Origin of the sequence: Plantactinospora siamensis, from assembly GCF_042434095.1 — a bacterium.
GTDB lineage: Bacteria > Actinomycetota > Actinomycetes > Mycobacteriales > Micromonosporaceae > KBS50.
The window spans coordinates 55,578-108,259 of the sequence record NZ_JBHLUE010000020.1 but is presented as its reverse complement, the minus strand read 5'-3'; the positions used below and the strand labels follow the sequence as shown (position 1 = coordinate 108,259).

At 75.2% G+C, this 52,682-nt stretch carries 42 protein-coding genes and 2 pseudogenes (1 of these 44 only partly in view); 27 read left to right on the top strand and 17 right to left on the bottom strand.

Features of this window, described 5'->3' with window-relative positions; genetic code table 11:
- Both ACFFHU_RS24735 and ACFFHU_RS24730 read left to right on the top strand, forming a co-directional pair.
- A pseudogene (locus ACFFHU_RS24735) lies at nt 1-258 on the top strand (hypothetical protein); the annotation flags it as partial.
- 273 nt (nt 259-531) lie between these two features.
- Entirely contained in the window at nt 532-1,362 is an 831-nt protein-coding gene (locus ACFFHU_RS24730; protein ID WP_377342627.1) for an NAD-dependent epimerase/dehydratase family protein, read from the top strand.
- Between the two features lie 79 nt (nt 1,363-1,441).
- Here the strand turns inward: ACFFHU_RS24730 and ACFFHU_RS24725 are convergent, their stop codons facing one another.
- Nucleotides 1,442-1,963, bottom strand: coding sequence for a DinB family protein (locus ACFFHU_RS24725; RefSeq protein ID WP_377342625.1), 522 nt, complete (start codon nt 1,961-1,963; stop codon nt 1,442-1,444).
- A 243-nt stretch (nt 1,964-2,206) separates the two neighbouring features.
- On the opposite strand from ACFFHU_RS24725, the gene ACFFHU_RS24720 reads away from it, so the two are divergent.
- Nucleotides 2,207-4,105: an endonuclease toxin domain-containing protein gene (locus ACFFHU_RS24720; RefSeq protein ID WP_377342624.1), complete on the top strand. Its 1,899-nt coding sequence runs from the start codon at nt 2,207-2,209 to the stop codon at nt 4,103-4,105.
- Between the two features lie 7 nt (nt 4,106-4,112).
- Nucleotides 4,113-4,631, top strand: coding sequence for a hypothetical protein (locus tag ACFFHU_RS24715; protein WP_377342623.1), 519 nt, complete (start codon nt 4,113-4,115; stop codon nt 4,629-4,631).
- Between the two features lie 218 nt (nt 4,632-4,849).
- Here ACFFHU_RS24715 and ACFFHU_RS24710 read toward each other — a convergent pair whose 3' ends face one another.
- The 4 genes from ACFFHU_RS24710 to ACFFHU_RS24695 are packed head-to-tail and all read right to left on the bottom strand — an operon-like array spanning nt 4,850 to nt 11,017.
- Nucleotides 4,850-7,213: a hypothetical protein gene (locus ACFFHU_RS24710; protein WP_377342622.1), complete on the bottom strand. Its 2,364-nt coding sequence runs from the start codon at nt 7,211-7,213 to the stop codon at nt 4,850-4,852.
- Complete coding sequence (locus ACFFHU_RS24705; protein WP_377342621.1) at nt 7,210-8,976, bottom strand: hypothetical protein; 1,767 nt, start codon at nt 8,974-8,976, stop codon at nt 7,210-7,212. Before ACFFHU_RS24705 ends, ACFFHU_RS24710 begins: the two co-directional genes overlap by 4 nt.
- Nucleotides 8,973-10,277 carry an extracellular solute-binding protein gene (locus ACFFHU_RS24700; protein ID WP_377342620.1) on the bottom strand — a complete coding sequence of 435 codons (1,305 nt, stop codon included), beginning with the start codon at nt 10,275-10,277 and terminating at the stop codon, nt 8,973-8,975. Before ACFFHU_RS24700 ends, ACFFHU_RS24705 begins: the two co-directional genes overlap by 4 nt.
- A complete protein-coding gene (locus ACFFHU_RS24695) occupies nt 10,274-11,017 on the bottom strand; it encodes an ATP-binding cassette domain-containing protein (protein WP_377342619.1) in 744 nt (247 codons plus the stop codon). The genes ACFFHU_RS24700 and ACFFHU_RS24695 overlap by 4 nt, the downstream gene beginning before the upstream one ends.
- A gap of 147 nt (nt 11,018-11,164) precedes the next feature.
- Here ACFFHU_RS24695 and ACFFHU_RS24690 point away from each other — a divergent pair, with 147 nt between their 5' ends.
- The 4 genes from ACFFHU_RS24690 to ACFFHU_RS24675 all read left to right on the top strand — a co-directional run bounded on the left by ACFFHU_RS24690 (nt 11,165) and on the right by ACFFHU_RS24675 (nt 16,261).
- The gene (locus ACFFHU_RS24690; protein ID WP_377342618.1) at nt 11,165-12,277 is read left to right on the top strand and encodes a nucleotide disphospho-sugar-binding domain-containing protein; all 1,113 of its coding nucleotides are present in this window, start codon (nt 11,165-11,167) and stop codon (nt 12,275-12,277) included.
- A 254-nt stretch (nt 12,278-12,531) separates the two neighbouring features.
- Complete coding sequence (locus tag ACFFHU_RS24685; protein ID WP_377342617.1) at nt 12,532-14,301, top strand: glycoside hydrolase family 15 protein; 1,770 nt, start codon at nt 12,532-12,534, stop codon at nt 14,299-14,301.
- A 249-nt stretch (nt 14,302-14,550) separates the two neighbouring features.
- Entirely contained in the window at nt 14,551-15,567 is a 1,017-nt protein-coding gene (locus tag ACFFHU_RS24680) for an SDR family oxidoreductase (RefSeq protein WP_377342616.1), read from the top strand.
- Between the two features lie 163 nt (nt 15,568-15,730).
- Nucleotides 15,731-16,261, top strand: a complete 531-nt coding sequence (locus tag ACFFHU_RS24675; RefSeq protein ID WP_377342615.1) for a MarR family winged helix-turn-helix transcriptional regulator — start codon at nt 15,731-15,733, stop codon at nt 16,259-16,261.
- A 32-nt stretch (nt 16,262-16,293) separates the two neighbouring features.
- Here the strand turns inward: ACFFHU_RS24675 and ACFFHU_RS24670 are convergent, their stop codons facing one another.
- Together ACFFHU_RS24670 and ACFFHU_RS24665 are read right to left on the bottom strand one after the other, a co-directional pair.
- The gene (locus ACFFHU_RS24670) at nt 16,294-16,680 is read right to left on the bottom strand and encodes a hypothetical protein (protein ID WP_377342614.1); all 387 of its coding nucleotides are present in this window, start codon (nt 16,678-16,680) and stop codon (nt 16,294-16,296) included.
- Between the two features lie 224 nt (nt 16,681-16,904).
- Nucleotides 16,905-17,447 carry a GNAT family N-acetyltransferase gene (locus ACFFHU_RS24665; RefSeq protein ID WP_377342613.1) on the bottom strand — a complete coding sequence of 181 codons (543 nt, stop codon included), beginning with the start codon at nt 17,445-17,447 and terminating at the stop codon, nt 16,905-16,907.
- A gap of 243 nt (nt 17,448-17,690) precedes the next feature.
- On the opposite strand from ACFFHU_RS24665, the gene ACFFHU_RS24660 reads away from it, so the two are divergent.
- From ACFFHU_RS24660 to ACFFHU_RS24645, 4 genes are all read left to right on the top strand, one after another.
- Nucleotides 17,691-18,593, top strand: a complete 903-nt coding sequence (locus ACFFHU_RS24660; RefSeq protein ID WP_377342612.1) for an alpha/beta hydrolase — start codon at nt 17,691-17,693, stop codon at nt 18,591-18,593.
- Nucleotides 18,594-18,647: 54 nt separating this feature from the next.
- The gene (locus ACFFHU_RS24655; protein WP_377342611.1) at nt 18,648-19,676 is read left to right on the top strand and encodes an RNA polymerase subunit sigma-70; all 1,029 of its coding nucleotides are present in this window, start codon (nt 18,648-18,650) and stop codon (nt 19,674-19,676) included.
- A gap of 63 nt (nt 19,677-19,739) precedes the next feature.
- Entirely contained in the window at nt 19,740-21,020 is a 1,281-nt protein-coding gene (locus tag ACFFHU_RS24650; RefSeq protein WP_377342609.1) for an FAD-binding protein, read from the top strand.
- A 180-nt stretch (nt 21,021-21,200) separates the two neighbouring features.
- On the top strand, nt 21,201-21,782 hold the full coding sequence (locus ACFFHU_RS24645; RefSeq protein ID WP_377342608.1) for a hypothetical protein: 582 nt from the start codon (nt 21,201-21,203) through the stop codon (nt 21,780-21,782).
- 168 nt (nt 21,783-21,950) lie between these two features.
- On the opposite strand, the gene ACFFHU_RS24640 is transcribed toward ACFFHU_RS24645, so the two are convergent.
- From ACFFHU_RS24640 to ACFFHU_RS24630, 3 genes are all read right to left on the bottom strand, one after another.
- Entirely contained in the window at nt 21,951-22,415 is a 465-nt protein-coding gene (locus ACFFHU_RS24640) for an SRPBCC family protein (protein WP_377342607.1), read from the bottom strand.
- Nucleotides 22,416-22,584: 169 nt separating this feature from the next.
- Nucleotides 22,585-23,388 (bottom strand): MBL fold metallo-hydrolase, encoded by an 804-nt coding sequence (locus ACFFHU_RS24635; protein WP_377342606.1) that lies wholly within the window; start codon nt 23,386-23,388, stop codon nt 22,585-22,587.
- A 100-nt stretch (nt 23,389-23,488) separates the two neighbouring features.
- Complete coding sequence (locus ACFFHU_RS24630; RefSeq protein ID WP_377342605.1) at nt 23,489-24,331, bottom strand: AfsR/SARP family transcriptional regulator; 843 nt, start codon at nt 24,329-24,331, stop codon at nt 23,489-23,491.
- Between the two features lie 417 nt (nt 24,332-24,748).
- Between ACFFHU_RS24630 and ACFFHU_RS24625 the strand changes: the two genes are divergently transcribed.
- The 8 genes and pseudogenes from ACFFHU_RS24625 to ACFFHU_RS24590 all read left to right on the top strand — a co-directional run bounded on the left by ACFFHU_RS24625 (nt 24,749) and on the right by ACFFHU_RS24590 (nt 32,943).
- Nucleotides 24,749-25,099, top strand: coding sequence for a TcmI family type II polyketide cyclase (locus ACFFHU_RS24625; protein WP_377342604.1), 351 nt, complete (start codon nt 24,749-24,751; stop codon nt 25,097-25,099).
- Nucleotides 25,096-26,949 (top strand): acetyl-CoA carboxylase, carboxyltransferase subunit beta, encoded by a 1,854-nt coding sequence (gene accD, locus ACFFHU_RS24620; protein ID WP_377342603.1) that lies wholly within the window; start codon nt 25,096-25,098, stop codon nt 26,947-26,949. The genes ACFFHU_RS24625 and accD overlap by 4 nt, the downstream gene beginning before the upstream one ends.
- Nucleotides 26,946-27,488, top strand: coding sequence for an acetyl-CoA carboxylase biotin carboxyl carrier protein (accB, locus tag ACFFHU_RS24615; protein WP_377342602.1), 543 nt, complete (start codon nt 26,946-26,948; stop codon nt 27,486-27,488). The genes accD and accB overlap by 4 nt, the downstream gene beginning before the upstream one ends.
- Nucleotides 27,489-27,508: 20 nt before the next feature.
- A complete protein-coding gene (locus ACFFHU_RS24610) occupies nt 27,509-28,912 on the top strand; it encodes an acetyl-CoA carboxylase biotin carboxylase subunit (RefSeq protein WP_377342601.1) in 1,404 nt (467 codons plus the stop codon).
- A gap of 9 nt (nt 28,913-28,921) precedes the next feature.
- Nucleotides 28,922-29,674: an SRPBCC family protein gene (locus ACFFHU_RS24605; protein ID WP_377342600.1), complete on the top strand. Its 753-nt coding sequence runs from the start codon at nt 28,922-28,924 to the stop codon at nt 29,672-29,674.
- A gap of 148 nt (nt 29,675-29,822) precedes the next feature.
- Nucleotides 29,823-30,179: pseudogene (locus ACFFHU_RS24600) on the top strand (cupin domain-containing protein); the annotation flags it as partial.
- 128 nt (nt 30,180-30,307) lie between these two features.
- Complete coding sequence (locus tag ACFFHU_RS24595) at nt 30,308-31,579, top strand: beta-ketoacyl-[acyl-carrier-protein] synthase family protein (RefSeq protein ID WP_377342599.1); 1,272 nt, start codon at nt 30,308-30,310, stop codon at nt 31,577-31,579.
- Between the two features lie 116 nt (nt 31,580-31,695).
- Nucleotides 31,696-32,943 carry a beta-ketoacyl synthase N-terminal-like domain-containing protein gene (locus ACFFHU_RS24590; RefSeq protein WP_377342630.1) on the top strand — a complete coding sequence of 416 codons (1,248 nt, stop codon included), beginning with the start codon at nt 31,696-31,698 and terminating at the stop codon, nt 32,941-32,943.
- A 249-nt stretch (nt 32,944-33,192) separates the two neighbouring features.
- On the opposite strand, the gene ACFFHU_RS24585 is transcribed toward ACFFHU_RS24590, so the two are convergent.
- Both ACFFHU_RS24585 and ACFFHU_RS24580 read right to left on the bottom strand, forming a co-directional pair.
- A complete protein-coding gene (locus tag ACFFHU_RS24585; protein ID WP_377342598.1) occupies nt 33,193-34,065 on the bottom strand; it encodes an NAD(P)H-hydrate dehydratase in 873 nt (290 codons plus the stop codon).
- Nucleotides 34,049-34,780, bottom strand: coding sequence for a histidine phosphatase family protein (locus tag ACFFHU_RS24580; RefSeq protein ID WP_377342597.1), 732 nt, complete (start codon nt 34,778-34,780; stop codon nt 34,049-34,051). The genes ACFFHU_RS24585 and ACFFHU_RS24580 overlap by 17 nt, the downstream gene beginning before the upstream one ends.
- A gap of 182 nt (nt 34,781-34,962) precedes the next feature.
- On the opposite strand from ACFFHU_RS24580, the gene ACFFHU_RS24575 reads away from it, so the two are divergent.
- The gene (locus tag ACFFHU_RS24575) at nt 34,963-35,985 is read left to right on the top strand and encodes a serine/threonine-protein kinase (RefSeq protein WP_377342596.1); all 1,023 of its coding nucleotides are present in this window, start codon (nt 34,963-34,965) and stop codon (nt 35,983-35,985) included.
- 13 nt (nt 35,986-35,998) lie between these two features.
- Here the strand turns inward: ACFFHU_RS24575 and ACFFHU_RS24570 are convergent, their stop codons facing one another.
- From ACFFHU_RS24570 to ACFFHU_RS24560, 3 genes are all read right to left on the bottom strand, one after another.
- On the bottom strand, nt 35,999-37,252 hold the full coding sequence (locus ACFFHU_RS24570) for a L,D-transpeptidase (protein WP_377342595.1): 1,254 nt from the start codon (nt 37,250-37,252) through the stop codon (nt 35,999-36,001).
- Between the two features lie 114 nt (nt 37,253-37,366).
- Nucleotides 37,367-39,418, bottom strand: a complete 2,052-nt coding sequence (locus tag ACFFHU_RS24565; RefSeq protein WP_377342593.1) for a bifunctional copper resistance protein CopD/cytochrome c oxidase assembly protein — start codon at nt 39,416-39,418, stop codon at nt 37,367-37,369.
- 22 nt (nt 39,419-39,440) lie between these two features.
- A complete protein-coding gene (locus ACFFHU_RS24560; protein WP_377342592.1) occupies nt 39,441-40,214 on the bottom strand; it encodes a copper resistance CopC family protein in 774 nt (257 codons plus the stop codon).
- 270 nt (nt 40,215-40,484) lie between these two features.
- Here ACFFHU_RS24560 and ACFFHU_RS24555 point away from each other — a divergent pair, with 270 nt between their 5' ends.
- From ACFFHU_RS24555 to ACFFHU_RS24540, 4 genes are all read left to right on the top strand, one after another.
- On the top strand, nt 40,485-42,251 hold the full coding sequence (locus ACFFHU_RS24555; protein WP_377342591.1) for a thiamine pyrophosphate-dependent enzyme: 1,767 nt from the start codon (nt 40,485-40,487) through the stop codon (nt 42,249-42,251).
- Entirely contained in the window at nt 42,248-45,424 is a 3,177-nt protein-coding gene (locus ACFFHU_RS24550) for an FAD-binding and (Fe-S)-binding domain-containing protein (RefSeq protein ID WP_377342590.1), read from the top strand. The genes ACFFHU_RS24555 and ACFFHU_RS24550 overlap by 4 nt, the downstream gene beginning before the upstream one ends.
- Nucleotides 45,425-45,430: 6 nt before the next feature.
- Entirely contained in the window at nt 45,431-46,510 is a 1,080-nt protein-coding gene (locus ACFFHU_RS24545) for an enolase C-terminal domain-like protein (protein WP_377342588.1), read from the top strand.
- 99 nt (nt 46,511-46,609) lie between these two features.
- Entirely contained in the window at nt 46,610-46,960 is a 351-nt protein-coding gene (locus ACFFHU_RS24540) for a hypothetical protein (protein WP_377342587.1), read from the top strand.
- A 27-nt stretch (nt 46,961-46,987) separates the two neighbouring features.
- On the opposite strand, the gene ACFFHU_RS24535 is transcribed toward ACFFHU_RS24540, so the two are convergent.
- Nucleotides 46,988-48,706 carry a B12-binding domain-containing radical SAM protein gene (locus tag ACFFHU_RS24535; RefSeq protein WP_377342586.1) on the bottom strand — a complete coding sequence of 573 codons (1,719 nt, stop codon included), beginning with the start codon at nt 48,704-48,706 and terminating at the stop codon, nt 46,988-46,990.
- Between the two features lie 536 nt (nt 48,707-49,242).
- Between ACFFHU_RS24535 and ACFFHU_RS24530 the strand changes: the two genes are divergently transcribed.
- Together ACFFHU_RS24530 and ACFFHU_RS24525 are read left to right on the top strand one after the other, a co-directional pair.
- Nucleotides 49,243-50,262 carry an SDR family oxidoreductase gene (locus ACFFHU_RS24530; protein ID WP_377342585.1) on the top strand — a complete coding sequence of 340 codons (1,020 nt, stop codon included), beginning with the start codon at nt 49,243-49,245 and terminating at the stop codon, nt 50,260-50,262.
- A 272-nt stretch (nt 50,263-50,534) separates the two neighbouring features.
- Nucleotides 50,535-51,980 carry an alpha-amylase gene (locus ACFFHU_RS24525; protein ID WP_377342584.1) on the top strand — a complete coding sequence of 482 codons (1,446 nt, stop codon included), beginning with the start codon at nt 50,535-50,537 and terminating at the stop codon, nt 51,978-51,980.
- A gap of 247 nt (nt 51,981-52,227) precedes the next feature.
- Here the strand turns inward: ACFFHU_RS24525 and ACFFHU_RS24520 are convergent, their stop codons facing one another.
- On the bottom strand, nt 52,228-52,682 hold the 3' portion of the coding sequence (locus ACFFHU_RS24520) for an acyltransferase family protein (protein WP_377342583.1). The gene runs 1,471 nt beyond the window's last position; only the last 455 of its 1,926 coding nucleotides appear in the window; its start codon lies off the right edge, out of view; it ends in the stop codon at nt 52,228-52,230.

The window sequence follows — 52,682 nt, the reverse complement described above, 5'->3', positions numbered from 1 at the left end:
CTCGGTGACGCCAACGACCACGACTCGCTGGGCCTGTTCCAGCAGCGCCCGACCTCCGGTTGGGGCTCGCCGGAGCAGATCACCAACCCGCAGTACGCCACCACCGCCTTCCAGAAGGCCCTCAAGCAGGTGCCGGGCTGGCAGGACATGCCGCTGACCGACGCCGCGCAGAAGGTCCAGGTCTCGGCCTACCCCGACGCCTACGCCAAGTGGGAGTCCCAGGCCGCCGACCTGACCGCCCAGTACTGGAACAGCTGACCCAAGCCACCACCCCACGCCGCTGGCCGGGCCCCCACACCGGGGACCCGGCCAGCGGCATCTCCCAGGCCGGGCCCCGCGAACCGGGGACCCGGCCGGCGGCATCCCCACCCGCGCCGGGCCCCCACACCACGGGGCCCGGCCAGCGGCAACTAACCCCGCGCCCGGCCCCGCGAACCGGGGATCCGGCAACATCTCCCAGGCTGTCTGCGTCCCGGTGGTAAGCAGGAGGCTCCATCCAGTGCGCGTTGCGGCGTAGAGAGAATCGAAGGTATGCACGACGCCGAGAAGCACCGAAGAGACGAGGTCGATGTGTCGACACCGAGCCCAGCTCCGTCGCCCGGGCCGACGGTGCTGATCACCGGAGCGGCTGGCGGCGTGGCCCGCTATCTGGTCCCGGCACTCCGGTCGGCCTATACGTTGCGCCTGACCGATCGGATCTCGGCGCCGGACGCCATCGTCGGCGACCTGGGCGACGCGGCTTTCGCGCGCCGCGTCTGCGCGGAAGTTCAGACGGTCGTCCATCTCGCCGCCGATGCCGATCCCAACCAGCCATGGCAGCGACTACGGGAGCCCAACGCCAACGCGGTGGCGAACGTCCTGGAGGGCGCAGCGGCCGCCGGGGTGTCGCGCGTGGTGCTGGCCAGTTCGTTGCACGCGATGGGCGGGCACGCCGACGCCGGCGAGACCGAGGTGGGCGAGGACGCCCCTGCTTATCCCTGTTGTACGTACGGAGCCTTGAAGGTGTTCGCCGAGAACCTGGGCCGGCTCTATGCCGACCAGGAGCGCCTGCGGGTGGTGTGCCTGCGCCTCGGCGGCGTTCGGGACCGGCCGATGGCCCGCAGCTGGCTCCCCGGTTGGCTCAGCGGGCCCGACCTGGTCCGGCTCGTCACCGCCGCGCTCACCGCAGACGTGCGGTACGGCAGCTATCACGGTGTCTCAGCGAATTCCGCTCGGCTCTGGCGGTGGGACCGTGCCCGCGCTGAGCTTGGATATCACCCCACGGACGACTCCGCCCGGTACGCCGGACAGGTGCCGGACGACGTGCCGGCGGAGTCCCCGGCCGGGATCCGTCCGCGTCACCGGCTCCTTCACCTGACCTGATCCGGTCTCCCGACCCGTCAACAGGGACCCCGGCCATACCCGAAACGATAAGAAGGGGCCCTTGCTTGCCGACCGGGGCTCAGCCCATGGTCTTGGCGCCGTCGATCGCCTCGCGGATGATGTCGGCGTGCCCGGCGTGCTGCGCCGTCTCGGCGGCGATGTGCAGCAGCACCCGGCGCAACGACCAGCGGGCGCCGGGCGGGAACCACGGCGCCGCGGGCAGCGGGTGCGCGGCGTCCAGGTCGGGCACCGTCCGGATCAGCTCCTCGGTCCGCCGGGCCACCTCGTCGTACGCGGCCAGCAGCCCGGCCAGGGTCTCACCCGGTGCCATGCGGAAGCTGTCGACGTATCGCTGTTGGCCCGCCGGGTCGTCCGAGTCCGGCATGGCCGACGTGCCCACCGCGATGAACTCCTGCCAGAGCCGCTCCTGGTCGGCGACATGCTTGATCAGGCCGCCGACCGTCAGCTCACTCACCGTGCTGCGGGTCGCGGCCTGCTCGTCGGTCAGGCCACGGGCGGTGTTGCGGAGGAAGTGCCGATGCTGGGCCAGCGTCTCCAGCAGATCAACGCGTTCGGCGCTGAGGTCGGTGTCGGTCGTCATGCTGATCCCCTCGTTGCGGCGGTGACCGCAGGCTAACCCGGCCCGCCGACATTTCCGGCCAGCTCGCCGGCCGCGGCGCCGGCGCGGATCCGCGCCACCGGCCGGCGCCGCGACCGACCGGCGCGTCGGCGCGTCGCCCGGCCAGGTTGGCACACCATCCGGTACGGCGGGCGGGCCGATCGATTGACGCGGAGCACTACGATCCGTGCCAGCGGCACCGCGGGGGACAGACGGGGGAGCGGGATGGCGGAGCGACCAGCGACCGACCGGGACGGGGCGCCGGCGGCCGGGAGGGACCGACGGCCGATCCTCCTCATCGGAGCGATCGCCCTGGTCGTGGTCTTGGTGGCCGGCGGGGTCACCTGGTGGTTGTGGCCCAAGGGGCCGGATCGCAAGCCGTTCGATCAGGCGGTCGATGGCCTCGCCGCGGCCGAGGCCCTCACCTACCGCACCGCGCTGGCCGGCCTCACCACCGACACCCGGGTGAACCGGCAGGGCGACGCGCTCGGCGCGGTCACCCTGGCGGGTCAGCGGTTCGAGCTGATGACCCTGCACGGCCGGACCTACCTCCGGGCGCCGACCGGGCTGCTTCCGGGCGGCGGCGCCGCCGTGACCGGACTGCGGAACCGCTGGTTCGCCAGCGGCTCCGGGCTGGCCACGCTCGGCGGGAGCGTGGTCGCCCCGCCGCAGCTCGCCGAGCGGCTGCGGGCCGTCGTCGACCATGCCACCGGGTTCGACCGGGCATCCGTCGGCGACACCGGGGCGTATGTCGCGCACGCGCCGGACGGCGACCTGTACGTGACCGCCCGGAAGCCGTACCGGGTGCTCCGGCTCGTACCGCGCGGGATCCCCAGCATCCCGTCCCTGCCGGCGCTGCCCACCTCGCCGGGGCGGCCGACGGCCGGTCCGGCCACGCCCGCCCGGCCCTCGGGCCCGCCCCCCTCCGCCCGGCCCCCGGCGTCGGCCCCGCCGTCCCTGCCGGACTTCCCGTCGCTGCCCCCGCTGCCCGACCTCTCGTCGCTGCCGAGCCTGCCCGGCGGGGCCCTGGTCGGCGCCCGCTACCGGCAGCCCAGCCAGCCCGCCGGTGCGCAGGCCCAGCCGGCGCCCGGGCTGGACGTCTCACCGCTGCCGGCCGAGCAGGCCGACGCCCTGCAGACCGACTTCGTCTCGTCGGCCACCCAACTCGTCGACGCGGCGGACCCCAACGTCCGGTTCACCGCGCAGGTCTCCGGGAACATCGGCTGCGGCGGCGCCTGCACCGTGAACGCCTCGGTGACCAACCAGGTGACCGGCCAGGGTGAGACGACGGTGACCGGCGCCCAGGTCACCGCCGAGATGACCGCGAACATCTCGGTGGACGGGCAGCCCGGCGGCACCTGCGTGAGCCCACCGACCCCGATCCCGACCAACGGCGCCGGGCAACTGTCCTGTTCCGACCCGGCCTCCGGCGCCCTGGCCCGGGCCCTGCTCGAGGAGAAGAAGGCCGCGGCCGCCGGCCGCGGCGGGATGGTCTCGGTGGCCGTCACCGCGCAGGTCGAGGTGCTCGCCCGGGCCATGACCGAGGCGGAGGTGCGGCAGGAGGTCGACCGGCTCAAGCAGGACCAGCGGAACCTGCGGGCCGGCCGGGCGCCGCCGGCCTACCCGGCCGAGGGGATCACGGTCGGCCCGGTCAACCTCGGCGCCCGGCAGAGCGGCACGGCCGCCCCGGTGCGGGTCGACGGGTTGTCGAACCCCTGGAACAACCGGAAGTCCAAGGAGCAGCGCAGCGACGGGTTGCTGATCGAGGACGCCCTGGGCGGCAACCTGCCGGACGGGGCACGGGCCATCGACTTCTACTCGGCGCACGACGGGGGCACCGCCATCAGCATCAAGTCGATCGACCCACGGGGGGACTCGTACCGGGTGGACCCGGGGGGCGTCGGCACCACGGGCATCGGCTACGTCCGCACCCTGGACAACTACCGGCGCGGCATCGACCTGTGGAACCCGCTGGTCCCGCCCGACGCGGTCTCGGTCTGGGTGCTCCGGCTCGCCTACCCGGCCGGCATCACCGACCCGAAGGCGCTGGCGCAGCTGGACAGGATCAGGCGCGAGGCGCAGGCGAAGAACATCGTCCTGCAGCTCGTGCCCATCGAGGGGTGAGCCGACCATGACCGACGGGGACGAGCCCGAGAGCTGGCTGGTCGTGTACGCCGACGGGAGCGTCGTCGAGGATCATCCGGCGCGTACGGCGCTGCGCCGGGGCATGTCCGCGGTCACCGTGACCGGACGGGACCGGGAGTGCAGCGGCGAGTACTTCATGGACTTCGACGACGACGTGGACCCTGGCCACGGCAGCTACCTGGTGACCGCCACCCTGCGGTGCCTCGGCCTCACGGTGCGCCCGGGTGGCGCCGTGGCGCTGGTGCGGGCGAGCCGGAGCGGGCAGGCCGGCATCGTCCTGCACCAGGCCGGCGCGGACGGCCGGGTCCCGGCCGACGCCACCCAGACCTCCGTGGTCCGCGACTGGCCCGGTCCGGCGTGGGCCGAGCGGGCCTGGGTGCTCGACCTGCCCGACGACTCGCCGCGGACCGAATGGCCGGTGAACGCCGCGCTGCGCGCGCTCGGCGTCGACCGGGGAGACAGCCCGGACGAGGCCACCGCGCTCGGCCTGTCCCTGCCCTCCTGACCCGCCCACGCCCGCCACGCCGGTCCGCGCGGTCAGGCGGACGCCGCCCACGGTCGGGCCGTGCGGTCAGGCGGACGCCGCCCACGGTCGGGCCGTGCGGTCAGGCGGACGCCGCCCACGGCCGGTCCGCGCGCGGACGCCGCCCACGGCCGGTCCGCGCGCGGGCGCGGCCCACGGCCGGTCCGCGCGCGGGCGCGGCCCACGGCCGGACCGCGCGGTCAGCCCGGCGCCGAGCCGAGGCGGTCGTCGGCGGCCGCCGATCCGGCCCGGTCGCCGACCGCCTCGCACACCCCGGCCGCGTCCGCCCAGAGCAGCCGGGCGTCGTCCGCCCGGCCCAGCTCGCGGGCCGCGTCGCCCAGGTAGAGCAGGGTACGGCCCAGCCCGGCCGTCGGCCGCCACCGCTCGCGCAGCCGGCGGCTCTCCGCGAGCAGGTCCTGGGCCAGCTCGGCCCGGGACGGGGTGCTGGCCAGCAGGCTGGCGCCGGCGTTCAGCAGCGCGGCCGCCCGGGCCGGCAGGTCGGTGACGGTGTCGTACTCGCGCAGCGCCGCCCGCCCTGCCTGCGCGGCGTCCAGGTGCTCGCCGAGCCGGTTGTGCACCAGGATCAGGTTGGTCAGCGCTGCCGCGTAGCCGCGGGCGTCACCGAGGTCGCGGAACGCGTTGGCGGCGCGTACCAGATGGTGGTGGGCCGCCGCCGGTTCGTCCCGCGCCAGGTGCGCGGCGCCCAGCCCGAGATCGGTCAGCGCGTGACCGGTCCGGTCGGAGCGCGAGCGGTGCCGCCGGGACACCTCCAGATGCTCGATGGCCTCGTCCACCAGGCCCTGGTCGAGCAGCGCGAGGCCGAGGTTGTACCGGGACTGCGCGCCGCCCCGGTGCCGCCGCTCGGCCACCGCCGAGTTCAGCGCCTCGGCGGCGCCGTACGGGTCGCCCTGCCGGCGGCGCAGCACCCCCAGCTCGTTGTGCGCCCACCCGGCGATCCGCGGCCGGTCCCCGGCGGTGGGGGTGGCCAGCACCGTGCGGCAGATCTCGGCCCACTCGTCCAGCCGGCCGTCGTGGGCGTACCAGCCGCACAGCGCCACGGCCAGCCGGAACCACCAGCGGCGGACCCGGCGGGGCAGCGCCTCGGCGGCCCCGGCCGGCCCGCTCACCACCCCGCGCAGCAGCTCTTGGTGCAGCTCGAACCAGCCGGCGGGATCCTCCGACAGCGACAGCAGGCCGTCCGGCTCGGCCGAGGACACCGCGGCGGGCAGGCTGGCGGCGTGCCGTTCCGCGCGCCGGGCCAGGTGGCGCACCAGCCGGGCCTGCGCGGCCACCCGGCGCCAGTTGGACTCCGCGTCCCGCAGGTGCAGCCGCGCGTACGGCGCCAGCAGCGGCCGGATCTCGTACCGGTCGCCCGGGGCGCCGATCAGGAAGGCGGCCGTGGCCAACTCGTCCACCAGGGCCGAGACCCGGGTCAGGCCGCGGTTGGCCAGTGCCGCGATGGCCGGCCGGTCGAGCGCGGCCGGTCCCAGCGACATCAGCCGGTACACCCGCTTCGCGCCGGGGGACAGCGCCGCGTACGCGGTGTCCCGGTCGGTGAGCAGGCTGACCGCGGGGGAGTACGGCAGGCGCTGGTGCGGCGGCGTCTCCACGGCCCGCCGGAGGATCTGGTAGAGATCCGACGAGCGCCAGCCGTGCCGGGCGGCGCGGTAACCGAGGGCCCCGATCGTGCGCGGCTGCCGGCCGCACAGCTCGACGATCCGCCGGACCACCGGGTCGGTGCGCGGGTCCGGCCGGCGGCTGCGGCCGGCCGCGGCGGCCTCGCCGGCGACGGCGAACAGCCGTACGGCGTCGTCGGTGTCCGGCTCGTCCAGCCAGCTGGCGGCCACGCCCTCCAGCCCGGCCAGCCCCGGCGCACCGGCCAGCAGCAGCCGGCAGGTCCGCGCGGCCGGGGGCAGCAGCGGGCGGACCTGCGCCGGGTCGTCCACGTTGTCCAGCAGCAGCAGGATCTCCCGGCCGTCGAGCTGGCCGCGGATGGCGTCGGCCGCGGCGGCCAGGTCGGCCTGCCGGCTCGAGGCCGGCGGCGTCGTGCCGAGGATCCGGGCCAGCGCGGTGAGCACCTCGCGCGGTCGGTGCCGCCGGTTGCCGGCCCGCAGGTCCAGATAGAACTGCCCGTCCGGGAAGTCGTCGCGGCACAGGTTTGCGGCCTGCACCGCGCAGGAGGAGGCGCCCACCGCCCGCCGGCCGACCACCGCCACCGCGTGCTCCCGCTTGATCGCGTCGCGGATGGCGGCCACCTGGTCGGCCCGGCCGGTGAAGCCCGCGGTGTACGGCAGGGTGGGCGCGTCGGCCGACGGCGACACCGTGTCGGTGGGCTCCGGCACCCGGTAGCGCGGGCCGCGCCGCCGCCGGCGCACCTCGAAGACGATGCCCGCGATGGCGAGCGCGGCGGCCACCGCGTAACCGGGCCAGCCGGCCACCTCGCCGGCCAGGTTGCTGAGCATGTTGCTGGCCACGCCGGACACGATCGAGCCGATGCCGAACAGGATCGGCCAGAGCGGTTCCCGGCCCAGCCCGTCGCCGCCCGGGTCGCGCGGCGGCGTCACCGGCCGCCGCCGGAGACCAGGCCGGCGATCAGGTGCCGCCGGGCCAGCAGGACCAGCAGCACCGGCAGCACGGAGCCGAGCACCGAGCTGGCGGCCAGGGCGCCGGTGTTGGTCACGAAGTACCGGTTCTGGCCGTACAGGAACAGCCCCAGCGGGGCGGCGTCCCGGCTGCCGAACAGCAACCCCACCACGAAGTCGTTCCAGACCTGCACGAACTGCAGGACCGCCACGGCGATCACGGCCGACGGGTTGTGCCGGGCCAGCCGCCACAGGGTGCTCCACCAGCGACGCCCGGCCGCCCGCGCCCGGCGTACCTGCGCGGCGGGCAGGTCCGCGAACGCGTTCCGCAGCACCAGCACGGCGATCGGCACCCCCATGGCCACGTGCACGAGGGTGAGCCCCCGTACCGTGCCGGAGGACAGCCCCACCCCGAGCACCTCGTTGATCGGGCCGGCGATCGCCTGCACCGGCACGATGGCCGCGGCCGTCAGCAGCAGGCCGGTCAGCTGCGCCGGGGGGCCGGTGAGCCAGGCCAGCGGGTACGCGGCGATGAGCGCCACCACCAGGACGCCGATGGTGGCCGTGCCGGCCAGCGCGAGGGTGAAGCCCATCGTGTGCAGCAGCTCGCCGCCGCCCAGCACGTCCCGGAAGGACCGCAGGGTGGCCGGGGTGGACCACCACCGCCCGACCGCCGCGTCGACGGGCCCGTGCAGCGCGGCCACCGTCAGCACCGCCATCGGGATCAGCCAGAGCAGTCCGGCGGCCGCCGCGCCGACCCGGGCCAGCCGGCGGGCCGGCGAGACGGCGTCGGCGGGCGGCTCCGGCACCGAGCTGAGCCGGGGCGCCGGCCAGGCCTGCCGGATGAACGGGGCCGCCACCAGGACGCCGACGGCCACCACGGCCAGCCAAACCACCCCGAGCGCCGCGCCCGGGCCGGACGTGCTGCCCCGGCCGGTCTGCCAGACCTGCACGGCCAGCACCGAGGCCTCGTCGACGGTCGAGCCGGGGGCCATCATGAGCACGAGGTCGAAGCTGCGCACGGTGGCCAGCGCCACCAGGGTGAACACCACGGCCCCGGTACGCAGCAGCAGCGGCCGCCACTGGGCGTGCCACAGCAGGTCGCGGCGGGTGCCGCCGTACACCGAGACGGCGTCGGCCAGCTCGGCCGGCAGGGCCGCGAGGGCGGCCCGGAAGACCAGGACGGCGAGGCCGACCCACGCCCAGACGAACGCCGACATGATGGCGACGGTCACCAGCCGCGGCCCGAGGAACTGCGGCGCCACCTCGGCGGAGCGGCCCAGCAACCGGGCCGCGATGAGCGTGGCCGGGCCCCGGCTCGGGTCGTACACCAGCCTGAACGTCACGCCGGTGACCACCAGCGGCAGCGCGATCGGGGCGAGCAGCACCAACCGGACGAGCCGGCCCTGCCGCCACCGCCGCGACGCCACGGCCAGCAGATAGCCCAGCACGGTGACCACCGCGGGCACCAGCAGCGCCCACCACAGCGTGCGCCAGAAGGCCGCGCCGGCGCCCGGCGCGGCGAGCGCCTGCCGGAAGTTGGCCCAGCCGAGGTGCCCGCCGGGGAGGCGGACGCTCACGTAGAGGGTGCGCAGCGCCGGCCACAGCACCAGGCCGCCGAGCAGCAGCGCCGCCGGCAGCAGCAGCGCCGAGGTGCCGGCCGCCAGCGGGTACGCCCGACCGCGGCGGGGCGGTCCGACGTCGTCGAGGACGGTGACCTCGCCGAGCAACGGCGCGTCGCTCATGTCGGTCGGCCCACCCGGGCCGCGGCCGCGGCGAGCTGCCGGACGGCCCGGTCGACGGCGCCGTCCACGGTGGTCGGATCCGCCGCGACGCCGTCATGCGGACCGCGCGCCACGGCGGCGAAGAAGTCCTGCATGATCCGCCAGCTGCCCACACCGTCCGCGCCGGTCAACGGGGCGGGCAGCAGGTCGGACAGGTCGAACCGCAGGTCCGCCGCGGCGTCCTGGATGTCGGCCGCGAGCTGCCGGCGGTAGTCGGGGTAGCGGTCCGGCTGCACCGCGGTCCGGGCCGCCAGGAAGCCGCCGGCGTCGATCCACGGCCCGAAGTCGGCGTCGACCAGCGCGCGCACGAAGTCGTAGCCGGCGCGGGAACCGCCCAGCACCACGGCCGCGTCGCCGCCGACCACGAGCGGCTTCGGCTCGCCCGGGAAGCGGCCGTGCCGCAGTCGGCTGCCGGCGGGGTCGAAGTCCTGGTCCATCCGGGCCACGAAGTCGGCCCCGGGCACCATGGCCGCCCAGCGCCGGGCGCCGACCTGGATGACCGACTCGTCGTACTGGGTGAGCAATGCCCGCGGCCCGCCGCCGGGAAAGGCGCCCGGCAGCCCCCAGACCTGCGCGAGGCGCCGCAGCGCGAGGCGTACCGGCGCCGCCGTCCAGTCGCCGGCGCCGCCCGCCAGCCGGCGGTAGAAGTCCTGGCCGGACGTGGTGGCCAGGACGTTCTCGAACCAGTCGGTGAGCACCCAGCCGTCGGCCGCGCCCACCGACAGCGGCGCCGGACCCGCGCCGTCCAGATGCCGGCGGCCCAGCTCGGCGGTGACCGCCACGAGCGCGGGCCAGCTGCCCGGCGGACCACCCGGCAGCAGCTCCGGGAGGTACCACAGCAGGGACTTGTGCGCGAGCTTCACCCACGCGCCGTAGAGCCGCCCGTCGTGCCGGACGTATCCGTCCAGCGCCGTGGGAAAGCGACCCGACCACGCGCTGTCCAGTTCGGTCAGCCAACCGGCCGCCGCGTACTCGCCGATCAGGCCGGGCCGGGACAGAATGGCCACGTCCGGCAGCGTGCCGGCCAGCCGGCGGGCCCGCAGGAACGCGTCGATGTCGTCGCCGGCGCTGATCGCCCGCCACGGCCTCGGGTAGCCGCGCATCACCCGCTGGAACAGCCGCAGCTCCTCGTCGCTCCACACCACCGCCACCTGCACCGGCCGGTCGCCGCCGCAGCCGGCGCCGGCCGCGAGCGTGCCGCCGGCCACGGCCGCCGCCGCGGCGGCCCGCAGCACGGTACGGCGAGCCAGCGGAGCGGTCATCGGTCGACCGGCCCGGCGTCGGCGGCGGGCGGGCCGGGGTCGTCCGCGAGCGGGGCGGGGTTGCCGGCCGGCGGCGCGGGGTTGCCGGCCGGCGGCGCGGGAGCATCCGGGGGCGGGGCGGCGTCGCCGGCGGCCGGTACGGCGACCCGCCGGGTCACCCCGTCGAGCGCGACCGTGTCCGCCAGGCAGGCCAGCGCGGCCACGCCGGCGGAGTCGCGCGGGGCGATCCGGGACAGCAGCTCGGGCAGCCGGTCGGCGCCGTCGGCCGGCGCCGGCAGGTCCACCACGAGCACCTCGGGCAGCCCGGCCGCGGCCCGGGCCAACGCCACCCGGAACCGCTGCGCCTCGTTGAGCTGGTGCGGCAGCAGGCGCAGGCTCGGCGCGAGCTCCAGCCGGTCGACCACGGTGTCGATCCACTCGTCGATGACGGCGTGCACCTCCTCCCGCCGGCGCTGGCCGTAGCCGATGTTCGACCGGACCGACAGGTGCGGCAGCAGGCCGCCGCCGGCCGGCACGTACCCGACCTGGCGACCGGCGGGTGGCAGCGCGGTCACGTCCCGGCCGCCCACCCGGACCCGCCCGGCCAGCGGCGCGGCCAGCCCCAGCACCACCCGGGCCAACGCGGTGCCGACGGGGGGACGCGCCACCACGGCCACCAGCTCGCCCGGCTGCACCAGGACCCCCACCGGCCCGGTGCCCGGGGCAGCGACCAGCCCGTCCAGCTGTAACGTGGCCCTCACCTCCCGTGGCGGGGGCCGATCATAACAACAGCCATCAAACGCCGTAATCCATTGTGGATGCATGGCGAGGCGGCCGACCGGCCGGGTCCGGCCGAACAGACGCCGAACGGGGCGTCGCGGGTTGCGCCCGGACCGTATTCTCGGCCGATGCGCGTCCTTTTGGTCTCCGCGCCGCTGCTCGGTCACGTGCTGCCGCTCGTGCCGCTCGGCCGGGCCCTGCGCGCCGCCGGCCACGAGGTGCTGGTCGGCACGGCCGCCGCGGCGACCACCGTCCGGGACAGCGGGCTCGACGTCCGCGACATCGCGCCGGGCTTCGACTTCGACCGGATCGCCCGCGGATTGCTGCTGCGACACCCGCTCGTCGCCCGCGCCGAACTGGCCGGCACGGCCGGCACCCGCGGCGTGGCGCTGCTGTTCGGCGCGGTCAACGACCGGCTGGTCGACGGCCTGGTGGCCACGGCGCGGCAGTGGAAGCCGGACCTGGTGCTGCACGAGCCGCTGGCGGTGGCCGGCGCGGTGGCCGCCGCCCGGCACGACGTCCCGGCCGTACGCGTGGAGAACTCCCTGTTCGACGGGTCCGAGCTGGTGCGGGTCACGGCCGACCGGCTGGGTCCCGCCCTGCGCCGGCACGGGCTCACCGCGCTGCCGCCGCCCGCCGCCGCCGTTGCGGTGGCCCCGCCCAGCGTGCTGCGCCAGCACGGGTGGCCGATGCGGTACGAGCCGTACGGCGGCGAGGGGGAGCTGCCGGTGTGGCTCGCCCGGCCCGGCGACCGGCCCCGGATCCTGGTCAGCCGCAGCACCGTGAACGGTCCCGGCTCGACCGGCCTCATGCGCGCGGTGGTGACCGCGGCGGCCGGGCTGGACGCGGAGTTCGTCCTGGTCCGGCCGGACGCCTGGGCGCAGCGGTCGAGCCTGCCGGCGAACGTGCGTACGGTCGGCTGGATCCCGCTACCCGCGGCGCTGCCGGCCGCGGCCGCGGTGGTGCACCACGGCGGCGCCGGCACCTGCCTGGCCGCCCTGGCCGCCGGCACGCCACAGCTCGCGGTCAGCGGTCCCGGGGACCGCCGGCACAACGCCGAGCGGATCGCCGCCCGTGGCGCCGGCCTGGCCGCGCCGACCCGGGGGATCACCCCGGACCTGCTGCGCCGGCTTTTCGGCGACGATCGGCTGCGGCGGGCCGCCGGCGAGGTGGCGGCCGAGATGGCCGCCATGCCCGCGCCGGCCGAGGTGGCCGAGCGGCTGGCCGCGCTGACCCGCTGACCCGCCATCCGGCCCGGCGCGATGCCGGCTCCCGCGATGCCGGCTTCCGCAACATGCCGCCTCCCGCGCGGGCTGATCGGTGTCCGGCGCCGGCCGCCCGCCGCGGACCGGCCGCCCGCCGCGGGCCCGGCCGCCCGCCGCGGACCGACCGGCCGCCGCGGCGCCGGCCGCCCGCCGCGGAACGGACGGTGGCGGTCGCGTTTCCGGGCCGGCGACCGGGGTACGGCCGGAGCAGGAAGCGGAGGAGGCGCGGGGTGGCCGGACGGATCGAGGACTACGCGCTGATCGGCGACCTGCACACCGCCGCCCTGGTCGGCCGGGACGGCTCGGTGGACTGGCTGTGCCTGCCCCGGTTCGACTCACCGGCCTGCTTCGCCGCGCTGCTCGACGACGACGAGGCCGGGCACTGGCGGATCGCCCCGGCGACCGGCGGCCCGGCCGCTCGGCGCCGGTACCGGGACGGCACGATGATCCTCGAGACCGACTGGGAGACCCCGGATGGCTCGGTACGGATCGTGGACTTCATGCCGCCGCGGGGCGAGGCGGCCGACGTGGTGCGGGTGGTGGAGGGCCGCTCCGGGGCCGTGCCGATGCGGATGTCGCTGCGGCTGCGCTTCGACTTCGGCCACATCGCGCCGTGGCTGCGCCGCCGGGGCGCCGACCTGGCCGCCGTGGCCGGCCCGGACGCCGCGTGGCTGCGCACCGACGTGCCGGTGGAGGTGGCCGACGGCACGGTCTGGGCCGAGTTCACCGTCCGGCCCGGCGAGCGGATCCCGTTCGTCCTGACGTACCAGCTGTCCCACCTGCCGCGACCGCGACCGGTGGTGCCGGACGAGGCGCTGGCCGGGACCACCCGGTTCTGGCGCGACTGGATCGGCCGCTGCGACTACCGCGGCCGGTGGGCCGAGCCGGTACGCCGGTCGCTGATGCTGCTCAAGGCCCTCACGTACGTGCCGACCGGCGGCATTCTCGCGGCCGCCACCACGTCGCTGCCGGAACAGCTCGGCGGACCGCGCAACTGGGACTACCGGTTCTGCTGGCTGCGCGACGCCACCTTCACTCTGCAGGCGCTGCTCGGCACCGGGTACGTCGCCGAGGCCAAGGCCTGGCGCGAGTGGCTGCTGCGGGCCGTGGCCGGCGACCCCGCCGACATGCAGATCATGTACGCCCTCGACGGTCGCCGCCGGCTGACCGAGCACACCATCGACTGGCTGGCCGGATACCGGGACTCCCGACCGGTGCGGGCCGGCAACGCGGCGGCCGACCAGCTCCAGCTCGACGTGTGGGGGGAGGTGCTGGACGGGCTGCACCTCGGTCGGGAGGCCGGCATCGCCGCCACGGACGCCGCCTGGGACCTGCAGCGGGCCATGCTGGACTGGTTGGAGGGCAACTGGCACCAGCCGGACAACAGCCTCTGGGAGATGCGCGGCCCGCGCCGGCAATTCGTCCACTCCAAGGTGATGGCCTGGGCCGGCTTCGACCGGGCCGTGCAGGCCGTCCGGCGGCACGGCCTGGACGGGCCGGCGGACCGCTGGCGGGCCACCCGGGACGCCATCCACGCCGAGGTCTGCGAGCACGGCTTCGACGCCGACCGGAACACCTTCACCCAGTTCTACGGTTCGGCCGGGCTGGACGCGGCGCTGCTGCTCATCCCGCGTACCGGCTTCCTGCCCTGGACCGACTCGCGGGTGGTGGGCACCGTGGACGCGGTCCGCAAGGAACTGGCCTCCGGCGGCTTCCTGCTGCGCTACCAGCCCGAGCACGACGGCGTGGACGGGCTCCCCGGCGGTGAGGGCGCGTTCCTTGCCTGCTCGTTCTGGCTGGTCGACGCCCTGCACGGCACCGGCCGCGGCGCGGAGGCGGAGAAGCTGTTCGACCGCCTGCTCGGCCTGCGCAACGACGTCGGGATGCTGAGCGAGGAGTACGACCCGGGCAGCGGCCGCCAGCTCGGCAACACCCCGCAGGCGTTCAGCCTGGTCGGCCTGGTCAACTCCGCCCGCCGCCTGGACGGCGAGCCCGGGTAGCTCAGCCGTCGGCGGGGCCGGCGCTCGCATCGTGCGGTCCCCGCCGGGCCAGGTTGCTGACCCCGTCGGTCGGTACGTCAGGTTCGGCGTACGGCTCACCCGATAATACATGCAGTGTGCAAAGGATGCGTAAGGCACGTTTGACACCGGGTGGTTTCGCCGGGGGTCTGGACGGGCACCGCACTCCTGTGGCCGGTGGCGGCCACGGGGCGCCGGTCTGCGGCGCTCCCGGTGTGGAGGGAAGTGATCATGCAGTCTCGAAGCGGACGACGGGTCGTGGTGGTCACCGGGGCGAGCGGCGGGATCGGCCGCGCGACCGCTCGGCGGTTCGCGGAGATGGGCGCCGACGTGGCCCTGATCGCCCGGGGCGAGGACGGCCTGGAGGACGCCGCCGCCGAGGTGCGCAAGGCCGGCGGCCAGGCGCTGCCGCTCCCGGTCGACGTGGCCGACAACGACGCGGTCGAGGCCGCGGCGGCCACCGTGGAGGAGCGGCTCGGCCCGATCGACGTCTGGGTGAACGTGGCCTTCTCCTCGGTGTTCGCGCCCTTCCTGCAGATCAGCCCGGAGGAGTTCGAGCGGGCCACCCAGGTCACCTACCTGGGATACGTCAACGGCACCCGGGCCGCGCTGCGCCGGATGCGGCCCCGGGACCGCGGCGCCATCGTGCAGGTCGGCTCCGCGCTCGCGTACCGCGGCATCCCCCTGCAGAGCGTCTACTGCGGAGCCAAGCACGCCATCCAGGGTTTCCACGAGTCGCTGCGGTGCGAGCTGCTGCACGACAAGAGCGGGGTGAGCGTGACCATGGTGCAGATGCCCGCGGTGAACACGCCGCAGTTCGACTGGGTGCTGTCCCGGCTGCCCGGCCACCCCCAGCCGGTGCCGCCGATCTACCAGCCCGAGGTGGCGGCCCGGGCCGTGGTGTACGCGGCCGACCACCCCCGGCGTCGCGAGTACTGGGTGGGCGCCTCCACCGCCGGCACGCTGCTGGCCAACGCCGTGGCGCCCGGCCTGCTCGACCGCTATCTGGCCCGTACCGGATTCTCGTCCCAGCAGACCGACGAGGTCGACCACCGGGTCCGGGAGAACCTGTGGGAGCCGGCCGACGACGCCCCCGGCACCGACCAGGGCGCGCACGGCTCGTTCGACGCCAAGGCCACCGACCGCAGCGTCCAGCTCTGGGCCTCGCAGCACCACGGCCTGCTGGGCGCGTCGGCCGCGCTGCTCGCTGGCCTGGCCGCGCTGGCCTGGTCCCGCGGCCGCCGCTGACCCCCACCCCCGGCCTGCGCTCCCGCGCCCCCGTATCCACGCGTCGGTCATGGGCTTTGCCGCGTGATTCCGATGGGATCTCGCGGTAAAGCCCTTGATCGACAGCGGGGTCGCGGGGGTGGGCGGGGCGCGGCCGGTCCGCGGCATGGGCGACAATCGGGACATGCCTCGCTCCACCGAGCCGTCGTCCGAGCTGTCCGGGGACCGTGCCGACCTGGTGGATGCCCTGCTGTCCGCCGGTCGCGTGATGGTGGCCCTGGCCGCCCGCTCGCTCGCGCACCTCGATGCCGACGTCACGCTCCCGCAGTACCGCGCGCTCGTGGTGCTGGCCTCCCGGGGTCCGCAGCGGGTCGTGGACATCTCGGCCGAGCTGGGCGTGAACCCCTCAACCGGCACCCGGATGTGTGACCGGTTGGTCCGCAAGCAACTGGTCCGCCGCTACCGCGGCTCCGCCGACCGGCGCGAGGTCCGGCTCACGCTCACCCCGGCCGGGCGGCAGCTGGTCGACGAGGTGATGACCCGGCGCCGGGAGGAGCTCACCGCGCTGGTCGCGGCCGTGCCCGGCGGCGGCCAACGGGATCTCGTGGCGGCGTTGCGAGCGCTGGTGGCGGCCGCCGGCGAGGTGTCCGAACACGAATGGTGGCTGGGCTGGGCCGGCGCCGAGACGGGCGACCCGGTCGAGCAGGCCGGCTGAGCCGCGCCCGGCGGGAGGTCAGGGATGGCCGGTCAGCGCCGGTCGGCCCGGGGGGAGCCGTCCGGGCCCAGCACGGTGTCCAGCCGGCCGTCGTGGTCGGAATCCAGGTACGTCACGTCGGGCACGCCGTCGCCGTCGAGGTCGATCTGCACGATGTCGGCCACCCCGTCCCCGTCCAGGTCGGTGGCCACCTCGGTCGAACCGTCCGCGTGGTGCATGATGATCGACCGGGCCGGCGACACCGGCGCCGACCCGACCGCGCCGCCTCCCGGATGCGGAGCGGGCGAGGAAGGCGCTACCGGTGCGTCGGCCATTGCCGCCCGGTCGGCGACCGGATCGAGGCCCGGCCCGGCCGGGTCGATCTCCTCCTCGGAGGGGAAGACGTCGCCACGTGCCGCGGGATCCCGGTAGGTGCTCATCTCCACGCTCCTCGCTGTCGTACGGCCGGCCGGCCGAGCATGTCCGACGCTGTACCCGCTGCCCGGTCGATCGATGCCGACCCCGCACCGCGCACCATCGCACGGTAGCGTCGCCGCTACGCACCGCCGCCCGCCGACGGAAGGGGACCCTGTCAACGGGTCCCAGCGCCCCGCTCCGGGGCGGCCGGGCTCAGGATGCGGCTTCGGCTCGGCGTTGGCGCAACTTAGCCGAATCGCTTCGGGTCGAAGGGTTCGGGATAGTGGAATTGGCCGCGTTGGCCGTTGTAGTGGGTGAGCGCGCGAACCTGAAAGTTCTTCCCCCACGACACATCTGGTGAGTCGATGCCGTACTGCTGTGCCGGGACGAACCCAAATCGGTGGTAGTAGTCCGGGTCACCTAGCAGCGCCACCAATGGCTCGCCGAGCGCGTCGGCCGCGCCGAGGACGGCGTGCATCATCGCCGAGCCGATCCCGGCCCGCTGGCGATGCGGGAGCACACTGACCGGGCCGAGCCCCAAAGCTGGCTCGGCATCGACGCGGGCGCGGGTCGCGAGCACGTGACCGACCACCGCATCGTCCTCGATCGCGACCAACGAGAGCTCAGGGATCCAACTCTCGTCAGCGCGAAGCCACGACACGAGCGTCGCTTCCCCGGGATCGCCGCCGGGCTCCACCGGTGGGGCGCTGTAGGCCAGGCCCCGGAATGCGGCCGCAGTCACGGCCCGGATCGCCTCTGCGTCATGGGCGAGTTCGCGTCGAATGATCACCGCCGAACCTTGGCAGCATCCAGCAGACACGACAACCTATTTGCCACCACGAGGTCGTGCGGGACGCAGGCGGCGAACAGCAGGTCCTCGTCGTCGGCCGCGTCCATCGCTCTTCTTTCCGACTCCCGTGCTCGTGATCGGCGGACCGCCGATTCCTTTTCGCCGTGGCCGGGTCTGTACAGGCAGGACGCGTGGCCAGGTGGGCCCCGCGGGGCAGGATGCGGAGAGGGTGAGACCAGGGTGGTGAGCAGGGAGTCGGATGCGGTCAGGCGGCACTGGATCGCGCAGCGGCGGGCGATGGTCGATCCGGGCGCGGGGCCACCGGCCGACGAGTCGTGGGGGGACCTGACGGCCGAGCCGCGGGAGGTCGACTATGTCGAGATCGACGCGGGCGGCCGGCCGGCGATGTGGGCGATCCCCAAGCGGAGCGCGCCGGACCGCGTCCTGCTGTGCCTGCACGGTGGGGGATTCATCAGCGGGTCGATCTACTCGCACCGCAAGCTGTTCGCGCACCTGGCCAAGGCGGCCGGGGTCCGGGCGCTGATCGTGGAATACCGCCTTGCCCCGAAACACGTGCATCCGGCCCAGGTCGAGGACGCGGTCACCGCCTACCGGTGGCTGCTGGAGCAGGGGACAGCCGCCGAGCACGTCGTCCTCACCGGGGACTCGGCCGGCGGCGGGCTTTCGATCAGCGTGCAGCTCCGGGCCCGCGAGCTGGGCCTGCCGCTGCCGGCCGCGGCGATGCCCTTCTCGCCGTGGGTGGACATGGCCGCGACCGGCGGGTCGTACAAGAGCAACCGGGACCGGGACCCGTTCTTCCTCGCGGAGTCGGTGCGGCAGTTCGCCGGGATGTTCCTGGGTCCCGGCGGTGACGCCCGCGACCCGCTGGCCAGCCCGCTGCACGCCGACCTGGCCGGCCTGGGGCCGGTCTACATTCAGGTCGGTGGGGACGAGACCCTGCTCGACGACGCGCGCCGGCTGTGCGCGCACGCCCAGCGGGCCGGCGTCGAGGTCCGGCTCGACGTCTTTCCCGGGATGCTGCACACCTTCCAGATGGCCGCGGGTCGCGCGCCGGAGGCCGACGACGCGATCCGGCGGATGGCCGGGTGGGTGCGGCCGAGGCTCGGGCTGGGCGAGGCGTCGTGAGCGTGCGTGGCGCCGCGACGGGCCCGCGTGGGGACTGGACGACAGGAGGCGGCCATGAGCTCGACCGCGACTGAGCCGGCGGACCCGGACCAGTTCGCCCGTCGGGTCGAGCCGTACCGGCGGGAACTGCTGGCGCACTGCTACCGCCTGCTCGGGGCGGCGCAGGACGCCGAGGATCTCGTGCAGGAGACCTACCTGCGGGCCTGGCGGTCGTACGACAGGTTCGAGGGGCGTTCGTCGGTGCGGGTGTGGCTCTATCGCATCGCCACGAACGCCTGCCTCACGGCGCTGGCGCGGCACGGGCGGCGGGCGTTGCCGTCGGACCTGTCCGGCCCGGCGGACGACCCGGACACGCCGCCGTCGCCGGCGCCCGGGGTCGACTGGCTGCAGCCGATCGCCGACGCGCGGTTCGGCGCGGACCCGCGCCACGGCGCCGACTCGGCGGACCCGGCGGCGATCGTGGTCGGACGGGAGAGCCTTCGGCTCGCCCTCGTGGCCAGCCTGCAGCACCTGCCGCCGCGCCAGCGGGCGGTGTTCATGCTGCGGGAGGTGCTGGCGTTCTCCGCCGACGAGGTAGCCGAGATGCTCGGCACCACGACCCCGGCCGTCAAGAGCATGCTGCAGCGGGCCCGCGCCCGGCTGGACCAGGTGGCCCCGGGCCGGGGGCGGGTCGAGGAGCCCACTGAGCCGCGGGCCCGGGCGCTGCTCGAGGCGTACGTCGCCGGGTTCGAGAACGCCGACACGGCGGCGCTGGAGCGGGCGCTGCGCAGCGACGCGGCCATCGAGCTGGTCGGGACGCGCACCTGGTTCGCCGGCCGCAGCACCTGCCTGCGGTTCCTCGAACGGGTCATCGGGTCGGCCGGGACGTGGCGGATGGTCCCGGTCGCCGCCAATGGCGGGCAGCTCGCCGGGGCCGCCTACCGGCGCGGCGGCGACGGCGGCTACCACGCCTTCGGCCTGGGCCTCCTCTCCATCACCGGCGCGGGCATCGGCCGGATCGTCGTCTTCGACGGCGGCCCCGGACTGCTCGCCGAGTTCGGCCTGCCGGCCACCGCACCGGACCATCCTCCTAGGACGCTGTAGCGGAGGTGTGCCCGTTCATCGGGGTAGCCTGGTGCTCCGCCACGGGACCGGGGAGGCGCGCGGATGACCGGTGCGATCACCAACTGGGCCGGCAACATCCGGTTCAGCACCGACCGGCTGCACCGGCCGGCGTCCCTGGCGCAGCTGTGCGAGGTGGTGGGCGGCCGGGCGGCCGCCGGGGTACGGCTGAAGGTGCTGGGCAGCGGGCACTCGTTCAACCGGGTCGCCGACACCGACGGCGAGCTGGTGTCGCTGGCGGCCATGCCGCCGGAGATCGACATCGACCCGGCCGCCGGGACGGTCTGGGTGGCGGCCGGCATCCGGTACGGCGAGCTGGCCGTCCGGCTGCACGAGGCCGGCTTCGCGCTGCACAACATGGCCTCGCTGCCGCACATCTCGGTGGCCGGCTCCTGCGCCACCGGCACGCACGGTTCGGGCGACCGCAACGGCGGGCTGGCCACCGCCGTGTCGGGTCTGGAGCTCGTCACCGCGGACGGCACGCCGCGGATCCTGGACCGCGACCATCCGGACTTCCCGGGCGCGGTGGTCGGGCTGGGCGCCCTCGGCGTGGTCACCCGGCTCCGGCTGAGGATCGAACCGGCGTACCAGGTCCGGCAGTACGTCTTCGACCAACTGCCCCGAGCCGCGGTGGACGAGCACTGGTCGGAGATCTTCGCCGACGGCTACAGCGTGAGCCTGTTCACCGACTGGACCAGCCGGAACTTCGTCACCGGGTGGCTCAAGCGGCGTACCGACGACGGCCGGCCGGAGCCGGGAGCCCGCTGGTTCGGCGCGACCGCGGCCACCGGGCCCCGCCATCCGGTGCCGGGGATGGCGGGGGAGACCTGCACCCGGCAGGGCGGCGTGCCGGGGCCCTGGCACGCCCGGCTGCCGCACTTCCGTCTCGAGTTCACCCCGAGCAGCGGGGCCGAGATCCAGTCCGAGTACCTGCTGCCGCGCGACCGGTTGGTCGAGGCGCTGGGCGAACTGGACGGGATCCGCGACCGGATCGCGGCCGTGGTGCAGACCTGCGAGGTGCGCACCGTCGCGGCCGACGACCTCTGGCTCAGCCCGGCGTACGGCCGGGACACCGTCGCCCTGCACTTCACCTGGCTGCCGGACGCCGCGGCGCTGTCGCCGGTGCTGGCCGCCCTGGAGCGGCGCCTCGGGCCGCTGTCCCCGCGGGCGCACTGGGGCAAGGAGGCCGGCCTCGACCCGGCCGGCGGGTACGAGCGGTTGGCCGACTTCGCCGCCCTCACCCGCCGGTACGACCCGGCGGGCACGTTCCGCAACGCCCTGCTGGACCGTTGGCTGTCCGGGTTGGAGAGTCCAGCGCCGCGGTAGGGCGGCATCGGCTGACGACGCCCGGCGCCCGAGGCCCGACGGGCGCGCCGGGTCGGCCGGTGGGGTCCTTCTACCCTGCCGGGCCGGCGCCCGGGTCGGTAGGAAGAGGGTGCAGACGCCGCCCGCGCCGGGTCGGAGCGGACCGGCCGGGGTCGGGAGGCCGGACCCTGGAGGCATCCGATGACCGCGATTCTCAACCCGACCGGTCCGGCACCGCACGCCGCGCCGGCGCCGAACGCCGCGCCGGCGCCGCCGGAACGGGCGCCGGCGCCGCCGGAACGGACGCCGGCGCCGCCGGAACGGGCGCCGGCGCCGGTGGAACGGGCGCCGGCCGGGCGGTCGGATCCGGCGCAGCCACCGGCCGCGACCCGGCTCCCGGTGGCGGAGTGGTCCGCTCCGGCGGGCTCGACGAGCTGGTCGGCGCTGTCCCTGCCCGGCCCGCGGCCCGGTGTGCTGTTGCCGGTCGCCGCCGGCGGTCGGCCGGTCGGCGCGTTCATCGTGGTGGACGGCGCGCTGCGCTACCGGCCCGTGGTGGACCTGCGCGCGCTGGTGGGTGCGGCTGCGGGCGCGATCGGGGCGCTCGCCGTGGCGGTGAGCGTCGCCACCGCGGCGCGTCGACCGCCGGCCGTGGGCAGCGTCCGGATGGGTCCGGGCGGCTGGGTGAGCCTGCGCGGCGTACCGGCGCCGGTCCTGCGGCCGGCGCCGTCGCGGCCGTGGTGGGCTCGCCTGCTGCGGGCCCACCCGCTGGACGGACGCCGCTGACCGCCGCCCGACCGGCGGCGCGCGGCCGGTGGGTTCGCCCGCCGCCGTCGGATCCGCGCGCGGCCCGCGAGCCTGCCGGGGCGGGCCGCGCACACGACGGCGCCGCCGGCCTGAGCCGGCGGCGCCGTCGTCGAACCGCTGCGATCCGTGGACCTGACCTGGATGGACCTACTGCCCCGGACGCGGTACGTCGCCGCGCCACGCGCCGGTCTCGGCGCCGCGCTTCTCGATGAACTCCTTGAACCGCTTGGCGTCGGCCTTGACCTGGCGCTCGTCGACGCCCACGGCGTCGCCGGCCTTCTCCAGGACGCCTTCCGGCTCCCAGTCCAGCTGGATGGTGACCCGGGTCTGGTCGTCGTTCAGCCGGTGGAAGGTGACCACCCCGGCGTGCTTGGTGTCGCCGTCGACGCTCTTCCAGGCCACCCGCTCGTCCGGGTGCTGCTCGGTGATCTCGGCGTCGAACTCGCGCTTCACACCGGCGACCTTGGTCACCCAGTGGGTGCGGCGGTCGCTCAGCTGCGTGATCGACTCGACCCCGCCCATGAACTCGGGGAAGGACTCGAACTGCGTCCACTGGTTGTACGCGGTGCTGACCGGGACGTTGACGTCGATCGACTCGGTGACGGTGGACAAGGGAAACCTCCTTGTGAGTTTTTCGACTCAGTTCTTCGCTAGGCGGCTGGCGACCCTGGCCGGATCGGATGTCCGACGGCCGGGCGCCGGTGCCGCCGACCTACTTGCTACCCACCCCGGGCGCGGTGAAACGACGCGAAATTCGACGCAGTAATTCGACGCGCCGTGCTCAGTCCGGCAGCAGCGACGCCGTCCGGCCCCGCTCGACCGGCCGCACCCGGTACGGCAGCTCCCGCATGGCCGACACGAAGTCCCGCAGCGGCGAGCGGAAGACGGGGTAGTCGTCGTAGTGGATCGGCACGGTCAACCGGGGCCGCATCAGCCGGACCAGCTCCGCGCCCTGCCGGTCGTCCATGGTCAGCAGCAGCCCGGCGATGCGGGTGCCGCCGAGGTGGATGAGCATGGCGTCCATGTCGGGGAACCGGCGCGGGATCTGGGCCAGCATCGGCCGGTTGAGCGTGTCACCGGTTATGTAGACCCGCAGCGCCCGTTCCCCGCCCCGCTCCAGGTCGAGGACGGTGCCCATCACCTGCGGCAGCAGCCGGTCGACGATGCCGGGCCCGTGCTGGCCCGGCACGGCCGTCACCCGCAGCGTCCAGCCGTCCCGCTGCGCCTCCTTGGCCTGCCAGGTCCGCATGTCGACCGCGCCCCGGAAGCCCCAGCCCCGCAACCGGCGGCCGGCCTGCGGGGTGGTGAGGATCGGGAGGCCCCGGTCCAGCCCGTGCCGGGCCACCCGGTCGAAATGGTCACCGTGCAGATGGGACAGCAGCACCGCGTCCAGCCGCGGCAACTCCTCCACCCGCAGCGCCGGGTCGGTGAGCCGGCGGGACCACATCCCGTACCCCAGGTAGGCCCGCTGGCCGCGGTGCAGGAAGTTGGGATCGGTGAGCAGGGTGAACGGCCCGAGCCGGAGCACCGTCGTGGCGGTGCCGAGGAAGGTCACCGTGCTCTGCAGGTGCGGCTGGTCCGTCATCGGTCGTCTCCTCCGCGGCGGTCGGCGGTTCCCGGCTCCGGGGGTGGTACCCCGGGCCGGGTCGCCGACACGTCGTGGTGGAGCGCCCCGGACGCCCCGCTCAGCCCGCCGGTACGGGCCGCTGCGGTGGATCGGCCCGGCCGGGCCACGGCCGGCCGGGCGGGGGATCGACCGCGCGGACGCCGATCGGCGCGAGCACGTCGTCCACGAGGGCGCGCATCGCCTCCGACGGCTCCAGCTGGAGCTCCCGGCGCAGCAGGTCCCGGTAGACGTAGAACGCGTGCAGCGCCTCGTAGGCGTTGCCCTCGGCCAGGTGGGTCTCCACGATCAGCCGGTGCGGCGTCTCCCGTAACGGCTCGGCCGACATCGCGTCCAGGGCCGCCTGCAGCGCCGCCCCGTGTTCGCCGGCCCGCAGGTGCGCGCGGGCGATGGCCTCCAGCATGTGCAGCCGCAGCTGGCGCAGTCGTTCGCGTTCCAGCAGCACCCAGTCCTCGTACCAGCCGGGCAGCAGGTCGTGTCGCCCGGCCACCACGGCCGGCACGGCCCGCCGCGGGTCCGCCCCGGCGGCGATCCGCTCGGCCGTGCCGGTCAGCTCGTCGACATCCACCGCCACCTGCGGGTCGAGCCGGACGGTGTCGCCGGAGACCAGCAGCGGGCAGGACCTGTCCTGGCGGATCCGCCACAGCGCCGTCCGCATGCAGGACAGGGCGCGCTCCTCGGATGTCTCCGGCCAGAGCAGGCCGGCCAGGTGGGTCCGGGTGGCGCCGGGCCGGAGCGCGATCAGCGCGAGCACCCGCTGCAGCCCGCGCGGCACCACCACCGGGCGGTCCCGGTCGACGAGCCGAAAGCCGCCGAGCAGGGCCAGCCGGACGGTGGGTGGCGCCGGCCGCGGACGCGGCACGGCGCCGTTCCGGCCGGTCGGCACGTTCGTTTCAGAGGCCACGGCGAACCCCCCTGCACCGTGACCCGGGTCCCATGAGCCGCTCGGTCGGAGAAAGGCCGGGACCCCGCTGTCCCGGTCCGGCACCCGGGACCGGGCCGCCAAATATGACGAACGTTACCAATCGTACTTACCCTGCGTCAATGGCTGGTCCCGGACATCCGGCCGCCGTAACCAACCCGTTAGCACCGGGCTGAGCTGGGAAGACGCGGTCTCCTCTGGCCTACTCTCGGCCAGCATCGTCCCCCGTTGGCGTCACCTCAGCGTCACCACCTGCGGAAACCTGTGAGTGACCTGTGACAGCCCGGTGACCCTCCGGGGTGCAGCCTCGTCCTCGGCGACGGACCGCGGCCGGGCAGGCCGCGGTCCCGGCATCCCGACCGGCTGCCGTGGCCGTCGCCGTCGAGGCTGGGGGGACAGATGCACCACGCGCTGATCGTGGCCAGGATTGCGCCCGGCGCCGCCGAGCGGGTGGCGGAGATCTTCGCCGAATCCGACCGCACCGAGCTGCCCCGGGTGGTCGGCGTGCGGCACCGCTCGCTCTACCAGCTCGGCGACCTCTACCTGCACCTGCTGGTCACCGACGAGCCGGCCACCGACGCCGTGGGCCGGGGGACCGAGCATCCCGAGTTCGCCCGGGTCAGCCAGCGGCTGCGCCCGTACATCTCGCCGTACCTGCCGACCTGGCAGTCACCGCGGGACGCCATGGCGCGCTGCTTCTATCACTGGGACGCGCCGATGCCCGCCGGCTCGACCCGCTCGGCGCCGTGACCGTCGCCGCCGGGGTGGAGCGTCCGGCCTGGGTACGCTGCGCCGCCTGCACCGCCCTGCTCTACCGCAAGCGGTTGCGGCGCAACCTCGACGTCTGCCCCGAGTGCGGGGACCATCGCCGACTCACCGCGGCGGAGCGGATCGAGCAGCTCACCGATCCGGGCAGCGTCGCGGCGCTGCCCGAGGAGGTCGGGCCGCAGGACCGGCTCGGCTTCGTCGATGTGCTGCCCTACCCGCACCGGCTGGCCGCCGCCCGGGCGGCCACCGGGCTGACCGAGGCGGTGCGCTGCGTGCGGGGCAGCGTTGGCGGGCATCCGGTGGTGCTGGCCGTGATGGACTTCCGGTTCCTCGGCGGCAGCCTCGGGGCCGCCACCGGCGAGCTCATCAGCCGCGCAGCCGAGCACGCCCGGGAACACCGGCTGCCGTACGTGGTCGTCACCGCCTCCGGCGGCGCGCGGATGCAGGAGGGCGCCCTGTCGCTCATGCAGATGGCCGGCACCGTGCAGGCGCTCGACGCGCTGCGCACCGCCGGGCTGCTCACGGTCAGCGTGATCACCGATCCCACGTACGGCGGGGTGGCGGCGTCCTTCGCCACCGCGGCCGACGTGGTGGTGGCCGAGAGCGGCGCCCGGATGGGCTTCGCCGGGCCCCGGGTGATCCGGCAGACCCTCGGCCAGGAGCTGCCGCCCGGTTTCCAGACCGCGGATTTCCTGCTCCGGCACGGCCAGGTCGACATGGTGGTGCCGCGCCGGCAGCTCCGCTCGGCGCTGGTGGCCCTGCTCGCGGCCGCCGTTCCGGGACGGCCCGCGGCGCCGGCCCGGCCGGCGGAGCCGGCGGATCACGCCGCGGTGCCCGCGCGGCCGGCGGATCACGCCGCGGTGCCCGCGCAGCCGGTCGAGCCGGACACGGCGCCGGCCGGGGCGGCCGCCCCGCCTGCGCCGCCGCCCCGGATCCCGCCGCCGGCGCCGGAGGCGCCCACCGCCTGGCAGACCGTCCGGCTGGCCCGCGATCCGCGCCGGCCCACCACGCTGGACTACCTGGGCACCGCCTTCGAGGGTTTTGTGGAGCTGCGCGGCGACCGGTCCGGCGCGGACTGCCCGGCGGTGGTGGCCGGGCTGGCCCGGCTCGGCGGGCTGCCGGTGGCGGTGATCGGCCACCAGAAGGGACACGACACGGCCGGCCTGCTGGCCCGCAACTACGGCATGGCCTCCCCGGCCGGCCACCGCAAGGCCGTCCGGGTGATGCGGCTGGCCGACCGCCTCGGGCTGCCGCTGATCACCCTGGTCGACACGCCGGGGGCGGACCCGGGGGTGGCGGCGGAGCGGGCGGGGCAGGCGGGCGCCATCGCCGAGTGCATCCGGACCATGTCCGGGTTGGGCGTGCCGACCGTCACGGCCGTCACCGGCGAGGGCGGCAGCGGCGGCGCGCTGGCGCTGGCCGTCGCCGACCGGGTCCTGCTGCTGCGCAACGCGGTCTACTCGGTGATCAGCCCGGAGGGCTGCGCGGCCATCCTGTGGGACGACCGCGCCGCGGTGGCCCGCGCCGCGGCCGCGCTCCGGCTTACCGCCGCGGACCTGCTCGGGCTGGACGTGGCCGACGCGATCGTGCCGGAACCGCCGGGTGGCGCGCAGGCCGACCCGGTGGCGGCCGCCGACCTGCTGCGCTCGGCGCTGCTGGCGGCCCTGCTCCCGCTGCTGGCCGAGCCCGTCGACCGGCTGCGGGCGCGACGGGTGGCCCGCTTCCGCCGGTACGCCCCGGCCGGCGCGCGGCCCGCGCACCGGCGGCCTGCGCCGGACGAGGAGCCGGCCTCGGCCGTCAGCGAGCGAAGCATGTCCGGAGGCCTCCGATGACGACAGACGGTAACGCCGTCGGCGAGCGCGGGGACGGGCGCCGGGACCGGTCCGGCGACGGCCGGCTGGCCGAGTTGCGGACGGAGGCCCGCGAGCTGGTGAGCGAGCTGGCCGGCCCGGTACGGCGGGTGCATCTGCGGCGCGGGGACACCGAGCTGGAGATCGAGTGGCCCGACCCGGCGTCCGCGTTCGCGGCCCCGTCGGCGGCGCCGGTCGGATCGGCGACGCCGGGGTCGGGCGCGCCGGCGGCGGTCCCGGCGACCGGGCCGGGCGCGGCGGTTCCCGCCGAGGACGGTTCGCACACCGTGCTCTCGCCGATGGTCGGCACGTTCTACCGCGCCCCCGAACCCGGCCGGCCGCCGTACGTCGAGGTTGGCGACCTGGTCGAAGCCGGCCGGGTGATCGGGATCGTCGAGGCGATGAAGCTGATGAACGAGGTGACGGCCGGCCGTGCCGGCCGGGTGCTGGACCTGCTGGCCGCCGACGGCCAGCCGGTGGAGTACGGCCAGCCGCTGATCGCGCTCGCGCCGGTCGGCTAGGCGTCGGAAACGGGGAGACGATGTTCGAGAAGGTGCTGATCGCCAATCGGGGCGAGATCGCGGTACGTGTCATCCGGGCCTGCCGGGAGCTCGGCATCCGGACCGTGGCCGTGCACTCCACCGCCGACGACGACTCGGCGGCGGTCCGGCTGGCCGACGAGGCGGTCCGGATCGGACCGCCGGCGAGCCGGCTCAGCTACCTCAACGCCGCGGCCATCGTGGAGGCGGCCCGGCAGACCGGCGCCGAGGCGGTGCACCCCGGCTACGGCTTCCTGGCCGAGGACGCCGACTTCGCCGAGATCTGCGCGGACAACGACCTGGTCTTCATCGGCCCCGACCCGGAGGTGGTGCGGGCGTTGGGGGACAAGTCCCGCGCCCTGGCCCTGATGCGCGCGGCCGGTCTGCCGGTGCCGCCGGGCAGCGCCGAGACGGTCGCCGGCCTCGGGCAGGCCCGCGCGGCGGCCGACGAGATCGGCTACCCGGTGATCCTCAAGTGCGCGGCCGGGGGCGGCGGACGGGGCATGGCCGTGGTCGGCGCCCCGGCCGAGCTGGCCGGGGCGTACGCCCGGACCCGGGCGGCGGCGCAGGCCGTCTTCGGCGACGACCGGATCTACGTCGAGCGGTACCTGGATCCCGCCCGGCACGTCGAGGTGCAGCTGCTGGCCGACGGGTACGGCGCCGCCGTGCATCTGGGCACCCGGGACTGCTCGGTGCAGCGCCGGCACCAGAAGCTGGTGGAGGAGGGGCCGGCGCCGGCGCTGTCGGCCGGCACCCTGGCGGCGATCGCCGACGCGGCCCTGCGCGGGGCCCGGGCCGTCGGCTACACCGGCGCCGGCACCTTCGAGTTCCTGGTCGACGAGGCGGAGCGCTTCCACTTCATCGAGGCGAACTGCCGGATCCAGGTGGAGCACCCGGTCACCGAGCTGATCACCGGCGTGGACATCGTGCACGAACAGCTGCACCTGGCCGCCGGCGTGCCGCTGCGGCCGCGGCAGCAGGACGTGCTGCCCCGCGGCGTGGCCATCGAGTGCCGGGTGAACGCGGAGGACCCGGACCGCGGGTTCCTGCCCACCGCCGGCCGGCTGGACGTCTTCGCGCCGCCCGCCGGCCCGTTCACCCGGGTCGACACGCACGGCTTTGCCGGGTACGTCATCCCGCCGTACTACGACTCGCTGCTGGCCAAGGTGGTGACCTGGGCCCCGGAGCGGGAGCTCGCGATCGACCGGATGGACCGCGCGCTGCACGAGTTCGCCGTGGCCGGCCCCGGTGTCCGTACCACCATCCCGTTCCTGCGGCGGATCCTCGACGACGCGGCCTTCCGCAAGGGGCGTTACTCGACCGGGCTGGTCGACCGGCTGACCGGTGACGGGTCCGCGGCGCCTGCCGAGCCGGCGGCCGGAACCGGCGCGTACCCACCGTCCTAGGAGGACCCAATGACCCTCGAACACACCTCCCGGCGGGCCGCGACGCCCGCCGAGATCACCGAGATCCTGGTACGGCACTGCGGGCTGGACCCGGAGGCCGCGGCCGCGGCGCCGGCCGCCTCGCTGGCCGACCTGGGAATGGATTCGCTCGCGCTGCTGGAGCTGCAGGCCGTGGTGGCCGACCGGTACGGCGTGGCGCTGCCGGAGCGGGCCACGCTGCTGAGCATCGCCGAGATCGCCGACCTGGTGGCCCGGCAGAGCGAGCCGGCCGACCCGCTGCCCGGGCACACCGAGAACTCGGTGGTCATCGCGGCGCCGTTCGACCTGGTCTGGGAGCTGACCAACGACGTGGCCGGCTGGCCCGCGCTGTTCACCGAGTACGCCTCGGTGGAGGTGCTGCGCCGGGCCGGGGACACGGTGCTGTTCCGGCTGACCATGGTGCCCGACGAGGCCGGCGTGTCCTGGAGCTGGGTCAGCGAGCGTACGGCGGACCGGGACCGGCGGGAGGTCCGGGCGCACCGGGTGGAGACCGGCCCGTTCGAGTACATGCGGATCCACTGGAGCTATGCCGAGGAGCCCGACGGGGTGCGGATGACCTGGGTGCAGGACTTCGCGCTGCGGCCGGACGCGCCGGTCGACGACGCGCAGATGACCGAGCGGATCAACACGAACAGCCGGGTGCAGCTGGACATCATCCGGCAACGGATCGAGCGGGTCGCGCGGCAGCGGGTCGCGGTCGGCGCCGGGGGCGGCGATGAGTGAGCAGGCGGCGGCCGGACCGAGCGACCTGCTGCGGCCGGCGCCGGGCAACGGCGCGGCGTCGGGCAACGGCGCTCCGTCGGGCAACGGCGCTCCGTCGGGCGGCGGCGCTCCGTCGGGCGGCGGCGCGGCGGCGGGCGGCCGGCGCGGGGTGGTGGCCGCCCGGGACGTGCCCGCGGACCGGCGGCGCGGCGGCGAGATCCGGGTGCTGCTCGGGCCGAAGACGGTCGGCAGCACGGCCGGCTTCCTGGGGGTGGCCAACCTGCGCCCGGGGGAGCGGATCGCCGAGCACTACCACCCGTACAGCGAGGAGTTCCTGTACGTGGCGTACGGCGCCATCGTGGTGGACCTCGACGACGTGCCGGTCCCGGTGCGGTCGGGGGAGGGGCTGCACGTGCCGATCAACGTCCGGCACCGGCTGCGCAACCTGGGCACCGAGCCGGCCGAGGTGGTCTTCGCGCTTGGCCCGCTCGCCCCCCGCCCGGAACTGGGTCACGTCGACACCGAGCCCGGCCCGGCCCGACCGGCCGCGCCGGTCGTACCGGATGCCGCCCCGGCCGTGTCGGGCGCGGCGCCGGCCGTGCGGGATGCGGCGCCGTCGGGCGTGGCGCCGGTCGTTGCCGCGGAGGCGTCGCCGTGACCGGCCGGCAGGTGGTGGTCACCGGCGTGGGCGTGGTGGCGCCCGGCGGGGTGACCCGGGACGAGTTCTGGGCCACCATCACGGCCGGCCGCACGGCCACCCGGCGGATCACCCTGTTCGACCCGGCGCCGTTCCGGTCCCAGATCGCCGCCGAGTGCGACTTCGACCCGGTGGCCGCGGGGCTGAGCCCGGCGGAGATCGAGCGCTGCGACCGGTACGTCCAGTTCGCCCTCGCCGCCGCCCGGGAGGCGCTCGCGGACAGCGGCCTGGACCTCACCGGCGACCTGCGGGAGCGCGCCGGGGTGGTGCTCGGCACGGCGGTGGGCGGCACCACGGCGCTGGAACGCGAGTACGTGGCGGCCAGCGACTCCGGGGCCCGCTGGCTGGTCGACCACGCCGGCACCAGCCCGTACCTGTACTCGGCGCTGATGCCCAGCAGCCTGGCCGCCGACGTGGCCTGCCGGTACGGCCTGCACGGGCCCGCCCAGGTCATCTCCACCGGCTGCACGTCCGGGATCGACGCCATCGGGTACGCCGCGCAGCTGATCGCCGACGGCGAGGCCGACGTGGTGCTGGCCGGGGCCTCGGACAGCCCGATCTCCCCGGTGACCGTGGCGTCCTTCGACGCCATCCGCGCCACCACGGCCGACAACGCCGACCCCGCGCACGCCTCCCGGCCGTTCGACGCCGGCCGCACCGGTTTCGTGCTCGCCGAGGGGGCCGCCGTGCTGGTGCTGGAGGAACTGTCGCACGCCCGCCGGCGGGACGCCCCGGTCCGGTGCGCGGTGGCCGGGTACGCCAGCCGGAGCAACGGCTACCACATGACCGGCCTGCGGCCGGACGGTGTGGAGATGGCGCTGGCCATCACCGACGCGCTCGACCAGGCCCGGCTCGACCGGACCGCCGTGTCGTACGTCAGCGCGCACGGCTCCGGCACCCGGCAGAACGACCGGCACGAGACCGCCGCGCTGAAACGGGCGCTCGGGCCGGCCGCGTACGAGGTCCCGGTCAGCTCGATCAAGTCCATGGTGGGCCATTCGCTGGGCGCCATCGGCTCGATCGAGATGGCGGCCTGCGCGCTGGCCATCGGCGCCGGCGTGGTGCCGCCCACGGCCAACTGGTCGAGCCGGGACCCGGAGTGCGACCTGGACTACGTGCCGAACACCGCCCGCGAGGTGCCCGTCGAGGTGGCGCTGTCGGTGGGCAGCGGCTTCGGCGGCTTCCAGTCCGCGCTGGTGTTCCGCCGCACCCCGGAGCCGGCCCGGTGACCGGCCCGGACGCCGGGACCGCCGCGCCCGGCCCGGACGCCGGGATCGCCGCGCCCGGCCCGGACGCCGGGACCGCCACGCCCGGCCGTGAGGCGTCCGGCCCGGCCGCGGCCGGGGTGTCCGGCTCGCGGGCGCCGCGGGCCGTGATCACCGGCATCGGGGTGGTGGCGCCCACCGGCATCGGCGCCGAGGCGCACTGGAAGCGGGTGCTGGCCGGGGAACACCGGATCGCCCCGATCAGCCTGTTCGACGCCACGCCCTACCCGTGCACGCTGGCCGGGGAGGTCCCCGACTTCGACGCGCAGGCCTGGACCGACACCCGGCGCATCGTGCAGACCGACCGGTGGACCCACCTCGGCTTCGCCGCCACCCGGCTGGCGCTGGCCGACGCGGGCCTGGCCGAGGCCGGCCCGGCGGACCCGTACGCGGTGGCCGTCACGCTGGCCAGCTCGTCCGGCGGAAACCTGTTCGGGCAGCGGGAGCTGCAGCGGCTGTGGAGCCAGCCCGGCCGGACCGTCGGGGCGTACCAGTCGATCGCCTGGTTCTACGCCGCGAGCGTCGGCCAGCTCTCCATCGCGCACCAGTTCAAGGGGCCGTGCGGGGTGCTGGCCGCCGAGGCCGCCGGCGGGCTGGACAGCCTCGCGCACGCCGTCCGGACCATCCGCCGGGGGACCCCGGTGGTGATCGCCGGCGGCACCGAGTGCCCGCTCAGCCCGTACGCGCTGGCCTGCCAGCTGCGCAGCGGGCTGCTCAGCACGGGCACCGACCCGGACACGGCGTACCGGCCGTTCGACGCCGCGGCCGCCGGGTACGTCCCGGCCGAGGGTGGCGCGGTGTTCGTGGTCGAGGACCTGGACCACGCCCGCGCCCGCGGCGCGCCGGTGATCTATGCCGAGGTGCTCGGCTGGGGCGCCACCCACGACGGTCGGCACACCACGCCGGACCGGGAGCCCGGCGCCGGGCACTACGCCCGGGCCATGGAGGTGGCGCTGCGCGCCGGCGGCGCGCACCCCGACGAGGTGGCGCTGGTGGTGCCGGACGCCCTCGGCGTGCCCGGGTACGACCGCGCCGAGGCGCGGGCGCTGCGCAGCCTGTTCGGCCCGACCACCCCGCCGGTGAGCACGCAGAAGGCGTTGACCGGGCGGGCCCACCAGGGCGGCGCGGCGCTGGACGTGGCCACCGCGCTGCTGGCCCTGCGGCACGACCTGCTGCCGGCCACGGCCGGGCTGCACCGGCCGGCGGCCGGCTGCGAGCTGGACTTCGTCCGGGAACCCCGGCGCCCGCGCGGCGACCTGGCCCTGGTCTGCGCCCGCGGCTTCGACGGCTTCAACAGCGCCCTCCTGCTGCGCCGCCCCCCGAGGTAAGGAAGGGCCCCTTCTTATCGTTTTCGGTATAGGAAGGGTCCCCTGTTAACACAAGCCGGGGTGACGACTACCGAGACACGAGGAGTTCGGATGGGGCTGAGCGACGGGGCGGCGTCGACGGACGGGTGGAGCCGGGCCGGTCCACGGCTGATCGGTCCGGCTGGCTGCCCGCGCGACGGTCGTACCTCCGTCGCGCGGGCTGGCCCTGCTCGCCGCGACGGCCGTGCCCGCCGGTGGTCCGCGGCGCGGTCAGCCGAGTTGGGCGAGGGTGTGTGGCACCTCGTCCAGCAGCTCGCGGGCCAGGAAGCCGAGCCGGCCGTACCGCGGGGCCAGCCGCTGCCCGCTCACCGCGTGCACCCAGGCGCCCCAGCAGGTCGCCTGGGCCGGGTCCGCGCCCCGGCCCAGCAGCCCGACCAGAATCCCGGCCAGCACGTCGCCGCTGCCCGAGGTGCCCAGTCCGGCGTCGCCGCTCTCCTCCCGCCACCGCCGTCCGTCCGGCGCGGCGATGTGGCTGCGCAGCGACACCACGCAGCCGTACCGCTCGGCCAGCTCGGCGGCGTCGGCGTCCGGGTCGTCGCCCGGGTCGCGGCCCAGCAGGTGGCCGGCCTCGGTGGCGTTCGGAGTGAGCACCGCTGGCTGCTTCCGGTCGGCGAGCAGGCCCGGCTCGTGGCTCAGCGCGCCCAGCGCGTACGCGTCGAGCAGCAGCGCGGCGTCCGGCTTCGCGGCGTCGAGGACCTGCCGGAGCAGTGCGGTGGTCTCGTCGATGTCGTTGAGGCCGGGACCGACGGCGATCGCGTCCGCCCGGCCCACCAGGTCGCCGAGCCGTTCCTGGTCGCGGCCCGCGACGGCGCCGTCCCCGGTCTCGGCCAGCCCCACCACCAGCGCCTCGGGCACCTCGATGCTGAGTGCGGCGGCCGTGGATTCGGCGACCGCCAGTTGCAGCACGCCGGCGCCGGCGCGCAGCGCGGCGAGCCCGGCCAGCAGAACGGCGCCGGGGGTGAACCGGGAGCCGCCCACCACCAGCACGGTGCCCCGGGCGCCCTTGCCGCCCTCCGGCACGGGCAGCGGCCACTGCCGCAGCAACCCGGGGGTGATGACCTCGATCTCAGACCGGTTCGGCATCGACCTCATCCTCTCTGGTGGTGGCGGTGTGGTCCCGGTGCAGGTGGTCCACGTTGTTGAAGGTCACCAGCCGCAGCCGGCCGGACTCGTCGGCGGCCCAGCCGGTCACCGAACAGTTGGCGACGGTGGTCTCCCGGGCCAGCCGGACCAGCGTCGGCTCGTCCAAACCTTCGATCAGATAACGCAGCAGCAGCACGATCGCCTCGTGACCGAAGAGCACGACCCGCTCGCCGGTGTGGTCCCGGCGCAGGTCGCCGAGCAGGGCGCGCAGCCGCAGCGCCACGTCGGCCCACGACTCCCCGCCGGGCGGCCGGTAGTAGAACTTGCCGAGCCGGTTGCGCCGGGTGACCTCGTCGGGGTATCGCTTGCGCACCCCGAGGCTGGTCAGCAGGTCCAGGATGCCCAGTTCCCGGTCCCGCAGCCGCTCGTCGACGCTGCCCGGTATGCCGGTGTCGGCCAGCGCCGCCTCGGCGGTCTGCGCCGTCCGGCGGTACGGCGACACCACCGCCACCGTCGGGCGGTTCCCCTGCGCCAGGCCGGTCAGCCACCGTCCGGTGGCGGCGGCCTGTTCCCGGCCCAGATCTGACAGCGGTACGTCGGCGTCCCGGTCCGTGAGGTCGATCGACTCCACCCCGTCGGTCTCGGCCTTGGCCGCGGCCACGTTGCCGACGCTCTCACCATGCCGCACGATCCACAGCTGATCCAGTTCCGCCATGCCGCACCCCCTACCCGGTGGGCGGTGGACCGTAACAGCGGCGACGCTGCCGGACGCTCCCGCCGCCGCCGGGACCACCCGGGCCGGCCGGCGCGTTTGTCCCGGTCACCGGCCGGGTAGCGAAGCAGGCGGGCCGGCGCCCGTCGGGACGGCGCCGGGGAGAGCAGTCGGGGGGCGGGTCGATGCCGGTGCTGGACGGGCGTTACCGGCTCGAGAGCCGGATCGGCGCCGGTGGCATGTCCGAGGTGTGGTGCGCCCACGACGAGGTGCTGGACCGCCCGGTGGCCATCAAGCTGATCACCCTGCCGTACGCCGACGAGGCGGCCGTGGACGCGATCGTCGAGCAGGTCCGCACCGAGGCTCGGGCCGCGGCGCGGCTGACCCACCCGAACATCGCCAGCGTGCACGACTTCGGCCTGGCCTCCGTGCCGGACGGCCCGGACACCCCGTACATCGTGATGGAACTCGTGCACGGCGAGACGCTGGCCAGCCACCTGCGCCGCGGGGCGCTGGACTGGCAGATCGCGGTGCGGGTGTGCGCCGAGGTGAGCGCCGCGCTGGCCGCGGCCCACCTGCACGGCATCGTGCACCGCGACGTGAAGCCGGCCAACATCCTGCTCACCCCCGCCGGGGTGAAGGTGCTCGACTTCGGCATCGCGGCCGTCATCGGCCAGCGGGACCCGGTGGCCGACGGGGAGGTGGTGGGCACGCCGGCGTTCGTCGCCCCGGAACGGCTCAACGGGGTCGGCGCCACCCCGGCCACCGACATGTACGCCGTGGGCGTGCTGCTCTACCTCTGCCTGGCTGGCCGGCTGCCCTGGCCGGTCCGGGCGGATCCGGACCGGCCGCTGTCGCACGTCTACCGGGCGCCCGACCCGCTGCCCCCGGTCCCGGGCCTGCCCACGGACGTGGCGGAACTGTGCCTGCGGTGCCTGAGCGCCGACCCGTCCGCCCGGCCGACCGGGGTGGCCATGGCCCTGTTGCTGGCCGACGCGGTGGCGGCGCAGGTGTACGTGCCGGTCGGCGGCCTGACCACGCCACCGCCGCCGCTCAGCGTGCCGGCGCAGCGTCGCAACACCGGTGGCCGGCACCGGGCGGGCCGGCCGGCGGACCCGGGCGCGCCCGACGAGGCGGCCCTGGAGGCGCCCACCCAGGCGGCGGCGCTGGAGGCGCCCACCCAGGCGGCCGGCCGGGGCGGTTGCTGAGGCGCCGCTCAGCTCACCACTTGCTCCACGGGATCGTCCAGTCGCCGACGCCGTCCATCAGCCCCAGCTGCCGGGGGGTGTTGCGGACCTCGACCACGTCACCCACCTGGAAGGTGTCGTAGAACCACTGGGCGTTCGCCGGTCCGACGTTGATGCAGCCGTGCGAGGTGTTGGCCCTGCCGTGCGCCGAGATGTTCCAGTCGGCCATGTGCACGAACTCGCCGGTGTAGGAGATCCGGTTGCAGAGCTTGATGTCCTCGTCGTAGAAGTTCGGGTCCTTCTTGTCGGTGATCCCGTAGCTCGCCGAGGTCATGTTGTAGGACGGCTGCTTGTTGATGATCACGTGTACGCCGGAGGCGGTCCAGTAGTTGACCGTCTTGCCTTCCGGCGTCTTGGCCGTTCCGCCCTTGCCCATGCTGACCGGGATGTCCCGCACCATCTTGCCGTCGATGTAGCACTTCATCCGGTGGCTGCTGCCGTCGGCGACGGCGATCCGGGACGGTCCGATCGTGTAGTGGGTGGCGGCGTTCTCGCCGTACACGTCCCGGCCGAGGTTCACGCCGTGCAGCTTCACCTCGACCGAGATGCGGGTGCCCGCGGCGAAGTACCGGGCCGGCCGCCAGTGCGCGTTCTGCCCGTCGATCCACCGCCACCGGCCCTCGACCGGCGGGGAGGTCTCCACCCGCATCGCCTTCTCGGCGGCGGCCCGGTCGCGCACCGTACGGCTGAAGTGGACCATCACCGGCTGGCCGACGCCGTAGGTGGCGCCGGTGCGCAGCGCCGTGAGCGCGTTGGCCTGGAAGGTCACGCCGGCCACGCCGTTCGGCTTGAGCGTCTTGAAGGAGCTGGTCTGCTCGCTGGCCACGCCCGCGGAGTCGGCCACCGACACGGTGACATTGTAGGTCGTGTTGTAGCTGAGGGTCCCGGTGGAGCGCCAGCTGCCGTCCTCGGCCAGCTTGCCGGCCACCTTCCGGTCACCCGCCGAGACCGTCACGCCCTTCAACGTGCCGCCGGCCACCGACACCACGACCGGCGCCGTCGGCGACACCTTGGTGGCGTTCGCCACCGGCGTGATCTTGACAGTGACCGGCTCGGCCGAGGCGGACGGCGACGGAGCCGCCGACCCGGTCCCGGACTGGCCCGGACCGTTCCAGCTCGCGTCCTTCGGCTTGTCGCCGCCGCGACATCCCGCGACCGTCAACCCGGTGACCGCCAGGCTTGCGGCGGCGCCCGCGCCGAGCGCGACGACTTTCCTGCGAGTGACCATCAGTTTCCTCCCGCGCGGAATGGTACTGGTAAGCGGGCCCGCGCGGGTGACCCGCCCGCGCGCGTCGTGTCGCGGTCCGGTAACGCGACGGCGCCCTCGGCGCCGGTTACCTGGTCAGCGGGGCCGCGCCTCCCGGTCGGCCTGCGCGGCGGCGGCGAGGAAAGCGTTGTACCGGGCCAGCTCGTCCTCCTCGCCGGCGGCCTCGGCGCGGTCGGCCGCCCGGTCGAGCCGGGCCTGCTCCCGCTCGTCGCTGCGGATCCACTGGCGCACCAGCACCAGCATCACGACGGCCGCCGGCACCTCGCCGAAGGACCACGCGATGGCCGCCCCCAGGTGCTGGTCCGACAGCGGGCTGGCGGCCCAGGGCGGGTGCAGCGGGGTGTACCAGTCCGGCGCGATCAGCCCGTTGGACTGCATGAGCACGATCCCGAAGAAGGCGTGGAAGCTCATGGCCGCGAAGTGGATGATCACCAGCAGCGGGGCGCTCAACGGGCGCCGCCCGGGGTCGATGCCGATCAGCACCCAGAAGAGCAGGTAGCCGGCCAGCACGAAGTGCACGAGCATGGCCAGGTGGCCCACGTGGTAGCGCATCAGCGTGCCCAGCAGGTCGCTGAAGTAGAGGCCGTACAGGCTGGCGACGTAGATCGCCAGCGCGACCAGCGGGTGGGTGAGCAGCCGCAGCACGCGACTGTGCACGAGCACCAGCAGCCAGTCCCGCGGCCCGCGCACCTCCGGGTCGGCCGGCCGGCGCAGGGCCCGCAGCGCCAGGGTGAGCGGCGCGCCGCTGACCAGCAGGATCGGCACCGCCATCGACAGCACCATGTGCTGGGCCATGTGCGCGCTGAACAGCACGTACGCGTACCGGGCGAAGCCGAGCGAGGTCACCGCGGCCAGCAGCAGCCAGCCGGCGATCCAGCAGGCCGTGCGGACCACCGGCCAGCGCACCCCGGAGCGCCGCAGCCGGCGGACCCCGAGCAGGTACGCCCCGACCGCGAACACCGTGGCGGTCAGGAAGAACATGTCCGGCAGCACGTTGCCGAGCAGGTGGGCGGCCGTCGGGGCGGGCGGCATGGCGAAGCCGAGCACGCTGGTCACCGGATCCGGGTCCACCGGCTCGGACGGCACCGGGGTGGGGCTGCGGGACAGCGCCACGGCGAGCCCGAAGGTGGCGCCGAACGTGACCAGCTCGCCCGCGGCGAGCCGGCGGAAGGCGCCGGCCCGGCCCGCGCGCAGCGCAGGCAGGGTCCGCGACCGGTGCAGCGCGCCGAGCGCGCCGAGCCCGACCAGCGCGGCGAGCTTGCCGAGCACCAGCACGCCGTACCGGGACCCCCACAGCTCGCCCCAGCCACCCAGCCGGACCCACGCGTTGGCCACCCCGCTGACCGCGACCAGGCCGAAGCACACCAGCGCCAGCCGGCTGTACCGGGCGGCCGCCCCGGCCAGCACGTCCGTGCGGCGCAGCACGAGCAGGCCGGCAAGCCCGCCGACCCAGAGGACCGCGGCCGCGATGTGCAGGGCCAGGCTGGTCACCGCGACCTGGTGGTTCCCGGCGCCCGCGGCGTGCCCGGTGAAGGCCGGCGGCAGCACGGTGATCAGGGCCAGCGCTGCCGCGACGGCGGCGAGGTTGCGGGACACCCCGGCCCGGGACACCGCCACGAGCACCAGCGCGAGCCCCGCCTGCCAGGCCAGCGCCTGGCCCTGGGACACCGAGGTCACGAAGTTGGCCACCATGCCGGGGCGGATCCGGTCCACCGGCTGGGCGAGCAGGTCGGACAGGGTCAGCACCATGAGCGCCACCGCGGCCACCGCCCAGCCCAGCGCCACCGGCGCGACCCGGCGCAGCAGCAGGTAGCCCCGGGCCGACACGCTGGGGCCGTCGCCGGGCAGCAGGAAGGCCGCGGTGACGGTGAGGCCGACGGCGGCGGTGGCCAGCGCGTCGAGGACCAGCCGCAGCACCGGCAGGCCCCAGGAGGTGAGCCGGCCCGGATCCGGCAGGCCCGGAATCGTGCCGGTGAGCCCGTGCCCGAAGCTCAGCGCGAGGGCCAGCACGGCCACCGCGGCCGCGCCGACCGCCGCCGGCAGCCACCACCGCGGCCCGGTGGACTCCGGTACGCCCGTGGCGCGGTCCTCGGCCGGTGCGGCGGTGCCGACAACCTGCTCGCTCATGTCGGCTCCTCGCTGCGCTCGCTCATTTACGCGGCTCCCTACGGGGTGGTCCGATCCGGCGGGGCTTGCGGGGGCGTCGCGCGAACGGTCCCAGGTCGTCCCATTCCGAGGGCTGCCGGTTCGCCCTGCGCCGAACCAGCAGGGCGGCCAGCGCCGCGATCACCAGGGCGAGAACTCCCAGCAGCACCCACTGCCCCACGGGCGTGCCCCGGGCCGGCCCGGCGACCCCCGCGGACGCCGGCGAGGCGGACGACGGGCCCGGATCGGTCGGGTCGGCCGATCCGGCGGCGGACGGCGGCCCGGCCGCGGCCGATGGGGACCCGGCGGCCGGGTCTTGGCCGGCCGGCAGGGCGACGGTGAACCCGAGTTGGCCCTCCACCGGGTGCCCGTCGGCGGACACCGCCCGCCAGGCCACCCGGTACGCGCCGGACGGCAGCGGCCGGACCGCCTGGTGCACCGCGGCGTCCACCACCCGGACCGGCCCGTCGGCGAACTGCGCGTCGCCGGTCCCGGTGACCACCACGGTCGTGTAGCGGCCGCGGACCGGTTCGTTGAAGGTCAGGGTGATCTCCCGCACCGGCCGGGTGACCGTGGCGCCGTCCCGCGGATCGGTGGCCTGCAGCGCCGCGTGCGCCGCGGCCGGGCCGGCCCCCGGGCCGGCGAACAGCGCCGTGCCCACCAGCGCCAGCGCCAGCACGGCGAGCAGTCGGCCCGGCGCCCGTCCGCCCCGGGGGATGCCCCGGCCCGGCACCGCGCCGGGAGTGCCTGCCGGCCCGCGGCCGCCTGTTCCTGACATGCGTACATAGTCGTCCCCGCCGGCCGGCCAGTTCCCGCCGACCCCCGGTCGGGCCCGCCAGATCACACCCGCGGCGGGCCCGCCGCCGCGGCTGGCCCGGATCCGGCGGATCCTGGCGCCGCCCGTGCGGCCGTCGGCCGGTATCGCGCCGGCTGGGCGCGGAGTGACATTTCGGGGCTGCCGGCCGCGTTTGCCGGTATCGGCCCGGGGTAGCCAGGCAGACGACCCATTGTTTGCACACTGCAAAGGATGTTGCGGAGAGGGCGCCAGATGAAGGAGATCGTTGGGGAAAGCCTGGCCCGCCGGCTGGTGGAGTGGGGCGTCGACACCGTCTTCGGGTTGCCCGGCGACGGCATCAACGGCCTGATGGAGGGGTTCCGGCGGCACGCCGACAAGCTGCGGTTCGTGCTGGTGCACCACGAGGAGGCGGCCGCGTTCATGGCGACCGGCTACGCCAAGGCGACCGGACGGCTCGGCGTCTGCGTGGCCACCTCCGGGCCCGGCGCCATCCACCTGCTGAACGGCCTGTACGACGCGAAGCTCGACCACGTGCCGGTGTTGGCGATCACCGGCATGCAGGAGACCTCGGTGCTCGGCTCGCGCTACCAGCAGGAGGTGAACACCACCTACCTCTACCAGGACGTGGCCTCGTACAACCTGATGGTCACCAACCCGCAGCAGATGCCCGCGGTGGTGGACCTGGCCATCCGGGACGCGCTGGCGAAGCGCACGGTCGCGCACCTGACCTTCCCCAACGATCTTCAGGTGGCCCCGGCCGCGGAGGACCCGTACCGGCACGTCAGCCCCGGCACCCCGCCGGCCAGCGCGCCGCTGATGTCCCGGCCGGCGCTGCCGGCCGACCCCGACGACCTGCGGCGGGCCGTCGACGTGCTCGACGCCGGCCGGAAGATCGCCATGCTGGTCGGCGCCGGCGCCCAGGAGGCCCCCGAGGAGGTCCTCGCGGTGGCCGAGGCGCTCGGCAGCCCGATCGTCAAGACGCTGCCCGGCAAGCACGTGGTGCCGGACGACCACCCGCTCACCACGGGTGGCCTGGGCCTGCTGGGCACCAGGCCCAGCGAGGACCTGATGGAGAACTGCGACACGCTGCTGATGGTCGGCACGTCCTTCCCGTACGGGAAGTTCCTGCCCGGGCCGGACCAGGCCCGGGTGGTGCAGATCGACACCGACGCCAGCCTGATCGGGATGCGGGTGCCGGTGGACGCGCCGGTGACCGCCGACGCCCGGCTGGCGCTGCGCGCGCTGCTGCCCATGCTCGCCCGCCGGGACAACCGGGCGTTCCTCACCAAATACCAGAAGGCCATGGCCGAGTGGCGGGAGGACATGGCCGCGCTGCAGGACGCCGGTCGGGACCCCATCGCCCCGCAGTACCTGATGGGCTGCGTCGACGCGGCCGCGACCGACGACGCGATCCTGACCTGCGACTCCGGCACGATCGCCACCTGGGCCGCCCGGCACTGGACGATCCGCGGGGACCGGCGGTTCTACCTGTCCGGCAACCTGGCCACGATGGCGCCCGGGCTGCCGTACGCGATCGCCGCCCAGCACGCGTACCCGGGCCGGCAGGTGATCGCGTTCGTCGGCGACGGCGGGTTCGCCATGCTGATGGCGGAGTTCCTCACCGCGGTCCGGCACGAGCTGCCGGTCAAGGTCATCGTCAACAACAACAACTCGTACGGCCAGATCCTCTGGGAACAGATCATCCTGGGCTATCCCGAGTATGCGGTCCGGCACCGCGAGCCCGAGGCGGACTTCGCGGCCTGGGCCACCGCCTGTGGCGGGTACGGGGTGAAGGTGAAGCGCCCGGGCGACGTGGCCGAGGCGGTCCGCGCGGCGCTCGCGCACCCGGGTCCGGCGCTGGTGGACTGCGACGTCAACCCCAACGAGCCGCCGATGCCCGGCAAGGTGAAGTACGACCAGGCCAAGCACTTCACCGAGGCCTTCCTGCGCGGCCAGCCGCACAAGGCCGCCACCCTGGCCACGGTGGCCCGCGACAAGATCAACGAGCTGCGGTCGTGACCGCCGTGTCGCTGCCGGATCCGGTGCTGCGTGCGCCGGAGCCGGCCACCGGCGTCGACCTGGCCACCCTGGCCGCCCGGCTGCGCCCGGTGGTGGACGGCGAGGTCCGGTTCGACGCCGGCACCCGGTCCGCCTACTCCACCGACGGCTCCAACTACCGCCAGGTCCCGCTCGGCGTGGTAGTGCCGCGCACCGTCGAGGCCGCCGTGGCGGCCCTGGCGGTGTGCCGGGAACTGGACGTGCCGGTGCTGTCCCGCGGCGGCGGCACCAGCCTGGCGGGGGAGTGCACCAACACCGCCGTGGTGATCGACTGGTCGAAGTACTGCAACCGGCTGCTGGAGGTGGACGCCGAGGCGCGCACCTGCCTGGTGGAGCCCGGCATCGTGCTGGACACCCTCAACGACCTGCTGGCCCCGCACGGCCTGGAGTTCGGCCCGAAGCCGTCGACCCACGACCACTGCACGATCGGCGGCATGATCGGCAACAACTCCTGCGGCTCGACGGCCCAGCGCGCCGGCAAGACCGTCGACAACCTCGTCGAGATGGAGGTGCTGCTCTACGACGGCACCCGGATGTGGGTCGGCGAGACCAGCGACGAGCGGTACGCCGAGATCCAGGCCGCCGGCGGCCGCCCGGCGGAGATCTACCGCCAGCTGCGGGCGCTGCGGGACGAATACCTCGCCGACATCCGCACCCGGTATCCGGACATCCCCCGCCGGGTCTCCGGCTACAACCTCGACAGCCTGCTGCCGGAGCAGCGCTTCCACGTGGGCCAGGCGCTGGTCGGCTCGGAGAGCACCCTCGTCACGGTGCTGCGGGCCCGGCTCAGGCTCGTGCCGGTGGTCCCGCACAAGTCGATGGTCTTCCTCGGCTACCCGGACATCGCCGCCGCGGGCGACGACGTGCCGCGGATCCTGCCGCACCGGCCAATCACGCTGGAGGGCCTGGACGACAAGCTGATCCACTTCGAGAAGCGCAAGCACATGCATCCGGAGGCCGTGCACCTGATGCCCGACGGCGGCGGCTGGCTGATGCTGCAGATGGGCGGCGACACCGAGGAGGAGGCCGAGGCCGCCGTCGAGCGGCTGCTCGCGGACGTACGCCGGGACGGCGGGCCCACCGTGCACCGGTTCGACGACCCGAAGCACGAGCAGCAGATGTGGGCGCTGCGCGAGTCCGGGCTCGGCGCCACCGCGCGGGTGCCCGGCGAGGCGGACACCTGGGAGGGCTGGGAGGACTCGGCCGTCCCGCCGGACCGGCTCGGCGACTACCTGCGCGACCTCGACCGGCTCTACCGGGAGTACGGCTTCGAGCAGGCGTCGCTGTACGGGCACTTCGGACAGGGCTGCGTGCACACCCGCATCCCGTTCCGGATGACCACGGCCGACGGGGTCCGGCAGTTCCGCTCCTTCGTCGAGCGCGCCGCCGACCTCGTGGTCTCCTACGGCGGCTCCTTCTCCGGCGAGCACGGCGACGGGCAGGCGCGCGGCGAGTTGCTGCCGAAGATGTTCGGCGACCGGGTGATCCGGGCGTTCGGGCAGTTCAAGGCGATCTTCGATCCGGGCGACCGGATGAACCCGGGCAAGGTGGTGGCGCCGTACCCGCTGGACAGCCACCTGCGGCTCGGGCCGGCCTACAACCACGGCGACGTGGACACGGTGTTCCGCTACCCCGACGACGACGGCAGCTTCGGCCGGGCCGTGCTGCGCTGCGTGGGCGTGGGGGAGTGCCGGCGCGAGCACGGCGGGGTGATGTGCCCGTCGTACATGGTCACCCGCGAGGAGGAGCACTCCACCCGGGGCCGGTCCCGGCTGCTGTTCGAGATGCTGGACGGCACGTCCCGGGGCGGCGTGATCTCCGACGGTTGGCGCTCCACCGCCGTGCGCGACGCCCTGGACCTCTGCCTGGCCTGCAAGGGCTGCAAGGGCGACTGCCCGGTCAACGTCGACATGGCCACCTACAAGGCCGAGTTCCTGTCCCACCACTACGCCGGCCGGCTGCGCCCGATGGCGCACTACTCCATGGGCTGGCTGCCGGTGGCCGCGGCCGTGGCGTCGGTCGCGCCGCGGCTGGTCAACCTGCTGACCCACACCCCCGGGCTGACCACCCTGGCCCGCGCCGCGGGCGGGATCGACCAGCACCGGCGAATCCCGCTGTTCGCGCCGGAGACCTTCCAGCACTGGTTCGCCGGCCGCGCCCCCGGCGGCGACGGCTCACGGGGCGAGGTGCTGCTCTGGCCGGACACCTTCAGCAACCGGTTCCACCCGGACGTGGCCCGGGCCGCCGTCGAGGTGCTGGAGGCCGCGGGGTGGCGGGTACGGGTGCCGGACCAGCCGGTCTGCTGCGGGCTGACCTGGATCTCCACCGGGCAGCTGCACACGGCCAAGCGGGTCCTGCGGCGCACCGTCGACGTGCTGCGCCCGTGCCTGCGGGACGGCGTCCGGGTGGTCGGCCTGGAGCCCAGCTGCACGGCCGTGTTCCGCTCGGACGCGGCCGAGCTGTTCCCGGACGACCAGGACGTGCAGAAGCTGCGCGCGCAGACCGTCACCCTCGCCGAGCTGCTGCACGAGCACACCCCCGGCTGGCGGCCGCCGCGGCTGGACCGCGCCGCGCTGATCCAGACGCACTGCCACCAGCACGCCATCGTGGGCGTCGAGGCCGATCGGGCGGTGTTGCGGGCGGCCGGGGTGGACCCGGACTTCCTCGACTCGGGCTGCTGCGGGCTGGCCGGCAACTTCGGCTTCGAGAAGGGTCACTACGACGTCTCGATGGCCTGCGCCGAGCGGGTCCTGCTGCCCGCCGTCCGGGACGCGGACGATTCCGCCGTGGTGCTGGCCGACGGGTTCAGCTGCCGTACCCAGATCGAGCAGGGCGACGCGAACGGCCGCCGGGCCATGCACCTGGCCGAGCTGCTCCGGGCCGGGCTGGCCGGCGACGACGGCCGGGACCGGCCGGAGCGGCAGTGGGCCGGCCGGACCGCCGCCCCGCCGGCCTGGCTGCGGGCCGCCGCGGTGGCCGCGGTCGGGCTGGCCGGCGCGGGCGCGCTGGCCGCGCTCACCGGCCGGCTGGCCGGCGCGGGCCCGGCCGGGCGACGGCCCGTGGCGGTCCGGTGGGTGTCGGGGTCGGCGGCCCGGCGGCGGCTGGCCGGCGGGCGCGTGGGTCGGCGGGGGTGAGCGGCGGTGCGGCTGAGCGCCCGCGCCTACACGCTGCCCACCGACGGGCCGGAGGGCGACGGCACGTTCGCCTGGTCGCAGACCACCCTGGTGCTCGCGACGGCCGAGGCGGACGGGCACACCGGGCTCGGCTGGAGCTACGGGCCGGTGGCCGCCGTCCGGGTGGTGAGCGACGAGTTGGCGCCGGTGGTGGCCGACCTCGACCCGGACGACGTGCCGGCCGCCTGGTCGGCCATGCAGCGGCGGCTGCGCAACGCGGGCCGGCCCGGCATCGGCGGGCTCGCGCTGTCGGCCGCCGACTGCGCGATCTGGGATCTCAAGGCCCGCCGGCACGGCCTGCCGCTGGCCCGGCTGCTGGGCGCCGCCCGGCATGCCGTCCCGGTCTACGGCAGCGGCGGCTTCATCACGTACGACGCCGGTCGGCAGCACGAGCAGCTGTCCGGCTGGGTGCACGAGCAGGGCATCCCGCGCGTGAAGATCAAGATCGGTGAGTCCTGGGGCGCCGACCTGTCCCGGGACCTGGACCGGATGTCCGCGGCCCGGCGCAGCATCGGCCCCGACGCCGAGCTGTTCGTGGACGCCAACGGCGGCTACGGCCGCAAGCAGGCGATCCGGGTGCTGCACGCGGCCGCCGATCTGGACGTGCGCTGGTACGAGGAGCCGGTCAGCTCGGACGACCTGGCCGGCCTGGGGCTGGTGCGCGACCGCGTCGACGCCGACGTGACGGCCGGCGAGTACGGCTATGACCTGGTGTACTTCCAGCGCATGGCGCCGTTCGTCGACTGCCTGCAGATCGACGTGACCCGGTGCGGCGGGATCAGCGAGTTCCTTCGCGCGGCCGGCGTGGCGGCCGCGGCCGGGCTGGAGGTGTCCGGCCACTGCGCCCCGCACCAGCACCTGGCCGTGGCGGCCGCGACGCCGAACCTTCGGCACCTGGAGTGGTTCCACGACCACGTGCGGATCGAGGGCATGCTGTTCGACGGCGTGGCCGACCCCACCGGCGGTACCGTGCCGGTGAACCGGGACGCGCCGGGCACCGGCCTCACCCTCCGGGTGGCCGACGCCGAGCGGTTCCGGGTCGGCTAGGGGCTTTGACACGCGCCCCGGCGGACGTACGGTGCTCAGGCTCGGCGAAGGGCCGGACGGCGGTCCGGCGCGGGAGCGACACCAGAGGAGGAGCGGAACATGACGAGGGCCGGATCAGCGGCGGTACGGGCCGGCGCGGTCGCGCGGATGATCTGGGGCGCCGGCATGCTGGCGGCCCCGACGACCGTGCTGGGCGCGCTCGGCGGCCGGCGCAGCGACCTGGCGGTGGCCGTTCTCCGGGTGCTCGGCGCCCGGCACCTGGCCCAGGGCGCCGTCACGGCGTGGCGGCCGACCGGCCCGGTGCTCGCGGCCGGCGCGGCGGCCGACGCGCTGCACGGGGCCAGCACCGTGCTGCTGGTGGCCCTGGACCGGCGTCAGCGCGGTCCCGCGGTGGCCGAGACCGGCCTGGCCGCCGCCTGGATCGCCCTCACCCTGTCCGCCCGCCGCTGACCCACCCGCGTCCGGTCCACCCGTCGATCATGGAGTCGTGGTGGGCGGATTGCCGGCTGCCACCCCTTTTTCCGGCAGCACAATTTCAGGATCGACGGGAGCGGGAGTGGGGGCGGCCGCGCCGTCGCCGCCGAGGGCGGCGGTCGGGGTGGCCGGACGGGCCGGCCGGGCGTCCTCGGGGCGCGGGTTGTAGAAGCACTTCTCGGCTCGGCCGGCGGCCACCTCGGCCGCGAACGTGCTCAGGTGGTGCGCCACCACCGCGATGTGCACGAGGTGCTCCAGCTCCAACCGGCGTAGCAGCGGCCGGGCCGTCCGCCAGAACGTGCGGCGGTATCCGGACCGTACGCCGGCATGCCACAGCGTGCGGGCCAGGATGGCCAGCCCGCGCCGCAGCTCCCGGGCCTCGGGCCGGCGCGCCGGCCGGGGCAGCCGGTTCGGGTAGGTGTGCGTGAGCTGGTAGGCGAACCGCTCGTACAGCGCCTCGGGCCGGAACGCGGTGGTCACCGTCCGCCGCCAGTCGGCCACCACGGCGTCGTACGGTCGCAGGAAGTCCACGTTGGACTCCCGGCCGGCCTCCGCCGGCACGATCCGGCCGGCCGCCGACAGCCGGTCCCACAACGGGGTACGCGGCAGCGCGTGCAGCAGGTTGATGGTGAGCATCGGGATCCGGGTGGTCGCGATGAAATCCAGGACCCGCTGCCCGGAGCGCTCGTCGTCGGTGTCCAGCCCGAGGATGATGCCGGCCACCACCTCCAGCCCGTGCCGATTCAGCGTGGCCACGGCCACCTCGAGCGGGGTGGCAAGGTTCTGCGTCTTGCGCATCAGCCGCAGCCCGGCCAGATCCGGCGACTCCACTCCCATGAAGACGGTGGTGAACGCGGCCTCGCGCATCTTCGCGAGGATGTCGGTCCGCTTGGCGAGGTTCATCGTGGCCTCGCAGGCGAAGGTCACCGGATAGCCGCGGTCCCGTTGCCACTGCACGAGCCCGGTCAGCAGCTCCACCGCGGCCCGCGGGTCGGCGATGAAGTTGTCGTCGACGAAGTACACGCTGCCCGGGTTCCCCCGGGCCAGCAGCGCGTCCAGCTCGGCGAGCACGGCCGGCACGCTCTTTCGCCGGGGCCGCTGGCCGTACAGCGCCGGGATGTCGCAGAACTCGCACCGGAACGGGCATCCGCTGGAGAACTGCACGCTGGCCAGCAGGTAGTCGGCCGGATCGATCAGGTCGTAGCGGGGCTGCGGGAAGTCGGCCAGCGGCAGCCGGTCGGCGGTCCGGTAGATCTCCTGCCGGGCGGGCCGGCCGGGGTCGGCGCCGAGCCGGGCCACCAGCTCGACCGTGGCGTCCCCGAGCTCACCGACGTGCAGCAGGTCCACCTCGGGATACAGGTCGGGGTCTGCCGAAACCGAGGGGCCGCCCAGCACGCACACCCGACCGAGCGCGGCGGCCCGGGCCGCGATGGCGCGGGTCCGCTCCCGCTGCACATGCATGCCGCTGATCAGGACGATCTCGGCCCACTCCAGGTCGGCGTCGGTGAGCGGCCGGACGTTCTCGTCCACGAACCGCACCGGCCAGTGCGGCGGCAGGAAGCCGGCCACCGTGAGCAGCCCCTGCGGCGGCATGAACGCGGCCACCCCGAGCAGCGGGAACGCGTGGTCGAAGGTGCCGAACGACCGGGCGTACCGGGGGGAGACGGCGAGCACCCGCCGCGCCGGGCCGGCGCCGCCGGTGTCGTCTCGCCGGTCGCGCACGGGCACCCCCTTCGCCTGCCGCCGGTGCGGTACGCGGGCGGTCGCCCGCATCCACCGGGCCGGCCGCATACCCGGGCAGGCACGGATGAAACCGGCATCTCGCGGAGGCTGGACGAAGTGGCTCGCCATCGGACGGCAGGCGACGGGTCGAACTGGGGAGGATTGTTGCCGCTGGGGCGACAACAATCCTCCCCACTTCCCGCGTCATGCCCGGCCGGCCCGGGCCGGCCGGTGGTGGGGCCCGGGGCCGGCCGGAGGTGGGGCTCGGGTCCGGCCGGTGGTGAGGCTCGGGTCCGGCGGAGGTGGCGCTCGAGTCCGGCGGTGGTGAGGCCCGGGGTGGCCGGTGGTAAGGCCCGGGGTCCGGCCGGTGGTAAGGCCCGGGGCGCCGGTGGTGGGGGCCCGGGGTCGGCCGGCGGCGAGGGGAGCGGCGGCGCGGCCAGGCGGTGGCCAGGTCGGCCGGTGGTGAGGTTAGCCGGCGGTCGGGCCGGGAAGACGGGCCGGACCAGGAACTTTGCTCGCCGGAGAGGGGAGACGGTATGGGCTCGGCGCGCCAGTCCCAGGTCGCGGTCGTCACCGGGGCCACCGCGGGGGTCGGCCGCGCGGTCGTCCGCGAGCTGGCCGGCCGGGGGATGCGGATAGCCCTGCTGGCCCGCGGGTCCACCGGGCTGGACGCGGCGGCCGCCGAGGTGCGGGCCGCCGGTGGCCAGGCGCTGCCGATCCCGACCGACATGGCCGACTACGCCCAGGTGGAGGCCGCGGCGGCGCGGGTGAGCGGTGAGCTGGGCCCGATCGACCTGTGGATCAACGACGCCTTCACCTCGGTCTTCGCCCCGTTCGTCGAGATCGGCCCGGAGGAGTTCCGTCGGGTGACCGAGGTGACCTACCTGGGCTACGTGTACGGCACCCGGGCCGCGCTGGACCGGATGCTGCCGCGGGACTCCGGCACGATCGTGCAGGTCGGCTCGGCGCTGGCCTACCGGTCGATCCCGCTGCAGTCGGCCTACTGCGGCGCCAAGCACGCCATCGTGGGGTTCACCGAGTCGCTGCGCACCGAGCTGATGCACGCGGGCAGCGGCGTACGGGTCACCCAGGTGCACCTTCCGGCCGTGAACACCCCGCAGTTCAGCTGGGTGCTGTCCCGGCTCAGCCGGCACGCCCAGCCGGTGCCGCCGATCTACCAGCCCGAGGTGGTGGCGCGGGCCATCGTGCACGCGGCCGACCACCCGAACCGGCGGGAGTACTGGGTGGGCAGCTCGACGGTGGCCACCATCCTGGCCAACCGGGTGATCCCGGGGCTGCTCGACCGCTACCTGGCGCGTACCGGCTTCGGGTCGCAGCAGACCGATGAGCCGGCGGACCCGCGGCGCCCGAGTAACCTGTGGGACCCGGTGGACGACGGGCGCGGCACCGACTTCGGGGCGCACGGCGCCTTCGACGCCCGCGCGCACGGGCACAGCCCGCAGGTCTGGCTGTCCCGGCACCGCCCGCTGCTGGCCGCGTCCGCGGTCGCCGCCGGTGCGGCCGGCGCCGCCGTGGCCGCCGCCCTCCGCCGCTGACGCCGAAGGAAGGGCCCCTTGTTATCGCTTCCGGTATAGGAAGGGCCCCTTGTTAACGGATCCAAGCGCGGCCGCGGCGGGATTCGAGTTGCCTCCGTCTATTGACGACGGTGCCTCCGCACCTTAAAGTCCGTTCACAAGTTTCCAGCAAGTTTCATCAATCTTGCAGAAACTTTGCAGGCGCTGTGCGGGGGCGTGACCGGCGTGCGTCGTGGCGTCGATCCGCCGCGGCGCGGCGCGGTCGAAGCCCGCCCCTTCCCCCGGAGGCAGTCATGCACACCGTCGTGCCCAGACCCGGCCGGTTCGCCGGCCGGCGTCGTCGTACCCTCGCCGGCCTCGCGGCCGCGGCCGTCCTCGCGACCGCCGGCTGGACCGTCGCGGCCCGCTCGCCCGACCAGCCCGCGCTGGCCTCGCCGCCCGGCGCCCGCGACGTCACCGCCACGCTCTTCGAATGGCGGTACGACTCGGTCGCCACCGCCTGCTCCTCGACGCTGGGCCCCAAGGGGTACGGCCTGGTCGAGGTGTCGCCGCCGCAGGAGCACATCCAGGGCGGTCAGTGGTGGACGTCGTACCAGCCGGTGTCGTACCGGATCGCCGGCCGGCTCGGCGACGGGTCCTCGTTCCGGAACATGGTCAACGCCTGCCACGCTGCCGGCGTCAAGGTGATCGCCGACGCCGTGGTCAACCACATGACCGCGGGCTCCGGCACCGGCACCGGCGGCTCGAGCTACACCAAGTACGACTATCCCGGGTACTACCAGGTGCAGGACTTCCACTCCTGCCACAGCCCGGTGAGCAACTACGCCGACCGGAGCAACGTGCAGAACTGCGAGCTGGTCAACCTCGCCGACCTGGACACCGGCAGCGACTATGTGCGGGGCCGGATCGCCGGCTACCTGAACAGCCTGCTGTCGATGGGCGTGGACGGTTTCCGGATCGACGGGGCCAAGCACATCGCGGCCGGCGACCTGGCCGCGATCAAGAGCAAGCTGTCCAACCCGGGCGTCTTCTGGGTGCAGGAGGTCATCTACGGCGCCGGCGAGGCCGTGCAGCCCGACGAGTACACCGGCAACGGCGACGTGGACGAGTTCCGCGCCGCGTACGACCTCAAGCGGATCTTCACCAGCGAGCGGCTCGCGTACCTGAACAACTGGGGCCAGTCCTGGGGCTACCTGCCCAGCGGCAAGGCCCGCACCTTCGTCGACAACTGGGACACCGAGCGAAACGGCTCGACGCTCAACTACAAGTACAACGCCACCTACACGCTGGCCAACGTGTACATGCTGGCCTGGCCGTACGGCGCGCCGAACGTCTACTCCGGCTATGAGTTCTCCGACATCGACGCGGGGCCGCCGAACGGTGGCGCCGTGAGCGCCTGCTTCAGCAACGGCTGGAAGTGCCAGCACGCGTGGCGGCAGATCGCCAACATGGTCGGCTTCCGCAACGCCGTGGCGGGCACCGGGGTGACCAACTGGTGGTCCAACGGCTACCAGGCGATCGCCTTCGGCCGGGGCAACCGGGGGTACGTGGCGATCAACCACGAGTCGTTCGCGGTGACGCAGACGTTCCAGACCTCGCTGCCGGCCGGCACGTACTGCGACGTGCAGCACGGGGACCGCAGCGGCGGCGGCTGCACCGGACCGACGTACTCGGTCGACGGCTCGGGCCGGTTCACCGCCACCGTCGGCGCCAACGACGCCATCGCCCTCTACGCCTGACACCCACCCGCGCGTCGTCCGGCCTTGATCATGGGCTCCACCGCGCGTTCCGGCTCGTCCGGCCCGCGGTGGAGCCCGTGATCAACCCGGCCGCCCGCCGACCGCGGTCGCTCGCCGACCGAGGTCGCTCGGCGATCGGCCCACTCCCGCCCGCCGGCCGCCCGTCGCCCGCCGATCGGCCCGCTGCCGACCGCCCGCCGGCCGATCGCCGCCCGCCGCCACACCGCCGACCGGCGGGGGAGGTGGGTCAGGAGGCGCAGAGGAAGTGGGCGTCGGCCCAGACGGCGGAGGCCGGTCCGGTCGAGCTGGTGGCCACCAGCTCGATCGCGGTGGTGCTGGTCGGCAGCGGCACGTCCACCTCGGCGGCGCCGTCGGCGGCGGTCCGCGCCCCGGAGTCGAAGACGGTCGTGCCGTCGGCCTGCACCGCGAAGGTGACCTGGGCCGCCGCGTCGGCGTCGCCGCCGATCCCGGTGAGCGCCCGCAGCCGGTCACAGCCGGAGGGCGGGTGGACCCTGATCCGGCTTGGGGTCCGCGCCACCACCGCGTTCGGGTACGCCGTACCGCCGACCGTCACCGCGGTGTCGCCGGCCGCGGCCGAGACCGCCACCAGCCCCGGGGTCTCGGCGTCGGCGTCGTCCAGCACCAGCACCTGGTCGCTGAGGTACCGGGGCGTCTCGGCCTGGGCGACCGGGAGGGACGGCG

Coding starts and splice junctions, on each gene's coding strand:
- ACFFHU_RS24570 (WP_377342595.1), bottom strand. CDS start 37,252: ATGGTCACTCGCAGGAAAGTCGTCGCGCTCGGCGCGGGCGCCGCCGCA.
- ACFFHU_RS24700 (WP_377342620.1), bottom strand. CDS start 10,277: ATGACCGCTCCGCTGGCTCGCCGTACCGTGCTGCGGGCCGCCGCGGCG.
- ACFFHU_RS24650 (WP_377342609.1), top strand. CDS start 19,740: ATGACCGGTGCGATCACCAACTGGGCCGGCAACATCCGGTTCAGCACC.
- ACFFHU_RS24725 (WP_377342625.1), bottom strand. CDS start 1,963: ATGACGACCGACACCGACCTCAGCGCCGAACGCGTTGATCTGCTGGAG.
- ACFFHU_RS24605 (WP_377342600.1), top strand. CDS start 28,922: ATGACCCTCGAACACACCTCCCGGCGGGCCGCGACGCCCGCCGAGATC.
- ACFFHU_RS24655 (WP_377342611.1), top strand. CDS start 18,648: ATGAGCTCGACCGCGACTGAGCCGGCGGACCCGGACCAGTTCGCCCGT.
- ACFFHU_RS24540 (WP_377342587.1), top strand. CDS start 46,610: ATGACGAGGGCCGGATCAGCGGCGGTACGGGCCGGCGCGGTCGCGCGG.
- ACFFHU_RS24565 (WP_377342593.1), bottom strand. CDS start 39,418: ATGAGCGAGCAGGTTGTCGGCACCGCCGCACCGGCCGAGGACCGCGCC.
- ACFFHU_RS24675 (WP_377342615.1), top strand. CDS start 15,731: ATGCCTCGCTCCACCGAGCCGTCGTCCGAGCTGTCCGGGGACCGTGCC.
- ACFFHU_RS24670 (WP_377342614.1), bottom strand. CDS start 16,680: ATGAGCACCTACCGGGATCCCGCGGCACGTGGCGACGTCTTCCCCTCC.
- ACFFHU_RS24580 (WP_377342597.1), bottom strand. CDS start 34,780: ATGGCGGAACTGGATCAGCTGTGGATCGTGCGGCATGGTGAGAGCGTC.
- ACFFHU_RS24625 (WP_377342604.1), top strand. CDS start 24,749: ATGCACCACGCGCTGATCGTGGCCAGGATTGCGCCCGGCGCCGCCGAG.
- ACFFHU_RS24555 (WP_377342591.1), top strand. CDS start 40,485: ATGAAGGAGATCGTTGGGGAAAGCCTGGCCCGCCGGCTGGTGGAGTGG.
- ACFFHU_RS24560 (WP_377342592.1), bottom strand. CDS start 40,214: ATGTCAGGAACAGGCGGCCGCGGGCCGGCAGGCACTCCCGGCGCGGTG.
- ACFFHU_RS24635 (WP_377342606.1), bottom strand. CDS start 23,388: ATGACGGACCAGCCGCACCTGCAGAGCACGGTGACCTTCCTCGGCACC.
- ACFFHU_RS24525 (WP_377342584.1), top strand. CDS start 50,535: ATGCACACCGTCGTGCCCAGACCCGGCCGGTTCGCCGGCCGGCGTCGT.
- accB (WP_377342602.1), top strand. CDS start 26,946: ATGACGACAGACGGTAACGCCGTCGGCGAGCGCGGGGACGGGCGCCGG.
- ACFFHU_RS24645 (WP_377342608.1), top strand. CDS start 21,201: ATGACCGCGATTCTCAACCCGACCGGTCCGGCACCGCACGCCGCGCCG.
- ACFFHU_RS24720 (WP_377342624.1), top strand. CDS start 2,207: ATGGCGGAGCGACCAGCGACCGACCGGGACGGGGCGCCGGCGGCCGGG.
- ACFFHU_RS24705 (WP_377342621.1), bottom strand. CDS start 8,976: ATGAGCGACGCGCCGTTGCTCGGCGAGGTCACCGTCCTCGACGACGTC.
- ACFFHU_RS24690 (WP_377342618.1), top strand. CDS start 11,165: ATGCGCGTCCTTTTGGTCTCCGCGCCGCTGCTCGGTCACGTGCTGCCG.
- ACFFHU_RS24585 (WP_377342598.1), bottom strand. CDS start 34,065: ATGCCGAACCGGTCTGAGATCGAGGTCATCACCCCCGGGTTGCTGCGG.
- ACFFHU_RS24715 (WP_377342623.1), top strand. CDS start 4,113: ATGACCGACGGGGACGAGCCCGAGAGCTGGCTGGTCGTGTACGCCGAC.
- ACFFHU_RS24610 (WP_377342601.1), top strand. CDS start 27,509: ATGTTCGAGAAGGTGCTGATCGCCAATCGGGGCGAGATCGCGGTACGT.
- ACFFHU_RS24530 (WP_377342585.1), top strand. CDS start 49,243: ATGGGCTCGGCGCGCCAGTCCCAGGTCGCGGTCGTCACCGGGGCCACC.
- ACFFHU_RS24730 (WP_377342627.1), top strand. CDS start 532: ATGCACGACGCCGAGAAGCACCGAAGAGACGAGGTCGATGTGTCGACA.
- ACFFHU_RS24575 (WP_377342596.1), top strand. CDS start 34,963: ATGCCGGTGCTGGACGGGCGTTACCGGCTCGAGAGCCGGATCGGCGCC.
- ACFFHU_RS24680 (WP_377342616.1), top strand. CDS start 14,551: ATGCAGTCTCGAAGCGGACGACGGGTCGTGGTGGTCACCGGGGCGAGC.